Origin of the sequence: Lentzea sp. JNUCC 0626 (assembly GCF_043632865.1) — a bacterium.
Classification (GTDB): domain Bacteria; phylum Actinomycetota; class Actinomycetes; order Mycobacteriales; family Pseudonocardiaceae; genus Lentzea.
Genome location: NZ_CP171635.1, coordinates 4,723,115 through 4,780,785 on the forward strand (window position 1 = coordinate 4,723,115; position 57,671 = coordinate 4,780,785).

Here is a 57,671-nt window from a genome sequence, read left to right on the forward strand (position 1 = left end):
CGACATCTTCTACACAAGAGCGGAGCGCGACCAATCGTCGCTTTCCGTCACCGGCTCCTATTAGCGAATTCGCACGTCAGGCCCGGCGACTGAGGGTGATCGACATACGCCGTTACCCGGCCGAGATCAACCTGACGAGCCCGGTTCGAGCCGCTAAGAACACGGTAATTCCGCTGGTCACCGCCACGACGGCGACAGTTCCCGCGCCGACTACGGTGAGGAGTGCCCGGAACGCGCGCAAACTGTCACCCCGATGGCCGAACGCGCGATGCTCCCAATGCCCGACACCGCAGTGGTCTCGGCCACAGTCGCGCGTTTCCCGCTGATTCCCGTGCACCGGCCGCCGGTGTCCACTGCCCACTGTCCACATGAGCGCCATATGAGCGCGAAGCGGTTGGCACACCGACGTATCCGTTGCCGAATCAAGAAGTTCTCGCCGACTTCGAACGTTTCCGAAAGTTCTTCGACCACGACTGTCCGGCGCGACTGTCCTTCTGCACGTGCGGCGCGCGGCGAAGCGGGCACGATCCGGGCCGTGGACGGGGCGACACCACCCCCAGTGACGTCGCCCCATCCGGCCGCAGGCCGACTGATGTGAACCGCGAGTCGATCAGATACACACCAGTCGGAGCGGGGTAAGTTAAGCGTGGTTCGCCCCAGGCAGTCAACAGGTGTGAATCATCTAACCTTGGGATTCACGCCAGTCAAAACACGAGGTGGGGTGGGATGGCAGAGCAGGAGCAGCCACAACAGCGGGTGCTGGCCGACCGGCTCGGGTACCTGTTCCGGTCCATCCGGGAGTCCGGCGAGCGCGAGTACAGCAACGAGGACGTCGCCGAGGCGATCACGCGCGACCAGGGCGTGACGATCTCCGCGTCCTACATCTGGTACCTGCGCACCGGCCAGCGCGACAACCCGACGCTCAAGCACCTGACGGCGCTGGCGACGTTCTTCGGCGTGCCCCCGGCCTACTTCTTCGACGACGCCGTGCGCGAGCAGGTCGAGGGCGAGATCGCGCTCGTCACCGCGTTGAAGGACAACGGGGTGCGGGAGGTCGCGATGCGGGCGTCCGGGCTCTCGGACAAGAGCCTGGACACCATCACCGAAGTCATCAACCGCGTGCGGGAGCTGGAAGGCCTGCCGCCGAAAGAGTCCTGAAGGCGCGCGCCACCTCGGTCAGTTCCACGACGTCGAGCGGGCGCAACGCGGCGGGTCCCGCCTGGACGGGTTCGTCGCGCGACTTGGCCGCGAGCGCGGCCGCCATCGCCGCCGCTTCCCCGTCCCGTTCGGCGATCCCGGTGTCCCAGTAGGCGCGCAACGCGAGCCGGCCGTCGAGGATCTCGATGACGCACCGGTAGACGCGCAGGTCGATCGGCACGCGTTCGCCCGGCGGCACGAGCGCGATCTCCGGCATGACGTCGTAGCAGGCACGCCACAACGGCAACAGCTCGCGATAGCGCCGACGTTGTTGCCGCAGTTGGGTTGCGCGGACGATCCGCGGCCCCCAGACGTACGAGGTCAGCCCCACCACGAAGAACACCAGGACGGTCCCGCCCAGCGACGTCGACACCGCGCCCTCCCACCACGGCAGCTGCACGCCGAGACGGGACATCAGCGCGTACGCGGCCTTGTGCGCGGCGTAGGCGAACCCGATCAGGCTGGAGAGCGACCAGAGCCGCAGCGCGAACCTCATCGGCCCGTCCGGCGCGCTGCCCGCGAACTGCCGGGTCAGCCGGTAGACGTCGACCAGCACGAACGCCATGTAGCCGAGGTAGACGAGCAGGTACTCGGTCACGAACGGCATGTCGGCGTACGCGCCGACGAAGTCCTCCGCGTCGTCACCGGGGTTCGCCAGCCAGAACAACACGATCATCGAGCCGAGCGCCACAGCCGCCGTCACCGCCCGCGCCACGATCCCGGCCTTCGACCGCGACCCCGAGTGCGCCACGAAGACGTTCAGCCAGAACAGGCTGATCACGATGAGCCCGTGCTGCACGATCCGGACGAGGCTCGCGCCCTCCGCGAACAACGGGATGCGCAGGTAGAGCGGCGGCAGCCCGATGGTGAACCCGAGCGCGAGGAACAGCAGCGCGAGACAGACGGCCGCGTTGCCGAAGCTGCGCGACGGCCGCCGCACCAGCAGCATCACCCGGTACGCCGTGCACGCCCACAGCAGCACCACGACGAGGATGTGGAACGCCCTAAGCACTCAGCACCTCGCGCAGCCTCGCCAGCTCGGGATCGGGCACCTCGGGCGTGACGGAGCCGACGACCTCGAACCCCGCCCGCATGAGCACGAGCGTGGCGAACAGCTCGGCCTCCTGCTCGTGCTCGTTGTCGTAGCTGTCCCGGCACAACAACTGCCGCACGACCTTCGGGTCGAGGTTCGGGGCGAGCAGACGCGCGGTGAGGTCGTCGAGTTCGGCGACGCCGGCGTGCGCGAACACCATGTGCCCCACCTCGTGCAGCACGATGTGCGCGCGGTGGGCCTCGCCGACGGACTCGTCGTAGAAGATGTAGTCGGCCTTCTTCGCCGCCACCCACAGCCCGGACGGGTTGGAGGTGCGCGAGGTCAGCGCGAGCAGGTGAAGGGGCCTGCCGCGCTGCTCCGCCAGTCGTTCGCACAGCGCCGCGACGTCGAGCGGCGAGCCGATGGCCAGCCGCTCGATCTGTTCCTCGCAGCGCTTGCGCACCCGCCCCAAATCCACGGCGGCGATACTAGGGCGTCAGGATGGCCCGCCCGCGCACCCGTCCGTTGTCGAGGTCGTCGATCGCGTCCTGGAACCGGTCGAGCGGGTACTTCTGCGTGTGCAGAGTCACCTTTCCCTGGGCCGCCAGCACCATCAGCTCGCACAGGTCCGTGTAGGACCCGACGAGGTTGCCGATCAGGTTGATCTCGGTGGAGATGATGTCGATCGTGGGCACGTCGATGTTCTCGCCGTAGCCGACGACGTGGTAGTCGCCCGCCCGCCGCAGCATCGCGATGCCGTCGCGCGTCGCACCGCCCTCACCCACGAAGTCGATCACGGTCTCGGCCCCGTCGCCGCCGGTGAGGTCGAGGACGGCGGCCACGTGCGAGCCGTCCGCCACGACGCCGTGGTCCGCGCCGATGGCCGAGGCGAGCTTCACCGCGTCCGGGTTCCGGTCCACCACGACGATCTCCGCCGCCGTCAACGCCTTCAGCACCTGCACGCCGATGTGCCCGAGCCCGCCCGCGCCGATCACCACGCACCGGTCCCCCGGCCGCAGCCTGCGCGCCGCCTTCGCCGCCGCGTGGTACGCCGTGAGCCCCGCGTCGGCCAGGGCGGCCACGTCGGACGGTTCCAGCGCGTCGTCGATCTTCACGACGCTGCGGGCCGACGTCTTCAGGTACTCGGCGTACCCGCCGGCGGTGTCGATGCCGGGAAACGCGGAGGCGGAGCAGTGCACGTCGTCGCCGCTGCGGCAGGCCCGGCACAGGCCGCAGGTGATCAGCGGGTGCACGATCACCTTGTCGCCCTCCGCGACGTTCGTGACCGCCGAGCCGACCGCGTGCACCCAGCCCGCGTTCTCGTGGCCGATCGTGTACGGCAGCGCCACGCCGGACTTCTCCGCCCACTGCCCTTCGAGGATGTGCAGGTCGGTGCGGCACACGCCGGCACCGCCGATCTTCACGACCACGTCGAACGGCCCGGTCACCGCGGGCTCGGCGACCTCCGTCATCTGCAGCGGCTGGTGGTAACCGACGACCTGGACGGCCCTCATGCCGTTTCCTCCATTGCGTACCGGGTGCGGAGCAGGCCACGGCAGAAGTGCGCGTTGCCCTCGATGGAAATGCCGACGGACCGCGCGAACCGCAGGCGCAGCGGCAACTGGCCGGGTGGCAGCGGGACGCCGTTGTCGTCGACGAGCACCGGCGCGTCCGGTCCGCTGTCGAACCCGAGCGCGGAACGCCTGCGCCGCAACGCTTCCGTCGCCTTCGACGCGGGGAGGTCGCTCAACGTCAGCGACCTCAGCCGATCGAGCGGCACGTCGCGCACGGCCCGTTCCATCGCGGCCGCGTGGGCCTTGCGCTGGAACGTGAGCCGCAGCTCTTCGAGATCGCGGGACGCCTCCTCGCCGTACGTGCCGACGAATCCGGCGTCGGCGGCGATGCCCCTGTTGATCACGTCCGAGTCGTGGTGGTCGTCGAGCACCACGACGACGTGTTCTGCCAGATCCCGCAGCGCGTCCTTCGCGTCGGATGCCATGAGGTACGCGAAGTTCGGCGAGCAGAACGCCGTTGGCAGTCGCAAGTGGACGGTCAGCACGTCCCCGGTCAGGTCGACCGAGCGGACGAACCCGAGCGTGGTGATCGGCTCGTCCAGTTCGGGGTCCATCACCTCGTCCAACGCCTTGAACACAGCCGTTTCGATCATGCGACCGACACCGCCTCCTGCGGCACCGGGGCGACGTCGAGGCCCTCGGGCACCGGGATGTCGTACATCTTCGCGGCGTTGAGGCCGAGGATTTTCTTCTTCTGCGCCACGGTGAGCGGCGCGTACTCGGTCATGTCGGCCGGGATCTGGAAGTCCACGAACCGTTCGACCAGCCAGCGCGGCGTCCACAGCGCGTAGTCGCTGGAGAACTGGATCCGGTCCTCGTTCAGCCAGTACAGCAGTTCGCCGATGATCTGCGCGAAGTAGCGCGGCCGGGTGTGGATGAACGGCATCGCGACCGCGAGGCCCGCGTGCACGTTCGGTTCCTGGGTGGCGATCCAGCAGAAGTCCTCCAGGCGCGGCAGCCCGCAGTGCTCGATCACGAAGTTGAGCTCGGGGAAGTCGGTGGCGGCGTGGTCGACGTCCGCCACGTCGAACGCGTCGCGGTCGAGCGGCCGGATCGTCGGGCCCTTGTGGATGTGGATGTTCTTGATCCCCAGCTCCTGCGCGGTCTCCAGGTAGCGGTAGTTCCACGGGTCGTCGAGGCGCCAGCCGCGCGAGTCGCCGTACCACTCGGCGGTGTAGAGCTTCACGCCCTTGAGCCCGAACCGTTCGGCGTCCCGTTTGAGGTCGTCGAGGCCCTGCTGCTCGCGGCGCGGGTCCCAGCAGTGGTTGTAGGTGAGCTTGTCCGGGTGCTTCGAGGTGAGCTCCCACGCCTCTTCCGTCTGGCCGAAACCGTTGCGGTAGAAGGCACCCAGGTGGGCGGGCTGGAAGATGGCGTGGTCCACGTACCCGTTGTCGAAGAGGTCGCGCATCAGGCGTTCGCCGCCCTGGTACAGGTACTCCTCGTACGACCAGACCTCCTCCTCCGGCGAGAGGTTGCGGTGGTAGTCGTAGAAGCAGTCGATGAACTGCTTGCCGTGGATGTTGCGCTGGTTCTCCGGGCGGGCGTCCCAGAGCGCGACGTGGGCGTCGACGATGAAGTAGTTCTCGCCGTCCTTCGAGTACATGGCCGCCTCCTGTGGTGGTTGCGGACGACCGTAGGAAGATCCGCGCAGCTCAGGGACCCGCCGCGTGTCTCACTTTGAGACATCCGGTACCGCCGGGTGCGGCCGTTCGGGTCGTACTCTGGGGTCCGGACGTGCGACGAGGAGGTCGACGTGGACGACCGGCAGCTGGCCGCCATCCCCCAGCGCCTGCGGGCCTCGTGGCTGCGCAGCGAGCGGTACGGCGTGCCGGAGGACGAGGTCAGGCCGGTCTTCACCGGCACGGTCGACACCACGTCGTTGTTCTACGAGTGCGGCCACGAGGTGTTGCGCGGCCTGCACGACACGCTCTCCAACGAGCCGATCAGCCTGATGATCACCGACAGCGAGGGCCTGGTGCTCACCAGGCTCTGCACCGATCCGGCCATCGTCCGTTCGCTCGACCGCGTCTACCTCGCCCCGGGCTTCTACTTCGCCGAGGCCAACGCCGGCACGAACGGCCTGGGCCTCGCGCTGGCCGACCGCACGGCGTCCCTGGTGCGCGCGAACGAGCACTACTGCACGGGCCTGCGCGGCTACACGTGCGCGGCCGTGCCGGTGCTCGACCCGGTGTCCGGCGCTCTGGCCGGCAGCGTGAACCTCACGACCTGGTCGGACCAGTCGTCCGACCTGCTTCTCGCCCTCGCGCAGGCAGCGGCGGGCAACACGGCGGCGTTGATGCTGGCCCGCGCCTCGGGCCGCAAGATCCGCCCTTTGCCGCGAGGCGAGGTGTTCCGCGTCTACTCCGACCGGGTCCAACCGCCCCGGCTGTCCGCGGCCTGGACGTCCGCCGTGGGCGCGGCCGCCGAAGCGATGCAGGAAGGCCGCGTGGTCGCCGTCGTGGGCGAGCCAGGAGCGGGCAAGACCGCCCTGGCCACGCACGCGCGCCGCTCCGTCCGTCCCCGCGAACGCCTGCTCAACGCCCGCCCGCCGGCACCCGACGACGTGGGTTCGTGGTTGCGGCTCTGGACCCCCGAGCTGGGCAAGGCCGACACGTGCGTGGTCGTGTCCGGGGTCGACGCACTGCCCGCGTGGGCTGCTTCGTCGTTGGCGCCTTTGTTGACCGGCTTCGTGCTGACGGCGACTTCGGGCGTGCCCGAGGCGTTGGCGCCGTTGGTCGACGTGGTGGTGGAGGCCCCGGCACTGCGCTTCCGTCCCGACGACGTCCTGCCGCTGGCCCACTACTTCGCGCACCGCGACCGAGGCCGTGAAGTCACGTTCACCTCGGCCGCCGTGCGCGCGTTGCTGTCGTACGAGTGGCCGGAGAACACCAGCCAGCTGCGCCAGGTCGTGCGCTCGGCCGCCGCCCGCTCGGACGTGATCGACGTACAGCACCTGCCCGCCGAGGTGTTCACGAGCGCCGGGCACCGCCTGAGCCGCCTGCAGGCCCTGGAACGCGACGAGATCGTGCGCTGCCTGACCGCGCCGGGCGCGACGATCGCGCAGGCGTCCGCCGAACTCGGCATCGGCCGGGCGACGATCTACCGCAAGATGGCGCAGTACGGCATCAAGGCCGACCGGCTGCGGTGACGGCGTTGGCGATCCGCAGCGTCATCTGCTGCTGGTTCGCGTCACGGACCGTGGGCGTGAACGAGTAGGCGATGCGGCGCTGGCCGTCCCGTGTCGAGAACACGCCCGCGTTGTAGCCGTACCACTCCCCCGTCTTGCCCCAGACCTCGATGCCGTTGATCGTGAACGTCTGGAGGCCGGTCGCGTACGCCGCCGGTCGTCCGTCCACCATGGACACGTCAGGAAGCGTGAACATCTTCTCCAGCAACGGTTGCTTGACCAGCTTGCCGTCGAAGAGCGCTTGGGCGAACCGCGTGAGGTCACCGGTCGTGGAGATCATGTCGCCCTCGCCGTGCGCGCGAGAGGTGTTGAAGTCGCTGACGTCGACCCGTTGCCCGTCGACGTCGAGGTAGCCGTGCACGTGGGCGCCACGAATAGCGGTTTCGTTGCGTTGCGGCACATAGGTCTTGTCGAGGCCGAGCGGGCGGGTGACGCGGTTCCGCACCTCGACGCTCAGGTCGTGGCCGGTGATCTTCTCGATGATCATCGTGGCGAGCAGGTAGTTGATGCCCCGGTACTCCTGCCTGGTGCCCGGCGTGAACTTCGGCTGGGTCTCCGGGATGAGGTCGCGGAGTTGTTGGGCGGTCCAGCTGTCGTAGCGGTGTTCGAGCACCTTCGACGGTGTGCTCAGGTCCGGGTAGCCGACCTCGTTCGGGATGCCGCTGGTGTGGTTGAGGAGCTGGCCGACCGTGACGGCGTCGAGCGTCTCCGGGACGTCCGGGAAGTAGTGCCGCACCTTGGTGTCGAGGCTGAGCTCGCCTTCCTCGACCAGTTGCAGGGCGACGGTCGCGACGAAGACCTTGGAGACGCTGCCGATCCGGAATCGGTCGTCGGGCCTGATCTCGCGGTGGCCGTTCGCCGTGCCCGCGGTGCCGTACCAGCGGCCCGCTTCGCCCGCGACTCTGAGCTGGGCGGACGTCGCGACGGGGTTGGCGAGGTCGTTGATGGCCGCGTGCAGTAGTTCCGGTTGCAGCGGGGGTAAGGGAGTGGTGGCGACGAGGGCCGCGATCAGGAGTGACTTCATGATCACCAACCTGCCGTGGTGATCGTGGCGGGGACATGGTGCCGGCCCCCGCTCTCGCGGTGGGGCCGGCACCAGCACCTCGGTCTAGTGGCGCGTCTCGGAACGTTGGCGAGGTAATCCACGCTCAGCAGGGCGCCTCGCGGCCGTCTGACCGCGAATTCCCCGGCAACCTTCCGAGCCACACCACTAACGAACGGCGCGCACGCCGTTCTCGAAGAACGCCAGCCGGGTCTCGCGGTCCATTGCCCGCTCCGGGTGGTCCATCAGGCCGAACGACAGACCGTCGGCACTGGTGATGCCGGCGATGTCGTTGAACGAGCCGTCCGGGTTGGTGTCCTTCTCGTAGCGCAGCGCGACGCGGAAGCCCTCGGTCTCGCTGCCCGGGTCGAAGCGGCCCTCGCCGTGCGCGCACGGGAAGGTCAGCGTCTGACCGGCCAGACCCGCGAGCCACGGGCTGTCGTTGCCGGTCTCGACCACGTGCCGCTGGTTCTCCTCGTTGCGGAACGTGCCGGCGGTGTTGACCTTGAGGCCCACCTTGCCGAAGCAGCCGCCGCGCACCGCGATCTGGAACCCGTTGCAGATGCCGAGCAGCGGGCGGGAGCGGGCCGCCTCGAACTGGTCGGCGAGGTGGCTGCGCAGCAACGCCGCCGCCACCGCGCCACCGCCGAGGTGGTCGCCGAAGGAGAACCCGCCGGGAATGCAGAGGATGTCGGCGTCGTCGAGGCGGTCGGTGCCCGCGAGCAGGTCGGCCGCGAACCTCATCCTCGGCTCGGCGCCCACCTCGGCGAACGCGCGGACGGTCTCCTCCTGGCAGTTGGTGCCGGGCAGGTACAGGACGTTGACGGTCGGCTTCATGCGATCCTCGCCGTGAACGAGTTGAGCCAGCCGTCGCGCGCGGCCGGGGTGAACAGGTCGGTGCCGTCGAGCACGATGCTCGTGCCGTCGAGCGTGCCGAGGACGACGGGGTTGAGCTCGGCGGGCAGCTTCGCAACGTCGGCGGGGCTGACCTCGACGACGGCGCCGATGCGGTGCTCGGCGAAGAGCGACTCGGTGGTCGCGCTCTCGAGCTGCACGCCGATGCCGCTCGCCAGGACTCCCTGGGCGAGGGTGGCCGCGACGCCGCCGGCGCCGATGCGGGCACCGCTGTGCAGAAGGGCGCGGCTGCCGGCCAACGCGGTCAGGTAGCTGTCCACTTCGGACAGTTCCAGGTCGTCCAGGCCGCCTTCCGGCAGACCGAGCTTGCGCGCGGCGACCGTGCCGACCGGGGACGAGGTCCGCAGGCCGACCTGGACGAGCACGTTGCCCTGGGCGGTCCACTGCTCGCGCAGCAGGCCGTCGCGGTGCGGGACCTTGCCGAGCGCGCTCAGGAACACCGCGGGCGGCACGCTGACCAGGCCCTCGTCGGTGTGCACGGAGCCCGCCGACGAGTCCTTGCCCGAGATCAGCGGCACGCCGAAGTGGCGGACCAGGCCCGCGAGCTCGTCGACCATGCCGACGAGCCACTCGCGCCAGTTCTCGGACAGGTGCGGGGTGTAGAAGTTGTCGCACATGCAGACGTCCTCGACGGCGACGCCCGCGAGCACCTGGCCCGCGATGGCCGCGCAGAACATCTGGCGGGTGGCGGCGACCGGGTCGGCGTCGAACATCCACGGGTTGAACGCGGTGTTCAGCACGGCCGCGGCGGGCGAGCCGTCGACCGGCGTGCCCGCCCAGTAGGCGGTGCGGACCGGCTGTTCGGTGCCGAAGTGCGGGCCGTACCAGGTGTTGCCCTGGACCGTGGAGTCGTACTGCGAGTCGGCGAAGTGCTGCGAGGCGACCTCGGCGTCCGAGACGACCTGTGCGAGCAGGTCAGCGAGCTGCTTCGCGTCGAGTTCCGGCCACTCGGGGGTGCCCTGCGGACGCGGCGGCGCGCCGACCTCGACCCGTTCGACCTCGAGGTCGAGCAGGTCGTAGGCGACGTCGAAGCCGAGTTCGCCCTGGTGGGCGGGGACGGTGAACGGGTCCGCGCCGATCAGCTTCGCCTCGGTCAGGTCCGGGGCGTGGAACACGTGGTAGCGACCCGTGTCCGCGAACCGGCCGATGACCGTCGACCGCACCATGTGCCGGTCGAGGATCTGCTTCGCGCGCTCCTGGTGCTCCGGCGGCACGGCGAGCAGCATGCGTTCCTGCGACTCGGACAGCAGGATCCGCCACATCGGCAGCGCGGCCGTCTTGAGCGGCACCAGCGCCGTGTTGATCCACACGCCGCACGCCTCGCCGATCTCGCCGACGGCGCTGTTCAGGCCCGCGCCACCGACGTCGGTGAGCGCGCTCATGCAGCCCGCCTCGCGCAGTTCGATCAACGCCTTGCGGAACTTGACCTGCTCCAGCGGCGCACCGATCTGCACGGCCGTCGTGTCCATCACCGCACCCGCGGAGCTGGCCGACGCGCCGTGGATGCCCTCGTTGCCGGTGAGGCCGCCGATGAGCACGACGAAGTCACCGGGACGCGGCGTGCCCCGCTGGGCCGCCTCCACCGGCAGCAGGCCGATGCTGCCGCCGAGCGCGAACGGCTTGGCGCGGTAGGCCGGGTGGAACGTCATGCGCGACGACATCATCGGCACGCCGAACGTGTTGCCGTACTCCTTGATCGCGCGGATCGTCTCGCCGGCGAGCCTGCGCGCGTCCGGACGGCCCTTGATCGGCGCGGGCGCCTCGGGCTCGCCGACGGCCGTGTACTCGAAGCTGCCGATCGGGTCCGCGGACAGCCCCGTGCCGAGGATGTCGCGCAGCACGCCACCGAGCTTGGTCAACTGTCCGAAGTAGCCGGAGATCGCGGACGGCCCGTTGTGCGTCTCGGCCTTGATGGCGATCGCGTGGCCGTCGTAGAAGTCCCAGACGCCGGCGTTGTCGTGGAACATGCTGAGCACGTTCGGGTTGTCGACGTCCTTGGCCGCCTGGATCAGCCTGCCGAGCAGACTGCCCAGCGACTTCCACGTGGTGTGCGCGCAGTGGTCGCTCCACCGGGCGTCGAGCGCCTCCAGCAGCACGTCCGTGACGAACTCGTCGTTCAGCGTGTTCTGCACGTGCTGGACGTGCTTCATCTGCACGAGCGACAGGTTCCGCCCGCCCGCCGTGCCGAGCTGGGTCAGCTCGTCGTCACTGAGGCCGCGCAGGTCGTACTGCTCCGCCGGGTCGTAGTGCCCCTGCGGCACGAGCGTGTCGTAGTGCGGCTCCTCGACGTGCAGCTCTTCGATCGTCGAGTTGAACCTGCTGGTGACGATGAGGTCCTTGAGCTGCGGCGCCGTCGACTTGTAGCTCGTCGCGACCTTGCCGGCCTTCGCCTTCACCCCGAGCAACCCGCACACCGTGACGATGGAGTCGCTCTCGTTGTCGACCACCCCGCGCTTGTACGCCACCTGCACGGCCCCGGCGTCCAGCGGCGCGTCGAGCGTCACCTCGACGTCGAGCTGGTCACCCAGCACCGCCGCCACCTGCCCGAGCGCAGCGGCGTCGGGCGCGCTCTCGAACTCGACGTAGTAGTCGCGCCAGACCTCGAGGTCCTCGAGCCCCCACGATCGGCCGAGCTCACGGATGTCGGGCTCCGCTACCCCCGCGGAGCGAACCGAGAACTTGTGGATCAACAATCCTCCTGGAGCAGAACGGTCCGGGCAATTGTCCCCGGCAGCGACCGCGCTCGTGGAAGCACCCAGGCAACCGGGCGAGGCCGCACTGCGACACACGCAGCACCCTATGTGCTCAGCCCCCACCGGCCCGAATCGACGGAGGGCGACGCGCGTCACTCGGCCGTGGGAATCCCGCTCTTGCGCGGCACCATGGCCAGCAGCTTGGGCAGCTCAACGTCCACATCGGGCACCTCGACGCCGAGCGCAGCCAGTCCCTCCGCCACCTCGACCAGCGGTCGCCTCACCCGCAGACTCGTCAAGATCAGGTTCCGCATCGTCACGGGACGCGTCGGCCTGATGAATGACTCCCTTCGATCCAGCAGGAGTGCCACCTCGCGCTTGGCAAACCGGGCGGGGACCTCGGCGCGATCCGGCACGGCGAACCCCAGAGCGGACAGCCTCGCTGCTGTCTCACGGGGTTCCACGCCCGTCTTCTCACTGACCAGGAGGATGTGTCCCAGGGAAACCTCCTGGCCGAGGGCGAGCCAGGGTGCGACGCCGTTGCCGTCGAGACTCATCGCCTTGAAGTCAACGATCGTGATCGCGGCGGGCCAAGCGCTGAGGTCCGGCACCACGAAGCCCATGCGTCCCAGCCTGGCCGCTGCCTCCTGCGGTGAGCACAGGCGGCGACTGGAGATCGTCAGCAGGGTCTCCAACGAAACGGAATCGGACAGTTCGATCTGTTCGAACTCCAAGTCCTCATCATCGGCGAACAGCAGGCCGCGATCGAGCTTGTCGTAGTCATCCCCGGCGAAGTAGTGCGCTGGAAGGTGGAAACCCAGGTCTCGCATCTCCGCCGCAAGCGACCAGGGGTTCTCCTCGAAGAGTTCGGCGATCTCGATCAGCTGCTTCATCGACACCGGAGCGCCTGACTGGAAGCACTCCGCCGGCAGCAGCCCGGAGTAGAGAGCGAGCTCTGGCGTCTCCAAGGCGATCACCCCGATGTCCGCGTACCGTGCAATGGCATCCACCACACCGCAGCCCCAGTCCGACATCGCCTGGTCCAGGACCTCAGACCGGAGCACGTCTCCCCGACTGAGCCAGGAGTCCTGCGAGGAACCTCCGCGCAGCAGGCTCAGATCGGCGCTCCACGCCCAGGGCGGGATCTCCGGAACTTCGAATCCGAGCGCTGCCAGCCTGTGCTCCACTTCGCCGGCCTCCCTGCCCAGCGTCCTGGCGGTGGCGACGACATGACCGATCGCCACCGGCTGGTCAGGCTTGAGCCACGGACTCGTCCCGTCGTTGCGGATGCTCACCGCCACCAGGTCGTCGTCCTCGACCTGCGCCACCAACGCGGTGGCACGAGTGATGTCGAATCCGTACGACCGGAGGAGGTCGAGCACCTCCTCCACCGCCTTGTCCAGACGACGTGCGGCTGCGAGGACGTGCCACGCCGTGACTGGTACGCGCACGTCCAGGTTTGACCCGTGATCTTTGAGATTCGCGTTGAGAACGCGCAATTCGTCCGCGTTCGGCTGCCGCGGCGGGTAATTGTCTGGATCCACGCCGCGAGCGCCCAGCGCGACGAGTCGGGAGGCCAACGCCCGCTGATCCATGCCGACCTCCTCTGCGACCGGGAGCAAGTCACCAGGCCTGAAGACGTCAAGCTCGTCGAAGTTGGACAGGCACTCCTCAAGGAGGGTCTCGTCTGACGGCAGGGCAGGTAGCAGTTCAGCCTCCAGAGTCGGAGGAATCTCGTCGTACAGCGAGGCAGTCCTGCCATGCGCCATCAGGCGCCACAACAGCATGCTGGGGTGGCCCAGAACTCTCGGCACTTGAATCCGCTTCGCGTACAGGGTCTCGTCCGCGGCCAAGCACCCGACTGCGCCATCCTCGCCACGCCAAGAGATCCGCAAACCTTTCTCGTTCGAGAGGGCGACGATCAGATCGGCAACACGGGGACTACGACTAGCGACGTCACAGATCCACCCGGCCGAGAGCAACAGCTCAGCAGCTTCGAGCGACTGGGGCAACGCCTCCACCAGCAAGGTCTCCAGCACGGCCCAGTCCAGGCCCAGCAGGTGAGACCGGTTCACGGTCAACGCCGGCAGAGCGGATCCCGTCAGGTTGACGATGGCACCGGTCAGGTCGTCTTCGCCATCGTCTCTGGAGAACCCGGCGGCTCGCTCGCCGGCTTGGACGAACAGACCGTCCGCGAGCAGACCTCCTCCACGTTCGCACCAGACAACCTGCCCGTTGACTGTGGGAGCGCCATGCACGAGAACGCCGCCGGCGTCGAGGCTGTCTTCGATCTCCCCGAAACTGGTTGATTGCCGTGACTCGTAGACGAACGGTTTCCACTCACGAGCGGCGTCGTGGTGGCGGGCGTGGGTGGCGAACTCGGCGATGCCGAGCAGCCTCCACAGAGTCTCCACACAGGACGGTGCGGCGGCCCCGTCCCTCAGGTACAGCTTCACTTCCGTGCCCGGGGTGGGACGGTCACGGTCGATCTCGTTGATGCGGAACAGGTGGCCGGGACCGACGATGTTGATGCGCAGCACCGGACCGGCAGGCCCGCCCCGGCGGTCCATGCGGCAGGTCGTCACCTCGATCTCGTCGGCCAGCATGAAGTAGCTCATGACGCCGATGCCGAAGCGGCTGTTGGGGTGGAACGGGATGCCGTGTTCACGCCATTGTGCTTGTTCTTCGAGGAACTCCGGGCGGTCGGCGAAGCGGACGCCCGCCTGGGAGAAGACGTCGCGCAGTTCGGCCACTCCCATGCCCACGCCGTTGTCGGTGCAGCGCAGGTAGTGGCGGCCGGACACGGGGTCGACGCCCTGGTCGAACTCGATCCGGCCCTGCCAGTCGGCGACCATGCCCTGAGTGGTGTGGATGTAGTCGTTGCGCGCCTTGCGGTAGCGGCACGCGTCCAGGGCGTTCTGATACAGCTCGCGGATTGCCAGCGAGCGGTCGCGGTAGAGCTGTTCGCCCATCAGGAGTTCGCGGATCCTGCCCTCGTCGAGGCGGAAGCGGACCACGGGCACGACGAAAGCCGGTTTGCCGTCGGCGCCGACCGACGGCCCTACTTCGTCGGCGGATGCTCGGGCAGGTAACGCACGCAGGGGTTCGAGGGTGTTGTCGTTCATGGCCACGGAGTGGACGGCGCCCAGCACCTCGTCGGTGCGCGCGACATGTTCGCGGAGTGCTTCGAGGACGGCCTCGTGGCAACAGCGGGCTCGCAGGCCCACGCCCACCGGGATCGGGGACCACTCGGCGGCGTCGAGGCTTTCGCGCAGCTCGTCGAGACGCACCGGTTCGGGGATGCCGAGGTGTTCGACGATGGTCGGCGGGAGGGTGCTCAGTTCGATCGCCAGCGAGTGGGCGACCACGAAGATCAGGCCCACCAGGCGCTCGCGGACCTCCTGGGCGTGCGCGGTCAGACCGTGGTGGGGGTGGACCGGGCGGAGTTCCAGGCGCTGGGGGTCTCGCAGGTCTGTCGGGGAGAGCTTCAGCAGGCGAACGAGTCGGTCGAGGGTGTCGTGCTGGCGCGGGGAAGGCAGACCGAGCAGAACGCTTTCGGTGCTGGCGGCACGACTGGCCAGCCAGCGGTGGTAGAGCCACCAGGCGATCTCGGTCGAGGCCTCCTCGCGGTCGGTGAGACCGTGCTGGGCGGCGCGGGCGACCAGGCGGCGTTCCTGCTGGCCGCGGAGGAAGCGTTCGTACTCGGCGCGATCCGACTCGCCGGTCTGGGACAGATCTGTGGGGCGCAGGTGGGTCAGTGCGGCGGCCGAGCGGCTCCACTGCGCCTCGTGGACCAGCGGGGCCAGGGTCAGGAAGGCGGCTTCCAGCGGGGGGAGAGTCAGGTCGGCCAGCACGCACAGGCCCGCCACGCGTTCGCCGACGCGCGCGGCGAGGGTGCGGTCGAGCCACGGGTCGCCCTTCAGTCGGCGGCGGGCCGTGTGAGCGCGTTCGGCCAGCTGGGAAGCGAGTTCCACGGCGTCCTCGCGGGCCGAGGAGGTGTCGCCGTTGACCAAGGTCCAGATCGGGTGCTTCTCGACGGCCTCCGACCAGCCGGTCACCCGCGGTTCGGCGGGGCGGGCGAACTCGGTCGACGCGTGGGCGTTGCGCCAGAAGTTCAGGTCGGTGCTGGTGCCCGGGTGGCGACCGGTGGCGGTGGCGTGGTCGTGGCAGGCCGAGACGAAGGCCTTGACGAAGTCCCAGTCCAGCGAGGTGGTCTGGCCGTTGAGGATCTCGCTGATGCGCGACTTGCTCAGGTGCAGGCGACCCGCCAGCACCGTGAGGGACGGGTTGCCGGACTCCTCCTTGAGTCGCTTCAGGTCGGCACAGAGCTTGGTGACGTCCATCCGGTGCGCTTTCCCCTTCCGGGACCGTCCGGTCCGGACGGGCGTTGACCAGGCACGACGTGCTCCGAGGTCCGGTGTTGTCCGTGATCACCGCGAGCTGGGAGCGGTGGCGGGGACGGTTGGCCGCAACACCAACCTGAACCGTCAGGAGTCGTTGTGCAGTTGTTCGTTGAGTTGGTTGCGGCCGGGTTGCAGGTGGCCGCCGCCGGATTGGCCGTGGGAGTCGAGATCATGCGGGTTCGCCGGCGCAAGCGCGACGAAGACGACGAGTAGGCAACTGAGGTTCACCGGAATGGCGCAACGGAGAGTACCCGAGACCACATTCCTGATGAACCGGAATTCAGATTGTCAACTTTTTGTCCACGCGTTGGCATTGATCACCGGAATCGGTCCACGAATCGGTCACCAGACGCATCTGTTCCACGAAAATCTCACCCAGATCGGTGAGGGTGCCGGAGGCTCGCAAAGAAGTGAGCGCGTCTTGGGTGGCGGTGCTCCAGCGGTCGAATTCCGCGCGTGCTTCGTGATCGTGGTAGCGGGCCCAGAAAGTCGAGACGGCCAGGTGTGCGTATACGCCCTGGAGAACGGCTACGGGTGGGCGCGGGTCGTTTCGCCAGGCCACGCGCATGTGATGGGAGGAAAGGTGGTCCACCAAAGGGAACAGGTCCAGCAGGGCGGAGAGCTTGCCGTGTTGCACCTCGTGCGCCAGGGCCACCGCCATCACGCGCGGGTCGTCCGGAAGGGACATGGCCACGCAGCCGAAGGCGTTCGCGAACGTCAGCGCGGCGTGGCCGGAACCCGAGGTCGACAGCGGGGTGAGGACGGACAGGGTCGCGGCGATCTCCTCGGCGACTGGGCGGTGCCCTGTCACGAGCAGGCGCCACGCCTCGTCCACGCGCTCCCGCCAGGCCCCCGCTGGGAGGCTGTCGTGGGCGCTGACCTGTGGCGGGAGGTTCTGCTCGCCGGTGCCGTCGACGGTCAGGAGGAGGCTCAGGCCGTCATGGGAGGTGTGCAGTCGCCCGACCGGCTGCCAGCAGAACGACGCGGTCCGCAGGTCGGTGAACGCCTCGCCGTCCGAGGCGAAGCTGGTGCCGCCGGACGTCACGACGCGAACAGAACGCGAGGTCAGCGGCCTGAACGTGCCGAGGGACGGCAACACCACCGGGGCACCTCCGGGCACCTCGACCACGCCGTCGGCACCGGCCAGCACGCGCGCCGCCGCCAGCACGGCCATCAACTGGCCGGGCGAGCACGGCGCCCCGGTCTGCAACCGCGCGGTCGTGCGCACCGCCCACGCCCCCACCCGCGGGTAGTCCAGCACGGCCTGCAAAGCGGCCCGCGGAACCACCCTGAGCTGCTCATATGCCGAGCGGGCCAGCGCAGCAGAAGGGTGCCGGGAACGCTCAGCGAGCTCCACCAGAGCGTGGATGAGCAGCAACGTGCGGCTGCGCCGGACCGACGCCAGCAGCCGCACGGCACCAGGTCCGCCCCCACCCCGGGCCAGCGCGGCGAACATCGCCGGATCCATCGAGTGCGTGGTCATCGCACGGCCAACTGAGCCACATCACGCGACACCCGCTCACGGACGTGCGAGATCAACGCGTAGAGATCGGCGCAGTACACCGACGGATTCAGGAAGGACCCCGCCCGGTACCGATGCGCGTAAACCCCTCCACCACACACTTTCCGCAGGTCACACGCGTCACACGAAGCACAGAGCGCGTCACTCTGATGAGCCACGACCCCAGGCACGAGCAGGGCGTCGTCGAACGACGAGGTCCGCACGTTCAGGCCGGTCGCCGCCGCCCCCTCGAACGCCGAGCTCAGCATGTCCGACACCTCGAGAGAGCCGTCCGTCTCGATCACCACCGAAGCCGGCGCCGACGTGCCGAACCCCTCCACCGAGGACTGCCCGCCCAGCAGCACGTTGATGATCTCCGCGAACATCCTGACCTGCGTCTCCCCGCCCAAGTACCAGCGGTCGAACGCAGCGCACAACCAGTCCGCGTAGGACCCGGGAGGAGGCGGCGAGGACCAGTTCGCGTTCGGCAAAAGGAAGTCGACGGCGGGCGGCGAGAACGGCAGCAACGCCTCGTAACAGCGCACCGGGTCGTTCCGCAGATCAACGGTGCAGAGCAGACCAGCGAAAACCGGCCGCCCGACCAACAGCCGCACCCCCGCCACCACGGCGTCGTAACTGCCGGAGCCATCGGCCCGGCGCCGGTGCCGGTCGTGCGCCGAACGATCCCCGTCCAGGCTCACCCCGACCCGAACGCCCAGGTCAGCGAGCACGTCCACGACAGCAGAAGTCAACAGCACGCCGTTCGTCTGCAACGCGAACCGCACCGGCCCGGCCGCGGACAACACCCGCACCGCCTCGACAAGATGATCGACACCGGCCAGCAGCGGCTCACCGCCGTGGAACACCACCTCGACCGACGACAGGGAGTGCGCGCGTACGTGCTCCTCAAGACGTAAAGCCACCGCCCGCAGCACAGAAGACGACATCACCCGCGGGCGCTGACTCCAGCGCTGGTCGCGCATCGTGTAGACGTAGCAGTGATCGCACGCCAGATCGCACCGCGCGTGCGTCTTGAGGATCAACTGCCGGAATGGTCGCCCCATGTCGCACCGCTTCCGCCACGATTGATGGAATCTCCGCCCGGCTGGCCGATCGACACACCTGACGGCTCCCCCGATAATGCCGGACACCAACTCATCGGAGTGATGGAATCACCCAATTAGATTGCGTCATCCGCTAACGCGTCAAGGCCACTGGCAGACCCTACTATTGTGTTGCACCGCAAAGGGGCGGAGATGGGACGGTGCCAGACGCATGGTGGAGCAGCCCGACACCAGGTTGAAGTCCGATCTGGTTGATCTGAGCGACGTGGATTTCGATGAGCTGGACGCACTGCCCTCATCGGTACTGACCAGATCGCTGCAGCGGGTGCTCCGGGAAAACGCGTCGAACGTCGACCACTACGCGGCCTTCCAGAACACGATCTGACGAGAGCTCACCGTGGAGCGACGATGACCGACGACCGACCACCGCCCGGCAAACCCAGGATCGTCGCCTTCACCTCCCCGGCGAACGACGACCGGCGCACCGAGGTGGTCGCGAACGCCGCGTGGACGCTCGCCGCGGCGGGCAAGCGCGTCGCGGTCGCCGACTGGGGCGCCGGCGCACCGCACGTGCACGAGTTCCTCCAGCCGTTCCAGGTCCACACGATGACCGTCAAGCAACTGCTCGACGAGGTGCTGGACGACACGAGGTTCAGCACCCCCGCCCGGGACCTGCTCTTCGACGAGACCGTCTACCCGCGGCTCGAGGCACGCCGCTACGCCCTGCCGGGAGGCCTGGGCGAGATCGACGTCGTCACCTCACCGGAACCGGGCGTGCCGGTGCGCGGGTTCGCCCAGGACGAGCGGGACCTCGGCGAGGTCGAGACGTTGCGCGCGGGCATCCAGCGGTCGGTCTACGACTACGTGCTGATCGACTCCCCCGCCTCGTTGTCCCCGAGCCTCGCCGCCAAGCTCGCCCGCCTGTGCGACGTGGTCGTGTTGTGCTTCGAACCGGCCAAGAGCGGCGTCCGGCAGGCCGCGTGGTTCGCGGGCGAGGTCTGGGACGCCGCCCCGGTCACCATCCGCGTGCTCGCCGTCCCGGTCGAGACGGACAAGGACACCGCCCACCGCGACCGCGACCTCGTCACCTCGGCGTTCCACTCGTTGCTCACCCACGGGGACGACGAGTTCGGCCGCACCATGTCCGCCGCGGTCGTCGCCGTCTCCCCGCACGACGTCAGCCCGCTGGCCACGCTCGCCGTGCTGGCCAGCGACGACAGCGCGCACGCCGAGGCCTATCAGCGGCTCGCCACGGCCATCGGCGGCACCAAGGCGGGCACCGCGCGTCAGCTCGGCCTCGACCAGCTGGAGGACTACCGGCGCAGCGTCGGCCTGCTGCCCACCCTCGTCGCGCTGCGGTGGGCACCGCCCGACCGGCCGTGGGCGGACTGGGTGCGCGCCCAGCTCGTCCAGGCCGGAGCGAAGATCACCGACACCCCTGACGCACCGGGCACCACCCTCGTGCGCATCTGCTCCCACCACCCGCTCCCGGCGAGCACCGGCCGGGTCGTCGCGATCACCGTCGACGACAGCGACCCGCCGGACGGCGCGACCGGCGTCGGGCTCGCCGGGGTGGACGAGTCCACCGCGCGCACCCGCGTGCTGGAGGCGCTGCAGTTCGTGCCCGGCCCCGCGCCGGCCACGGCCGTCCGCTTCCCCGCCGCCGTCACCAGGAACCCGCGCCACCTGCCGCCGAGGCTCGCCCTGTTCGCGGGCCGCGGCGCCGAACTGGAGGCGATGCGGGACGCGTTGAAGGGCGCGCGCACCTGGTGGCTCACCGGCGCACCGGGCGTCGGCAAGAGCGAACTGGTCAAGGAGTACGCCCACCGGTTCGCGTTCGACTACGAGATCGTGTGGTGGATCCCCGCCGCGAACCGCAGGTCGATCACAGCGAGCCTCGCCGATCTCGCGCGGGCCCTCAGGGTGCCCGCCGAGAACCAGGTGACGCACAAGGTCCTCGACCTGCTCGGCCGCGCCACCGACGCCCAGCGCTGGCTGCTGATCTACGACGGTGTCGACGACCCTGCCTCGCTGGAGGGTCTGGTGCCCGCCAAGGGATGCGGCCACGTCGTCATCACCTCGCGCACGGACCACGGCGACGCCGTCACGCTCACCGAGTTCACCCCGGCCGACAGCGTCGAGTACCTGCGCCGCTCGCTGGAGGACGTGAGCGAGAACGGACTCCTCGAGGTCGCGAACCGCGTCGCCCAGCAACCGCTCGCGCTGCGGCTCGCGAGGGCGTGGATCGTGCAGACCGCGCGCAAGCTGCGCCGCCAGGCCGACCGCCGCGACAACGCCGAGATCCGTGCCGCGCAGGAGTTCTGCGCGATCGCGGACGGCCTCGGCGACTCCTCGCCGATCGCCCGCGCGGTCCGGCTCACCGTGAACACCCTGGCGCAGGACCAACTCGGCCGGGACGCTCTGCGGGTCGCGCGGATGTGCTCGTTCCTGTCCACCGGCGGGGTCGGGCTTTCCTTGCTGCACCGGGTTTCCCTGCTGTCCGTGGTGTCGGACGCGCTGGACGACGTCGAGCTGGACGGCATGCTGTGGCACGGCGTCTGCTACGGCATGTTCCACGTCTCGTGGCGCAGGCCGGGCACCGTGGTCGCGCACCCCGTGCTGCTCGCCCACATCGCCGAGCTCACCGATCCGGAGGAACTGGAGGAGATCCGCACGGCCGTGCTGGAGGGCCTGGCCGCGATCGCGCCGTCGGAGAGCGAACTCGACCAGGCGAACGCGGCGGAACTGCGCGAGCTCAGCCGGCACGTCGAACCCAGCGGCGCGCCGGACTCCCCCTCACCGGCGGTGCGGCGCTGGCTCGTCAGCCAGATGGGCCACTTCCTGCGCGAGGGCGACCACGAGTCCTGGCGGTACGCCGCGAGGTTGTGCGAACGGCTGCTGCGCGCGTGGCCGGCGGAGGAGGCAGCGGGACTGCGGATGCGGTTGCGGTTCCACCTCGGCAACCTCTACCGGTCCCTCAACCGGCCGATGGACGCGCTGACCGTCGACGAGAACCTGCTCGCGGACCAGCGCGGCGCCCTGGGCCGCGAACACCCGAGAACCCTGCGCACCGCACGGGGTGTGGCGCACGGCCAGCGCGTGCTCGGCCTGTTCACCGAGGCCCTCGTCGAGGAGCAGGCGACGGTGCGGGGCCTGCGCAGGGTGCTCGGCGAGAACCACCCGGACACGTTGCGCGCCACCAACAACCTCGCGCTGTCGCTGTTCCTCGCGGGTGAGTCCGGCAAGGCGCTCGAGGTGCAGCGCGCCAACCGCGACCGCCGGCGCGACGTGCTCGGCCCCGACCACCTCGACGTCTGGTGGTCGACCTGCAGCATCGGCACGTACCTGCGCGAACTCGGCCGCTACGACGAGGCGTGGAACGAACTCCAGTCCGCCAAGCAACGCGTGGCCCAGCTCGACGGCGCGCCGCGGCACCTGCTGCGGATCAAGTGGAACCAGGCGGTCGTGTTGCGCCGCAGGGGAGACAGCGGTGCCGCGAAGGGCGCGACGGCGGAGGTGCTGACCGAGTACCGCCAGCTCTTCGGTGAGGACCACCCGGACACCAGGGCGTGCCGGCTGAGCTTCGCCGCCGACCACTTCGCGGTGGGCGAGTTCGACGTCGCGGCCGAGACCGCGCTGAGCTGTCTGCGCAGCTACTGGCAGCACGTCGGGCCGTTCCACGCGTTCGCGCTGATGTGCCAGCTCGACCACGCGATCTTCGAGCACTGGCTCGGGCGCACGCCGGAACGGGCGTTGCTCTCGGTCAAGGAGGCGCGGTCCGGGCTCGTCACGAGACTCGGCGACGTGCACCCGTGGGCGCTGGCCGGACGGCTCGCGCACGCCGTGATCCTTGGCCGCACCTCGGACGCCGACCAGGGCCTGCGGCTGCTCGACGAGGTGCACGAGGACTGCGTCGACTACCTCGGCGCGGACCACCCGACGACGAAGATGGCGGCGGCGAACCGGAAAGCGCCGGCGAACGAATGGCAATGCGCACTGCTCGACGTGCCGGAAATGTGAACGGAGGCGGTTGAAATGACAGCACCACGAGTGCACAAAGGGCCGCACGTCGACACCACATGGGACGACGTCGTGGAGACCATGCACGAGGCGATGACCGGCGCGCATCTGTTGTGCCACATGGGTCATTACACCGACGGGCAGATGGACGTGACGGTCGACCTGCTCGGTGGCCGCGGCCGCGACCACGTCGAGTGCGACCACCCCGAGTACGTGCGGACCGCGCGGCGGCTCAGCACGTTCGTGAGCGAACTCGAACGTGAGCTGCTGCCGGTGCGCACCGGCAGCCTGATCAGGGTGGTGCTGCAGGCCGCGACGGGCGCGGTGTACTGCGACTCGGTCGTGCCGGACCAGCACGTCATCGCGTTCACCCGCACCCCCGAACCCGCGGAACCCGTGACGTGGAGCGAGATCCCGGCCGTGCGCGCCGCGGACCGGCTCACCTCGGGCGTGGCGACCGAACTGCGGCTGCGGCTGAGCAGGCAGGCGCAGAACCTCGGCGGCTGGCTCACCGAACGACTCCCGGACGCCGACGTGGATCCCGCGCTCGTCCCGGTCGCGCCGCCCGGCGCGGTGCACGTCTCGGGCAGCACCGCGGGCCCGATCCCCGAGCAGTGCGCCAAGGTCGTCGATCCGCGCGACCTGCACCTGGTGTCGTGGTGGGCCGACGACGAACCGCTGTTCACCGTCGACGTGTTCGAGGACCCGAAGGTGCGCAGGTTCTTCAACGAGAGCATCACCGTGGCGCAACGGCGGCGGTTCTACGACGCGCTGGGCGGGCGGCTGCCGTCGATCGTCACGCAGTTCGGCCGGATGTGCCGCAAGTCGCTCGGCGGCAGGCTGGAACGAGCGGTGCTCGACGTCGAGCAGGGCGCGATCTACTACCTGCGCGTGGAGGCCGGGAAGTACCTCGTCGGCGTGACGCTGAACCAGAACGAGGTCTCGCCGTCGGACGACAAGATCGCCCGGCTCGGTCTGGCCGTCCGGTCGTTGTGATGACGACGGGGGCGTTCAGCGCGACGATGCGGCGGCTGCTGCTGTTGCTGGTGGCCGTCGGCGTCGGCTGGGCGCTCGCCCGTGCCGTCGGCCCGCACGACCTCACGGCGTCGGGCTGGTACTTCACGGCCGCGACGGCGTTGCTCGCGATCGGCCTGTACACCAGCACGTTCGGCATCGAGATCGACGACGTCCGCCGGCATCTCCGGATCGTCGTCACGGCGGTGACCCTGGGGGTGCTGGCGAAAGCGGCGCTGATCGCGGTGGTGATGTGGCTCGCGTTCGGCAACCCCGCGTACCTCGTGCTGGCGATCGCGGTCGCGCAGATCGACCCGCTGTCGACCGCCGCCGCGATGACGTCGTCGCGGTTGTCCCAGCGGGCCAAGAGCGTGCTGTCGGCGTGGGCCGCGTTCGACGACCCGATCACCATGCTGCTCACGATCTACCTGTCCGCGCTGGCGTTGCGGGTGCAGGGCGTGACCACGGCCGGGCCCCTGGCGCAGGGCGGGCTGTTCTCCTTCGGCACCAACGTGATCGCGAACCTCGCCCTCGCCGCCGCCGGGCTCGCGCTGTGGTGGCTGTCGAAGAAGATCACGCACGGGCGGGTGCGCGAGATCGCCCAGGTGGTGCTGGTGGTGGCCGTGCTCGTGGTCGGTGTGTGGCAGTTCCTGTTGCTGGGCGTGGCGATCGTCGGCCTGGTCGCACGGCCACCGATCGGGGTGGTGCTCGACCGCGTGACGCGGGTGGCGTTCCTCTCCGCCTCGGTGCTGCTGGGGTTCCTGCTCGTGGGCGGAGTCCTGATCCCGCAGGGGATCGTGCTGGGGCTGGCCACGTTCGGCGCGCAGGTGCTGGTGGGCCTGCTGATCACCGGCGGGCTGCAGCGCCAGGACCGCACCTACATCGCGTTCGCGCAGCAGAACGGGATCACCGCGATCGTGCTGGTGTTGTTGCTGGAACCGGAGTTCCCCGGCACCGCGGCCGTCGTCGCGCCGGCGATCCTGGTGATCAACACCCTGCACGGCGTGTTCACCGGGTTCTGCGAGAACTACAGCGACGCCATCGTGCGCAGGCTCACCGCGTCCCGCCGACCGAGTCCAGCACCGCGGCCTGGACTTGGCCGCTCAGAAGGTTGAAGACCTCCTGCGCCTCCCCCACCTGGGGAGGCAGCAGCACGTTCCCGTCGACCAGGCGAGGGGTGAACCCGTCGAGATCTTCGAGCCGGTAGAACGGAACGTACTCGTAGACCGTGTCGTAGGCGCGGCACAACGCGGTGAGCCGGTCCCGGTCGACCGGGTACGGGCCGCCGGACGCGCTCGGCACGTACGACCGGTACCACTCGTTGATGCTGTCCCGGAACGTGATCAGCAGCGTGCGCAGCATCGCGCCGACACCGACGGCGGAGAACAGGTGCTGCGACCGCAACTGGCCGCGCACCGCCACCCGCGCGTCGATGGCGTTCGCGGAGTCCCCCGCCGTGGCCGTGAACATCGACCGCAGCGTCGCGTCGACCTGGTCCAGACCGTCCAAGAAGGACTGAGCCGTGGTGAACAGCGTCATCACCTTGGGCGGCAGGCGCAACGGCGGTGACTCGACGGTCGCCTGCGGCACGCGCGCGGCGCTCAGTTCGGTGAGCTCGCGCTGGATCTGGCCGAGCGAGCGTTCCGACGACGACCTCATGACCGTCAGCGTCTTCAACGCCTGCTCCAGCATCCGCTGGGTGTTCGCCTGCTGCCGGCCGAGGCGCCGGAACCGCTCCTCGCCCACCGCGAGCGCGTCGTCGCGGTCGAGCAGCCGCAACTGCCGTTCCAGCACCGAGGACAGCGTCTCGGTGAACGTCCAGTGGTCGTAGGAGATCGGCTCCTCGCTGTACGCCTCCCCGAGTTCGGTCACGTGGTCGGCGTTGAGCAGGCCGACGACGATCAGCAGCACCTGCCGTTGCTCGACGGCGGTCTGCAGGAACGTCGCCCGGCTGACGAGCGCGTCGCAGTCGGACTGCGTCAGCACGGCGTCGGTGAGCACCAGCGCGCACCCGGCGCCTTCCTCGTCGCCGTACGGCACCCAGTAGTCCGCGCGCGAGTCGGTCTGCGGGTCCATCCAGTGGTCGCGTTCGTAGGTGAGGCCGAGCGCGGCCAGCACCTGGCGGATCTCGTTGCGCACGTGGTCGGCGGTGCGGGCACCCGCCTGCTCGCGCGCGACCTTGCGCACCATCGCCTCGGTGACGACGGCCTTCGCCGGGTCGCGCGGACTCAGGTCCATCGCGTGCCGGTAGAGGTGGTTGCACAGCCGGATGATGCGGCGGGCGTTGCCGTCGGTGAGCTTCACCAGGTACCGCACGGTGTCCTCGGTGAACGGGTGCAGCACCCGGCCGCGGCCCAGCGCGTCCTGGCTCTGCCGGATGTACTCGATCGCGTGCTCGGGCGTCAGCGGCGAGATGAGGATCTTGCGGCCGATCCGCTGCTGGACCGTGCCGCCCAGTTCGTCGAGGTAGTCGGGCAGGCCCGCGAGGACCAGCAACGCCTGCGCGCCCGCGAACACCGAGATCAGCTTCTCGAACGCGTCCACGGCGTTCTCGGTGGGTTTGCGGGTCGCCGACACGACCTTGTTCATCTCGTCGATCGCGAGGACGAACTTCTTGCCGCGCGTGCTGTAGAGCAGGGCGACGACGCCCATCGCCTCCAGCGCGAGTTCCTCGGTGTTGATCGGGGTGTCGACACCGCGGTCGACCAGCACCGGGTCGGGGTGGTGGCCGGAGAGCCACTCCCAGGCCGCGTCCGCGAAGTCGTGCCGCAGCAACAACGGCAGGACGATGCCGAACGCGCGGTTGCGCGTCACCACCTCGAGTCGCTGGCGCAGGCTCGCGAGGTACTTGCTGCCCATCAGGCCGAGCCGGTCCGCGACCTCGACCGGGTCCACGTCCCCGCCGCGCAACCGGACGGCGATCTCGGCCGTGAGCGCGGACTCCCCCAACGCGTCGGCGAGCACGTCCGCGTACAACTCCCGCACCCGCGCGCAGACGTCGTCACGCCGCAGTTCGGTGCCGATGAGCTGCTTGTAGAGATCGACGAACGTGGCCTGGCGCGCCTCCAGGAACGCCACCCGCGGCCGCAGGTCCTCCGGCACGTCCATCGCGTGGTGCAGCAACGCGCCGACGAGGTGGCTCTTGCCGGTGCCGTACTCGCCGACGATCGCGATCACGGCACCCGACGGCAGGGCGGACGGCCGCAGGAAGCTGTCGACGATGCTGACGGCCTCGGTGATGGACGGCGTGGGGATCGAGACCGTGCCGCCGGTGAACTCGCGCGGCTTGGCGACAGCGGCCATCAGGAACGGATTGTCGCTGGGAGCTGGACCCGGTTGCTCGCTCATCACGTCGTTCCCTGCCTGAAGTAGAAATCAGTGATGTGGTGGTAGGTCACCTCGCCCGTCTGGCCGGAGCCTAACGGACCTGAATTCACGCCTTCGATTCTGATCCACTCGAATAGCCGGAAGAGGAGATTGTGTAGCTCACCGATCGAGAACTCCTTCGCCTCGATCACCTTGCGTATCGCGTCCCTCGACACGAACGGGTAAGTGTCCTCGTCCGTTCGGTGCAGGTCCAGGGCCTGCACGAACGCCCACCCGTCGTCGGGGTCGATCTTGCCGACCTCCAGCTGGATCGGCGCCGGTCCCTGGTTCGCGCCGCGGATCTTGCGCCAATGCGTCTTCACCGCGTCGACCTGGCGACTCTCCGCCAGGAACACCAGGTTGCCGTGCGTCCAGTGCGCGTAGTTCTCGACTTCCTTCTCGATTTCCGTGCGCGGCAGCAGAATGACCACGACCGTGTCGCCGAGCACGAATTTGCTCAGGTACTGGTAACGCAGTTTGAGCGTGCGTTCCTTGAGGTTCTCGCGGTCCTGCGGGCTGATCATGCCGCGGTTGTCGAGCTCGTCGAACAGGCACTGGTAGACGGCCTGCTGCCGGTCCTCGACGGGATCGCTGTCGAGGCACGCGTCGACGAACGGGAACACCAGGCACCGGCCGTCGCTTTCCTGCTGCACGAACGCCTTGAGCCAGGTCGCGCACCGGTTGAGCAGCGAACTCTTGCCGCAGCCGTCCCAGCCGAGCGCGACCACGAGCCGGCCGGACTCCCTGACCCGCGCGACGCTGCCGATCTCGGCCTTGAACTGCTCGAACGCGACCCCGGTGTGATCGACCTCGACGTAGTACAGCTCGTGCGTCGGGTCCTTGTGCGGGCACAGCGGGCCGGGGCCGTCGCCGCCCTTCGGCACGAGGTAGGGGTTCATGGGCGGGCCGCCTCGGCGAACTCGGCGGCGAACAGCTTCTCGGCGTCGGCGGGACGTTCCAGCGCCCGCGCGAGCACCTCGACGCGCCGGTCGAGCACGGCGGCCTTGTCGTTCAACGCCTGCGCCCGCGGCTTGAGCTCGGTCCGGTCGCGGTCGAAGCCCCAGCCGCTCTCGACGCCGTCCCCGAACGCCATCGCCTCCGCGCGCAGCACGCCGGGCGCCGTCCAGGCGGGCCACAGCAACGTCGTCACCGCGAACTGGTTGGCCAGCACGTCCCGCTTGCGCAGCAACGCGGCGGCCGACGGCTGGGTGCCGTCCGGGCTGCGCCGCTGCCACGCCTCGCCGTACTCGCGGACGGCGGCGACGAACTCGGTGCTCGCCGTGCGCAGCGCGACGGCCTGGTGCTTGCCGCGCGTGCGGTCCTCCCGCCGGTTCGCGCTGAACCACGCCACCCACGCGCCCGCGAGCGTCGAGAAGAGTCCGGTCAGCACGGTGAGAAGTGTGCTGAGCCACGCCGGTGTCCCACTCGACGCGGGTTTCACCACCGGATCCGCGAACGCGGTGCAGGCTTTGACGAAATCGGCGCGGCGCTGCTCGCGCCATTCGTCGAAGGAGAGCGTTTTACCGCCCACGACCACTTGATTTCCGCCGGGCGTGGAATCAACGAGCCGCAACGACTTCGCCGCGGCCAGCGTTTCGGACTGCCGCGCCGGGGTCGTGCAGTAGACGACGGCCGCGTCCGAGACCGTGGGGGTGGAACCACATCCGACCAGCGCGAACAGCGGGACGAGGAGCATCACCCGGCCGGCCATGCGACCTCCCCACGTTCCTGCCCGTCAGCGCACACGCCCTGCATGTCGTTCCTGCTTCCACCCGCGTAACGCCGTAACACCGATCGTGTACGTATCTACGCGCTAACTCGACAGTTTTGCCTCAAACACGCCACCAATTGACCCCGAACGGACTACAAAAGTCACTGGGGGCAACGAAAGAACTCCCTGTCCGGGGGATACGCGCGAACGCGCCTTCCCGGCTCGGCTGGAATCACTTCCGCTGAACGGTGGTGCACTGTCGGAGGGGAGCGGGCCGCGCCGCGATACGCGTGAGCGGCACGGGTCACAGAGGACGCTCAGCGGCGCCGCCACACCTCGTCCCCGAGGGAGATCAGCTCGGCGTACCCGCGCGGCATCGCGTCCCCCGGCCGGTAGGACTCCATCGACCGGTTCGGCACCTGCCACTCGTCCATCGCGAGGTCCAGGGCGCGGGTCGCCAGGAGGATGTCGTGGTCGGTCGCGGACCGCGCGAACTCCACCAGGTGCACGCGCACCGGCGACCGCCCGGCCCGCCACGCGACCCGCAGGCTCACCGCGTCCCGCACCCGTTCGCAGGCCTCCGCGGCCGCGCGGTCCACCAGCACGTACTTCGACGTCGTGGGCATCCGGGACGGCGGCAGCACCGGCACCGCGACCGTCTGGTCGGCGAGCGGGGTCAGCCGCGCGAGGCGGGCGGTGACGACCGCGTCCCCGGTGAGCCCGCGCAGGTCCTTGATCTCCTGCGCGGTGAGGCCGATCTGGCCCTCGGCCGCGCGGCCGGTGATCAGCTCGACGCACGTCTCGACGCGGTGGTCGCACAGCAGGTCGCGCGCCTCCGCGGCCAGCCGGGCCGCTCCCGCCGACGCGAGCCTCATCGTCACCACGCGCAACCGCGACGACAGCGCGCCCTCGGCGCCGATCGTCCGCTCGTCCAGCACATCGACCTCCAGTACCGCACCCGCACCGAATTCGATCACGACTGAAGCGGCGATCAGCACCGTCGGCGGCGACCGTGCCCGCTCGGCACGGCGAATCCCGCCCGAAGGTGCAGACAGGTGTTTCCCGGGGTCTGCGACGAGGACCGGTACGTAACGTCCCCGCCATGCCCGGTCTGCCCGCTGCCCTCCTCGACGCGCTGGTCCCGTTGGCGCGCACGCCACACCTGCTGGTGGCGTGCGACTACGACGGCACCCTGGCGCCCCTCGCGGCGCGGCCGGACGAGGCCGTGCCGGACCCCTCGGCCGTGGCGGTGCTGCGCCGGATCGCGCTGCTGCCCGACACGACGACCGCGGTGATCTCCGGGCGGGCGTTGCGGGACCTCGCGCTGCTGTCGCGGCTGCCGACCGAGGTGCGGCTGGTCGGGTCGCACGGCTCGGAGTTCGACGCCGGGTTCGTGCACGAGCTCGGACCTGCCGAGCGAAGGCTGCTCGCGGACCTGCGGCGGGTGCTCACCGACGGCGTGGCGCGGTACTCGTCGCCCGCCGTGATCGAGGTCAGACCCGCGAGCGTCGCCGTGCACCACAGCCGGTGCAGGCCCGACGAGGCGCGGTGGCTGCTGGCCCAGCTGCGCACCGGGCCGGGCAGCTGGGAGGGCGTGCGGGTCACCGAGGGCCGGTCGGTGATCGAGTTCTCGGTCGTACCGGCCGACAAGGGCCAGGCGCTCGACGTGCTGCGGCACCAGGCGGGCGCCACCGCGGCGGCGTTCCTCGGCGACGACGCCGCGGATGAGAAGGCGTTCGCGCAACTCTCCGGAAAGGACGTCGGCATCCGCGTCGGCGACGGCGACACCGTTGCGGCGCACCGGATCGAGGACATCGCGATGGTGGTGGCCACGTTCACGGCGTTGCTGGAGCACCGAACCGCCTGGTTGTCCTCGGGTTTTGCCCGAACGGCCCCTGCGGAGTGACAATCGGGGCAGACACCCCATGGTGAGCTCCGTCCGCCCGACTAGCCTCCGTCCGCGAGCAGCGGCGGGACGCGGTGTGACCGGCTGTGTTGATCCAGAAGCGCGGGCGTGCAGACCCAGAGGAGCGGGAGTGCCGGAAGCTGGTGCGGGACAACGGTTGCGCATCGGGCTGCTGGGCCCGTTGCGCGTCCTTCACGACGGCACCGAGGTCCCGCTCGGCCCGAGCCTGCAACGCGCCCTGTTCGCCGTCCTCGCCTCACGCGCCGGGCAGGCCGTCAGCCGGGAGGAGCTGATCGCCGGGGTCTGGGGCGGCAGCGCCCCGGCCAGTGCCTCGGGCAGCGTCTACACCTACGTCTCCGCGTTGCGCAGGGCCCTGACCCGCGCGGGCGTCGAGAACAGCCGCGAGGTCCTGTTCTCCACCCGCCACGGGTACTCGCTGCGGGTCGCGCCGTCCCAGGTGGACCTGGTGGAGTTCAGCGACCTGGTGGCGCACGCCGACCGGCTCAGCGCCGCCGGGGAGCACCACGAGGCCGTCGAACGGCGGTCCCAGGCGCTCAAGCTCTTCCGCGGCGACCCGTACATCGGGATTCCCGGTCCGCACGCCGAGTACGAACGCGGCCGCTGGACCGACCGGGGGTTGTCCGCTGTGGAGGCACGGGCGCGCGACCGGCTGGTGCTCGGCGAGACGGACGACCTGCCCGCCGAACTGGCCTCGCTGGCGCGGGACTTCCCGTTGCGCGAGTCGCTGCACGCGTTGCTGATGCTGGCGCTCAGCCGCACCGGGCGGCAGGCCGAGGCGCTCGAGGTCTACGCGGAAACGCGCGAGGTGCTGCGCGCCGAACTGGGCGCCGAACCCGGCCCGGCGTTGCTGGAGGCGCACGCCGCCGTACTGGCCGGTGCGGCCGCCCCCGCCGTCGCGCCCGACCAGGTCGAGGTGCACGAGAACCCGGTCCCCGTGCGCGGCGCCACCGACGTGTTCGTCGGGCGGGAGGCCGAGACCGCACGCCTGCGCGAACGCCTCGTCGAGCTGTCGACCGGCGCGGGCGGGACCGTCTACGTCGAGGGCGAGCCCGGCATCGGCAAGTCCGAACTGCTCGCGCTCGGGCTCGGGGACGCCACCCGGTTCGGGTTCCAGGTCGGCTGGGCGGTCGCGGACCAGCTCGCCGCCCACTTCCCGCTCCAGGTGCTGATGGAGTTCGCGGGCATCGACCCGGTCGGGGCCTGCTCGCAACGCGGCGAGCTCAGCCGGCGGCAGCACACGAGCGAACCGCTGGGCGACGACGACACGATCCAGATCGTCGCCGACCACACCGCCGCGCTGGTGGACGAGATGACCGCGCGCGCCCCGACGGTGCTGGTGATCGACGACCTGCAGTGGGCCGACGAGGCGTCCGTGCACGTGTGGCGCCGGCTCGTCACGGCGACCCGCCAACTGCCGTTGCTGCTGGTCACGGCGGTGCGGTCGCGGCACGGCCAGGCCGACCTCGACGGACTGCGCGCGCACGTCGCCGCCACCGGTGGGGACGTGGTCCCGCTCGGGCCGTTGTCCGACGGCGAGACCGACACGCTGACCACCGAACTCGTCGGCGCCCGGCCGGGGAACCGCCTGCGCCGGCTCGTCGCGCACGCCGACGGCAACCCCATGTACCTGCGGGAGATGCTCGGCGAGCTGCAACGCGTGCGAGCCCTCGACGTCTCCGGCGGCACCGCCGAGGTCGCCCAGACGCACCTGGACGACGCGCCGCGCACGTTGTTCGCCGCCGTGCGCCGCACCTGGGACGCGTTGCCCGACCGCACCCGCGAGGTGCTGCGCTGGGCCGCCGCGCTCGGCGCCGAGGCCACCACCGAGCAGATCGCGGCGCTGTCGGCGCGGCCCGTCACCGAGGTCGCGCAGGCGGTCGAGGGCGCGATCACCGCGAACGTCCTCGCTGAGGGCACGCCCCGGCTGGTGTTCCGGCACCCGGTGATGCGCGAGGCCGTGTACGACGCCCTGCCCGCGTCCATGCGCGAACTGCTGCACCTGCAGGCCGCCCAGGCGCTCGCCGCCGAGCAGGCACCCCCGCGCCGGGTGGCCGAGCAGCTGGTGGCCGCCGCGTCCGAACTGCCGCCGTGGGTGTGCGACTGGCTCGTCGAGCACGTCGCCGAACTCGCCTCGCGGGCTCCGTTGATCGCGGTGGACCTGCTGGAGCAGGCGCTCGAGGGCGGCGGACCGCGCGACCCGCGCCGCGAGGTGCTGCTCACCGCCCTGGTGCGGGTGCTGTTCAAGCTGGTTCGCGACCCGGAGGCGCAGGTCAAGCAGGCGCTCGCGATCTCGACGGACCCGACCCGCTCGACCGAGCTGCGGCAGATGCTCGCCGCGATCCTGCTGCGGCAGGGCAGGCGCGACCTGGCCGTGCGGGCGCTGACCGAGGTCGAGATGGACCCGTCGGTGCCGGAGATCTGGCAGCTGCGGCACAAGTCGCTGCTGGCGCACATCGGGCGGGACATCTCCAACGTCGACAACGCCGAGCTGACCGCGAAGACGGCGCACGCGGAGGCCGTCGCGAACAACGACGCGTACCTGATCGCGCACGCGTTGCAGACCCGCTGGCTGGTCGACACGGTCCGGCGCGACCACCGGGCGGCGCTGCGGCACGTGGACGAGGCGATCACCGCCGTCACCGGCCGCACCGACATGGCGGCGATGCACGCGATCCTGCTGGACAACCGCATGTTCACGCTGCAGAACCTCGACCGGCTGAGCGAGGTCGACGCGGCGTTGCGCAAGGTCGACGAGCTGACCGTCGCGCACCGGCTGCCGACCGGCCCGCAGGTGCCCGCCGCGATCCACCACTACTGGACGGGACGCTGGGACCAGGCTCTGGTGGAGCTCGACGCGGCCACCGAGGACGGCCCGGCGATCAACTACGGCGGCCTGGTCGACCCCGGCCCGTCGTGGCTGCTGCTGCACGGCGTCGCGGCGCTGATCGCGTTGCGGCGGGGCGACAACGCCGCCGCGCGAGCACATCTGGACGCGGCCGAGGAACACCTCGTGACCACGGTGGCCGAACGGGAGAGCTACGACTTCCTGCTGGCCGCGCGGTCACTCGCGGCCGTGCAGAGCGGGGACCGGAAACGGGCGCTGGAGATCATGGCGCCCGTTCTCGACCCGGCCTACGCCGAGCTGATGCTGCGGCACCAGTGGCTGCCGGAGGTCCTCAAGCTGGCGCGCGACGCCGGCGCCGACGACGTGGTCTTCGAGGCCCTGTCCGTCGCCAAGCTGGAGGCGGACCGCGAGATCGTGCCCGCGCGCGCCCACACGGCGTTGCTGCGGTGCGAGGCGCTCGCGACCGGAGACCCGGAACCGGCGCTCGCCGCGGTGGCGCACTACCGCGAGGTCGGCAGGACGGTCGAACTGGCCGCGGCGCTGGAGGAGGCCGCGGCACTGCTCGTCGCGGCCGGGCGGCAGCGCGAGGCCCGCAAGGTGTTCGCGGAGGCGGTGGACGTCCTCACGGCGCTCGACGCGCGGTGGGACGTCCAGAGGATCCTGGACCGGTTCGGTGCCTTCGGCCTCCGGCACGACCGGGCGGTCGGTCGTGCGGACACCGGGTGGGAAACGCTGACACCGGTGGAGCGGCGCATTGCCGGCCTCGTCGCGAACGGACTGTCCAATCCGGACATCGCGGTGCGGCTGTCGCTGCCGCGCCGGGTGGTGCAGGCGCACGTGGCGCGCATCCTGACCAAGCTGGGCGTGCGTTCGCGCGCGCTCGTCGCGGAGCACGCGGACCTGCCCGGCAACGCGGTCAGATGACGCCGGCGCGCATCGCGTAGGCCACGGCGTGCGCTCTGTTGCGGAGGTTGAGGCGGTTCGTCACGTGGTGGATCACGTTCTTGACGGTCCGCTCGGAGTACCGCAGTTCCTTCGCGATCTCGTCGGTGGCCCAGCCCTCGGCGATCAGCCGCAGGACGTCGACCTCCCGCGGCGCGAGCCCCGCCGCGTTGAGACCGTTGGGCGCGAGCACGTCGCGCTGGAGCATCTCGACGCGCTTGAGCAGCTTGCCCAGCACGTCCCGGGGCATCACCCCGCTGCCGTTGGCCGCGGCCTGGATGCTGTCGAGCAGCTGCTCCCCCGTCACGGCGGTGCGCGGCAGGATCGCCACCACACCGCACTCGACGACGGCGAGCAGCGGGGCGTCGGTCAGGGCGGTCGCCATCAGCACGATGGGCACCCTGCGGTCCGCCGAGGTCTGGCGGAGCCAGCCCATGGCCTCCGACGTGAGCCTCTCGGTCGAGAAGACGATGACGTCGGGCGGGTTCAGGCCGTCCTTCTCGACGACCTGGACCTCGGGCCGCGCCTTGAGGAAGTACGAGAGCCCGACGTAGCCCATGGGGTCCGTGCTGTGCACGGCGACGCGTACTTGCGCCATCACAGAACCTCCACACGTTCGATCACTGAAATCGAGTGTGAAGAGGCAACCTCTATGAAGTCTTGACGACAGAGGCCGCCGAAGCCGTTCTGTCTTGACGAATTGTTCGCGTGATGTGTGGATCTTGCTCACCCCTCACGAACCCCCGCGACGGGTGTTAGCGCCGGGGCACCGGTTGACCTGCGTGTTCACCCGGATGGCCCATCTTGACGATTACCCGGCCCCCGTCTCGCCTCGTCAAGACCACGGTGAGTTGGGACACGATCTCATTTGGTGGCCGACGCTGAACCGTCTGGCGTTCATCCGCCGTGTCTAAACTCGACAGCCGCGCCCGTCGGCGCGACCGAAAGCTCGGAGTGGAGCAGATGTCAACGGAGCCGACCGACTCTTCCGCTCCGCTGCGGGTGCAGCTGCTGGGCGAGGTGTGCGCCTGGCGCGGCTTCGACGAACTGCCGCTCGGATCCGCCCGGCAACGTGCCCTTTTCTCCGTGCTGGCGTTGCGCGCGAACACCGTCGTGTCCCGGGACGAACTGGTGGACGCGATCTGGGGCGACGCTCCCCCCGGCGCCGTCGACAGCTCTCTCTACACCTACGTTTCCCGCCTGCGGCGCGCGCTGGAACCGGTCAGGTCCAAGTGGTCCACCGGCAACGTACTCGTCTCGGCGGGCTCCGGGTACTCGCTGCGGCTCGACCCGACCGCGCTCGACGTGCACGAGTTCGACCGGTTGCGGGACGAGGCGCGGCACCTCTGGGCGGCCGGCGAGGCCGGGTCCGCGCTGGCGGCGCTGGAGCAGGCGCTCGAGCTGTGGCACGGCGAGGCGTTGATGGGCATCGCCGGGCCGTTCGCCGCCCGGCACCGGGGCAGGCTCGCCGAACTGCACCTCGACGCGCTGGAACGCCGGGCCGAGGTCATGGCCTTCTCGGGCGAGACCGACAGCGCCATCGACGACCTGGTCGCGCTGACGTCCGCGCACCCGTTGCGGGAGACGCCCCGCGCGTTGCTGATGACCGCGCTGCACCAGGCGGGCCGCGACGACGAGGCGCTCGCGGTGTACCGGGCGGCCAGGGAACTGCTGGTCGACCAGCTCGGCATCGAACCGGGCCCGCAGCTGCGGCAGGCCTACGAGGACGTCGTCTCCGGCCGGGGCCGCGGCTTCGCGGTGTCCGCGGCGCCCGTCGTGCCGTCCCCGGTGCCCGCGGCACCCCAGGCGTTCGCGGGCCGGGTGGACGAACTGAACGCGGTGCGGCACGCGCTGGAGTCCGCCCTGCACGGCACCGGGACCTCGCTCTGGGTCGAGGGCGAACCGGGTGCGGGCAAGTCGGCGCTGCTCGCCGCCGCGCTCGCGGACGCCCAGGAGCGCGGGTGCGCGGTGCGGTGGCACGCGGGCGACGAGACCGACGACAGGTGCCCGCTGGGTGCCGTGACCGAGGCGTTGAACGTGCAGCTGCCCGACTCCCCGCCGCTGGTGGAGTCCGAGGGCCTGATCGTGCTGGTGGACCACCTCGTCCGCACCGTGCACGAGCTGTGCGAGTCCGGACCGGTCGTGCTGGTGCTGGAGGACCTGCAGTGGGCCGACGACGCGAGCCTGCTGGTGTGGCAGCGCCTCGCGAAGATGGCGCCGCAGCTGCCGTTGCTGCTCGTGGGGTCGTCCCGGCCGTTCCCCACGCGCCCCGAGCTGGACCCGTTGCGCACGGCCGTGTCCGCGCACGGCGGTCTGCGGCTGCGGCTCGGGCCGTTGGACGAGGTCGCGGCTACGGAACTGGTGCGCCAGGCCGTGGGCGCGGACCCGAGTCCGGCGCTGCTCGCCGTCGTCGACTGCGCGGGCGGCAACCCCCTGGTCGTGCTGGCGATGGTCGACGCGCTGATCCGCGACGACGCGGTGGCGCTGCGCGGCGGCGTCGCCCACCTCGACCGGCGGCCCGGCGCACCGCAGCCCGCGATGGACGCCGTGGTCTCCGGCCTGATGGACCACCTCAGCGGCAACACCCGGCGGCTGCTGCGGTGGGCCGCGTTGCTCGGCATGGAGTTCAGCCTCAACGACCTCGCGACGGTCGCGCACGAACAGGCGTCCGGGCTGCTGCCCGCCGTGGAGGAGGCGACGGCGGGGCGGGTGATCAGGGAGTCCGGCCGGCGGCTCGCGTTCGAGCACCCGATGCTGCGCCGCGTGCTCTACGAGGCCGTGCCCGCGACGGCGCGGATCGCGTTGCACCGGCAGGCCGCCGAAACCCTCGACACCGCGGGCGCGCACGTGGAACGGATCTCCGAGCAGCTGCTCGCGGGGCCCGTGCCGGTGGACGCGTGGGTGACGCAGTGGCTGCTCACCCACTCCAACACGCTGGCGAGCCGCAACCCGTCGCTCGCCGCCGAACTGCTCGAGTACGCCGTCGCGAGTCCGTCGATCCGCGACCGCGCCCGCGAGGTGTTCACGGTGCGGCTCGTCCGGCTGCTGTTCTGGCTCGGCAGGCACCCGGTCACCGAGGCCCGCGCCGTGCTGAAGATGACCGAGGACCCCACCCGCGCGGCCGAGATGCGGCTGATGCTCGCGTACATGGACCACGCGACCGGCGAGAACGACCGCGCGCTCGAGGTGCTGCGCCAGGTGGCGGCCGACCCGGCGGTCCCGGCGCACTGGCGGGCACGGCACCACTCGTTGCAGGCCAGGGTGGAACGCCGGACGCTCGACGACCCGAACACCGCGCACCAGACCGCGGTCATGGCGCTGGACCGGGCGAGGGAGTCCGCCGACACGTTCGCGATCGCCCACGCGTCGGAGAATCTCTGGGAGATCGCGTCCGTGCAGGGCAGGCACGTCGAGGCGCTCGCCCACGTCGACCAGGCGCTGGCCGCGATCGGCGGCGACCCGGCCGGTGCCGACCTGGAACTCTGCCTGCTGGACGACAAGGTCTTCACCCTCCAGCAGCTCGACCAGCTGAGCGCCGCCACGAGGACGTTGGACGCGGCCCAGCACCTGGTGATCCACCGCGGTCTCACCAGCGGCCCGCACCTCCCGGCGGCGGTGCACCACTACTGGCTGGGCGACTGGCACGACGCACTGTCCGAACTGGACGCCGTCGTGCAGGACCGGCCCGAGATCACCTTCTACGGCCTGCGCCAGCGCACGTCGATCGACCTGCTGCACGGCGTGAAGGCGTTGATCGTCGCGCACCGCGACGACTCGGCGGCGCTGGAGACGTTCCTCAAGTCCGCCACCGACTACCCGCGATCCTCGGTGGAGGCCCGCGACGACTTCCTGCGGATGGCCCACTCGGTGGCGGCGGAGCAGCGCGGCCGCCCGGACGAGGCGATGGTGGCGCTGCTGCCGTTGCTGCGCGCCGACTACCCGCGGCTGGTGCCGCGCCACCAGTGGCTGCCCCGGCTGACCAGGCTGGCGCTGGACCGGGGCGAACGCGAGGTGGCGACGGCCGCCCTCGCCGCCTGCGACTCCCGCACGGCGCGGGGAGCGATCGCCGAACGGTGGTGCCGCGCCCTGATCGAAGAAGATCCGGCGGCGCTCGCGGCCGTGACTCGGTACCTCGTCGAGGTGGGCCGCAAGGTCGAGGGTGCGACGGCGTTGGAGGACCTGGCGGTGCTGCACGCCTCGCTGGGCAACGCGACCGAGGCGCAATCGGCCCTGTACGACGCGATGACCGTCTACACCGAACTGGGCGCGGCCTGGGACGTGCGCCGGGCGGAGTCGCGCCTCAAGCCGTACGACGTGCGGTGGCGGGTCGGTGTGCACGGCGACCTGAACGGCAGGCCGCTCGACCACCTGGAGAGCCGGGTGGCCGACCTGGTCGCCGCGGGCTGGCCCAACTCGGACATCGCCACCCGGCTCAGCATGTCCCGCAACACGGTCCAGGCGCACGTGTCGCGGTTGCTGCAGAAGCTCGGCGTGGACTCGCGGCTGAGCGTGACGCGGCAGGTGCTGGACCGTTACGCCTACCGCGCCGGAGAAGCCAACACGGCCTGAGGGCCCGCCGCGTCCGGTGTGATCTTCCAGGCGCGGAAGGAGCCCGCAGCCCCCAGGCCCGCGGGCTCCTTCCGTTGGCTCATCAGGCGAACAGCGCGGCGTCGCGGATCATCGGGTAACGGCGGGGCAGGAAGGCGTCCTGCTCCTGGTCGTACGGGTAGTGCACGGTCCTGCGGACGGTGCCGATGTCGCGCACCTGTTCCATCCCGAGGTAGGAGCGCCGGAAGCGGTCGGCCCAGCTCTCGAAGACGATGGCGTGCCGGGTGGGGCTCTCGTCGCAGGCGCAGATCAGCAGGTCGCCGGCGAGCAGGTCGTCGCGGGAGATCAGCGAGCAGAACGCGGTGAGTTCCTCGATGCTCGTCTGCGGCAGAGCCAGAGCCATGCAGACGAAGCCGGAGCTGTCGGTGCGGTAGCGGCCGTGCTCGTTGGCGAACCGGCGGCCGGGGTGGAAGGAGACCGACGGCCGGAGCCAGCTCTTCGCCCGGACGATCACCTCGTCGCGGGTGATCGGGGGACCCAGGAGGATCGTTCCGGCGGTCGGGTGGGCCATCGTCTTCTCTCTTCGCGTCCGTTGTTTTCCTGACACGAGAAGACTGACGGGCCGGTCTGCACGCGGCCTCCACGCCGCCTACAGGTCCCGGCCCGTTGGAGGGCACCACCTATAAGAATTCTCCAGAAGACCTGTCAGAGATGCTGCCGGACGTGCGCCCGCCACTGCGCCGCACTGAGTTCCCGCAGCTCAACGGCCTCCCGGCCACCTACAGACGCGGCCAGTTCCGCCGCGCGAGCCCAGAGTTCGTCCGAGGACTCGACGGCGGCCAGGTCCCGCAGCGTGCGGGCCTGCCACTGGGGCAGCCCGAGTTGTTCCCAGCGCACCAGGGCGTCCTCCAGCAGTTCGCGCGCCCGGACGTCGTCCCCGAGCGCGAGCGCCGCCTCCCCCATCGTGCGGACGGCGAGCGCCACGCCGAACCGGTCGCGGTGCTGGGCGAACACCTCGTGGCACGTGTCCAGCAGCGCGCTCGCCTCCGCGGCTTTCCCCTGGCGCACCAAGGCTTTCGCGAGTGACTGCCGGGCGTAGGCGGCACCGAGCGCGTCACCGGCACCGGTCAGGATCGCCACGGCCTGCGTGCTCAGGTCGACGGCCGCGCTCTGCTCACCCCTCGCCCGGTGGCAGAGGCTCAGGCCGCGCAACGCGAGTGCCTCACCGCGCTGGTCTGCCCGCTGCCGGTAGAGGACGACGCACCGGCCGAGCGACTCCACCGAGGCGTCGAGGTCGCCGTTCTCGCGGCTGATGGCCCCGAGCCCGTACAGCGCGGCCGCCGCCACGTCCGCGTCCCCCGCCGTGCCGGCGAGTTCGGCGGCCGCGACCAGGTGTGCCGCAGCGGGTTCGGTCTCGCCCAGTTCGCGCAGCACGGTGCCGAGCCCGGCCCTGGCGACGGCCAGCGTGTGCACGTCACCGACGGCCTCCGCGTGCTCGCGCGCCAGGCCGAAGTGCTCCAGCGCGGCCGCGAAGTCGTCCTGCTCGTACTTCAGCTGCCCGAGCCCGGCGTGCACGGTGGCGAGCGCTCCCCTGTCGCCGGACGTGCGCGCGCTCGTGAGTGCGACGTCCAGAACCCGTTGCCAGCCGTCGAATTCGTTGCGCACCGCGAACGGTGATGCCAGCAACGAGACGATGAGCGTCGTCGTCGATCCCATGACACCGAGCTCGTGCGCGCGTTCGATGCTGCGCACCACCGCCGCGGTCTCGGCCTTGAGCCAGCCCGTCGGGTTCTCCTCGACGTCGGCGCTCAGCCGCCAGTCGACCTCGCCGGTGTGCAGACCCGGCGGCCGCAGCCCGAGCGTGACCCGCGGCAGCTTCCGCGCGCCGATCTCCACCAGGTGCATCCAGACCGTCATCATCCGCAGCACGGCCTCTTCGGCGCGTTCGTCGCCCGCCTGTTCCGCGCCGAAGAGCCGGATGAGGTCGTGGAAGCGGTAGCGCACCCGGCCGAGCGGGTCGACCCCGACGACGTCGAGCAGCCGCAGGTCCACCAGGTGCTCGACCACGTCCTCGGCGTCGTCGGCGGAGATCTCCAGCAGCGGAGCCGCGAGCCACGCGCCGAAGTCCGGCAGGTCGAGCAGGGTCAGCAGGTGGAACGCCCTGCGGTGCACCGGTCCCAGCTCGGTGTAGTTGAGCTGGAGGCTGGACCGGATCGCGAGATCGCCGGCCTGGAGTTCGTCGAGGCGCCGCCGTTCGTCGGACAGGCGCCCCGCCAGCACCTTCAACGGCCAGTGCGGCCGCGCCAGCAACTTCGCCGCCGCCACCCTGATCGCGAGCGGAATCCCGCCGCACAACCGCGCGATCGTGCGCGCAGCCTCTGGTTCGGCCGCGATCCGCCGTTGGCCGACGATCCGGCTGAGCATCTGCACGGACGCCTCGACGTCGAAGAAGTCGAGCTCGACGAACTCGGCCCCTTCGAGACCGGTGAGCCGCGACCGGCTGGTGATGATCACCAGGCAGTGCGGCGAGCCCGGCAGCAGGCGCCGCACCTGGTGTTCGTGACTGACGTTGTCCAGCACCACGACCAGACTCCGCCCGGCCACCTTGCGCCGGTACAGCTCGACCCGGTCGGTGAGGTCGTCGGGCAGGTCGGTGTTCGCGACCCCCAACGCGTTGAGCAACCGCCTCAACGCGTCCCGCACGCCCAGGTCCGGATCGGCCTCCCGCAGATCCGCGAACAACTGCCCGTCCGGGTACCGCTCCCGCAGCATGTGCGCGGCGTGCACCGCCAGCGCCGACTTCCCTGCGCCACCGAACCCGGACACCACCACGGTCGCGGTCGCCGTCCGGCTCGCCACCGCGGTCTTCTCCGAGATGCGCCGCATGAGGTCGAGCTGGTCGGCCCGCCCGGTGAAGTCCCCGATGTCGGGCGGCAGGTGCCGGGGCACCGTGTACTGGTCGAGCGCGACGGCCACCGGTGCCTCGGCCACCGCCTCGGCGGGCACCACGACGGCGGGTGCCGCGACCCGTTCCAACGACCCGTTCAGCACGTCGATGTGCAGCTGCTGCAACTTCTCGCCCGGCTCGACACCGAGTTCATCGTCGAGATAGCGCCGCACGTTCTGATAGACGGCCAACGCGTCGGCCTGCCGTTCGCTCTCGTAGAACGCCCGCATCAGCAGCCCGTGTGCCTCTTCCCGGGCCGGGTTCCGCGCGACCAGCCCCGACATCCGCGAGATCACCTCGCTGAAGTGCCGTTGCGCCAACTGACACCGCGCGAGCCCTTCCTCGGCACCGGTCCGTTCCTCGTCCAGCGACAGGGCTTTGGCCCGTGCGAACGGCGCGTCGATCCCGCTCAGCGCGGGCCCGCGCCACAACTCCAGCGCCTGCCGGTAGAGCGACACGGCCTCGGCGTGCTGCTCGGACCGTTCGAGCCGCCGCGCCCGTTCGACGAGCGCCTCGAACGCCTCCAGGTCGCTCTCGCCCTCCTGCACGGCGAGCGAGTACCCGGGAGCCCGCGTCACCAGCACCTGGTCCCGGCCGGTGCTCGCGAAGGCCCGCCGCAACGCCGACACGTAGGTGTGCACGAGCGCGGTGGCGGACCGAGGCGGATCCTCGTCCCACAGATGACTGATGAGCTGCTCGATCGGCACCACCTGCCGCGGCTGCAACATCAGCGCGGCGAGCATGGTCTTCGGTTTCGTTCCCCCCAGCCCGATGGATCTCTCCCCGTCACGGAGATCAACAGGCCCCAGCAGCAGAACACGCACGCCAAACTCCCCAGTTTGTCCGCCGCGCCGCTGACCACACCCCCCTTGCGGGCAACGACGCCATCGCCATGATGCCAGCCGTTCCGCGTTTTGTGACCGGTACGAAGGTTCCTTGACACTCAAGTTACAGGAGCGCCCACACGTCCAGGAGTGGCAACAGATGCAGCTTCTTGTGCACGGATGTCCCCCGCCCGGAACCGCCCCCGGAACGCCGTCGGCGTGACCTCCGCCCGTTGCGCGAAGAACTTCACGAAGTTCGACACGTCGGCGAACCCCAGCCGGGCCGCGATCCCCGCCACCGGATCGTCCCCGTGCGCCAGCAACCGCTTCGCCTCCAGCACGATCCGCCGGTCGATGAACTGCTTGGCCCCGACCCCGGCCGCCTCCTGGGTCGCGCGCGTCAGCGTCCGCGGCGCGTACCCGAGCACCCGCGCGTAGTGCCCGACGTCCCGGATCCGCGCGAAGTCCCGTTCCACGGCCGCCCGAAACCGCTGAAAGGTGTCCGTGTGCTCGGCGGTGACCGTCCCCGCAGGCGTCGCGAGCCGTAACAACAACACGGCCAACAACCGTTGCAGCACAGCGACTCGCACGTGTGCGGGCAAACTCGCGCTCGCGTACTCGTGCGCCAGGTGCCCGAGCGCGAGGGGCAGCGCGGCATCGTCCGCCACCTGCCACGAAGTCCGCCCGAACGGATCGTCCAGGTGCAGCTCGGCGGACGTCGCGGCATCGACCACATCGGACTGGAACAACACCACAGTGCCGGACGCCGCACCAAGATCCCCGAACCGCTGCACCTGTCCCGGCCGCACCCACAACCAGGTGCCGGGGCCCAACGCGTAGTCGGTGAAGTCGACCATGTGCCACAACACCCCTTCCTCCACCGTCAGCAGCAGGTGGAACCCGGGCCGTTGCGGACGCCCCGCCCCCGCGGCGTCGAGCGCCCCTTCCGCACCCCCGAACCTCAGCATGCGGTCCCGCAACTCGCCGATCCCCACCACCTCGACCCCTGCCAGGGCAGCAGGCGGCGGCACAAAGGACACCTCCTGGATGTGTCCGTTTTTCACCATCACCAGACTCCCTAGCACCTGGGCACTGCGCGGTTGAGCTCCTAGATTTCAAGTCGAGCATCAACCAGATGACTGACTTCTACCACGGAAGTGCGCATGACCGCCCGCCTGACCTACGCGTTCGACGCGTACTGCGGCTGGTGCTACGGCTTCGGCCCAGCGCTACGCCAGTTCGCCGCCGACAACACCGGCCGCATCGACCTGCACGTCCTCTCCGGAGGCCTCTTCTCCGGCCCCGGCGCCCGCCCGACCGCGGCCTACCCGCACATCCCGGAGGCCAACAACCGCATCACCGCCCTGACCGGCGTCACCTTCGGCCAGGGCTACCTCGACACCCTCGCCGAGGGCACCACCGTCATGGACTCCACCGCCGCGGCGAAAGCCCTGATCGCCCTGCGCGCCCAGGCCCCCACCCGAGCCCTGGAGCTGGCCCGCGCCCTGCAGGAGGCGTGGTACGTCGACGGCCGGAGTCTGTCCACTCCGGACACCCATCGGATCGTCGCCGAGGCCCACGACCTCGACCCGGCCGCCGTCGTGGCCGCCTTCCAGAACCCGAAGACCGCGGCCGCGGCCAGAACCGAGTTCCGCACACTGCGCCGCCTGGGCGTGGACGGCTACCCGACCCTCCTGCTGCACACCGACACCGGCGTGCACCGCCTCGGCGGCCCGGTCTCCACGGCGGCAGCCCTCACCGAAGCCCTGAACCGCCACCTCTCCCCCGCCCTCTGAGCACGAAGGACACCAGGATGACCACCCTCACCTACACCCTGCTGGACCTGGACTTCCCCGCAGGCCACCAGAACAAGACAGCCGTCCTCGTCGAGGGCGAACACGAGGTGATGCTCGTCGACGCCGGCTTCACCCGAGCGGACGGCCACCGCCTGGTCGCCGCGGTCCTCGACACCGGCAAGCCCCTGACCAAGATCCTGGTCAGCTACGGCGACCCCGACTACTACTTCGGCCTGGACGCACTGGCCGACGCCTTCCCCACCGCCGAAATCCTCGCCACCCCGTTGGTGATCAAGCACATCGACGCCACCTACGAGGGCAAACTGGTCGCGTGGGCCCAGTCCGGCGCCAACCTCCCCACCCGCCAGGTCCCCCTCACCCCGCTGTCCGGCGACTTCGAGTTCGAGGGCCACACCTTCGAACTCAAGGGCGGCCACGAGGGCATCCCCGACCGCAACTGGTGGTGGCAGCCCGAATCCCGCACCGCACTCGGGGGCGTGCTCCTCTTCCAGGACCAACACGTCTGGGTGGCCGACACCCCCACGACCGACGAGCGCAAGGCGTGGATCGCGGCCCTGGACGACATGGCGGCCCACGACCCGGCCGTCACCTACCCGGGCCACCGCATCCCGGGCGGCACCCTCGACACCGCCGCCATCTCCTGGACCCGCGACTACCTCACCACCTTCGACGACGTCCTCGCCACCTCCCCGGACGGCCAGACCGCCACGGACCGCCTCACCGCCACCTACCCGGACGCAGGCCTCCAGGTGGCCGTCCAACTGGGCCCGAAGGTCGCCAAGGGAGAGATGGAATGGCACTGAACGGCGTCCCCTGGGCCGCCCTCCCCCTGGCCCTGCACCTCCCCGGCACCGAGATCAGGCGCCAGGACCACGGCGGCATGGCCGTGTGCCACATCGAACTGGCCGCAGGCACCCACACCGCCCCGGTCTTCGCCGACCTTCCCGGCGACCACTGCGCCCTGCCGCACTGGGGCCACGTGATCGCGGGCCGAATCCGCGTTCACGGCTCCGAACACACCCAGGACTTCGGCCCGGGCGAGTCCTGCTACTGGGCGCCGGGCCACAACCTGGAGGCGCTCACCGACGTCGAGTACGTGGAAATCACCCCGGCCGAGGCCTACGACGAACTGATGGAACACGCGGCCGGTTCACGACAGGACCCCGCTCAAGCCGGCGGCGCCACGCACGACTGATCGCAAGTGGCGCGCAGCACCGGCGGGTCGCCCTGCTCGACGTGCAGGACCGAGATCCGCTTCTCGTGCGGCACCTGCCCGCCCCGGAAGTTGATCTTCCCGCTCTTGCCCTCCAGCACCGGCGGACTGCTCGAATCGGGTGCGGCGTCACCGGCGGCGGGCGTCACCGGGGGACGGCCGATGTCGCTGATCGTCTTCCACAGGTCCCCGGACGACGGCCTGGTGACCGGCAGCAGCTCCTTCATGGCGTGCACGTAGAGGTCGAGCGCGTCGTAGGCCAGCGTCGCCTGACCGTCCACAAAGGACTTCGGGTTGGCGTCGCACTCGGCCTTGAAGATCTGCTGCATCTTCCGGTAGATGTCCTCCTTCGCGGTGCAGTACTCGGAACCGACCGCGAAGGACAGCACGTCGTACGGGACGCTCGGGTGCTTCGTCCGCAGGTCCGGGTCGGCGGCGTAGCGCATGACGTCGTCGCCGGCGAGCACGGTCAGCTGCCCGGAGCAGGTGTCGGCGACGCCGTCCAGCAGGTCGGAGAACTCGCCGGGACGCCCCGCGTAGACGACCAGCGTGTCCGGCGTGCTCTGGCAGAGCCGCTGCCCGACCTCACGGGCGTCGGTGTGGTCCTTTTCGTTGGTGGGCCGGTAGACCAGGTCGGTCAGCACCTCCCTGGGCGTCCCCAGCCGCGCGTCGCCGAACCGGTCGCGGAAGCTCAGGGCGAGGTCCGCGGAGTAGAGGTCGGCGTCGTCCGCCGAACGCACGATCTGGACCTTGTTCTTGCCCGCGTACGCCTTGTTCGCGTACTCGACGGCGACGCGCGCCTCCCGGTCGTTGGTCGGCGAGATCTGGAAGTACCGCGACGACACCCCGGGGAATTCGTTGGCCGACAACGTGGCGGCCACCGTGGGCAGCCCCTGCCTGCCCAGCTTGTCGATCGTGTCCCGGGTCGTCTGACGGCTCTGCGCGAGGCCGAGCACGCCCACGACGGTCTGGTCGCGGCGCATCCAGGTCTTCAGGTGCTCGACCAGCTGGTCGCCGTACTGCATGGTCCGGCCGGCGTTGCCCAGCAACACCTTGATCAACGGGTGGCCGTTGCCGTGCTCGTCCAGCAACCGGCCCTGCATCGCCGCGACGCCCATGAGCCGGGAGGTGTTCGTGGCCAGCAACTCCGGCTGGCCGCTCATGGCCGACACGTACACGACCGTCGCAAAAGGACGGGTCGGCTTGTCCTTGATGGCCTGCTCCACCCGTTCGTTCTGCAGGGCGATCTGGTCCTGCACCCGCATGAAGCGGGTTCTGAGATCGCTGGTTCCGCTGTCGAGCAACGGAATCGCCTTGCTGCTCACACCGACGCAGTCGACGGAGCCGAGCCGGGTCAACGTCTCGAAGTTCGCATCGCTCGGCGACAACCCGCAGTGCCGGTCGCGTTCCGCCGCGGCCGTGGTGATCCGCCAGTACCCGCCCGCCGCGACGGCGGCGAGCAGGATCACGACCACCACCGCGAGGACGGACGTCCGGGACCAGACCGGAGCCGGCCGCACGGTCAGCGGCGACACCTCGTCGGACTTGACCTCGACCGGCGGCACCCGCAGCGGCAGGAACCACGCGGTGGGCCGGCGCCCCCGGCTGTTCGTGGCGAGCTTGCGCGTCCAGGTCTCGTAGGCGCGCCTGCCGTTCTCCACCCCCGCCGGGGCCCGCTCGTCCGCCGCCGCCGCGTCGGGCGGCACCTTCTCGCTGCCGCTGATGATGATCAGCGGGTCGAACGAGCCGGTGTCGTTGCGCACGTCGTTGATCAGCTTCAGCAGCGCGTAGCCGCCGTTGTCGCGGCGGATGCCGTCGAGCAGCACCACCGGGTAGACGGTGCGGCGGGCCGACCGGATCCGCCACGGCGTCCGCCGGTAGTTCCGCCGGACGTCTTCCAGGAACGCGTTGACGAGGAGCTTGGCGAGCTGCGTGCCGTCCTCGTGCGGCTCCGCGGCCCGGCCGGGCGCGAGCGTGCCGGTGAGTCGTTCGGCGAAACCGAGGAACGTGCCGGGGTCGTGCGGCGCGAGGTAGGGCTGGCGCAGCAGCCACCGGTACTCCCGGCCGGGCACCAGACCGCGCAACTTCGCCCGGAACAGGAACGAGGGCAACAACTTCAGCGCCACGCGCGCCCACCACGGCACGGCTTCGGCGGCGGCGTCCAACGCCTCCCGGCGAACCAGTTCGTCCTCGGCGCCGCCACGCAGGTCACGTTCTCGCAACCGGGTCAGCAGGCTCGTGGCCGACTCGGACTCACCGCTTTCGACGGGCTGGTTCATCAACCAGTAGACGAGCCGGAAACGCGGGAACACGTGCCGTCCATAACGCCCGTTGTACGCTTTGGACAGTTCTTGGGCCACGTCGGCCAGTACCGCGCCCACTTCCGCGACCTGGTGCGGCGACGGGTTCTCCCCCTCGACGGCGGAGAACTCGTGGTAAGCGTGCGGAATCCGGCCCGGATAGGCACCGAGCAGGTGAGCACGCAGGGCTTTGAGGAGCCCGGCCGACCCGTTCTCGCGAACCAGGCAGACCAGCGGAATGCCCCTGTCGTTCCTGGGGCGGGCACCCGGCCGCCCTCCCGGCAGCTCGCCGAACCTGGGGCGTTCGGTCAGGTCCTGCACCAGCTTCAGGAGTTCGTCCATGACCTCGACAGACGAGGAAGAGGACGACTCGGCGGCGTTGATCTCGATCACCGTTCTCCTTGTGGCGTGAGGCCGCTCCCGAATTGAGAGAATCCGACTGTAGCCCGCGCTCTGCGCCTGTGTTCACAAAAAAGAAACGTGACCACATATTCCACAGAACCGGGGAATACAGTGCGGGAAACTCGACGGGGCAACCGTTTGCGTTGCATTGGGAGCATTTCGGGAGCACAATCCGCACCGGCAATGCGCAGGTGCTGGCGACTTACCGGTGGACGGCCGGGCCGAGCGCCCGATCGAGTTCCCGTTCCGCCAGCACCATCGCCTTGTGAGCGCCTTCACCGCACGACGGGAATCTCACCCGTTCCACCAGAAAAGCCCTGCGGAACGCGACGACCGAGCGGTCGGGGATCGCACGCGCCGTCGCAAGAAGGGTGCGCGCAGCGGCGTCGCGACTCACCCGATGCGCCGCGGCAGCACGAACGACGAGAGAAAGCCGCCGCACCGGCGGTGGCAACTCGTCCGGCACGTCGGCGAGCAACGCGGCCGCGGCGGTGTGCTGCCCCGTGCTCGACAGCCGGTTCGCGGTGTGGATCAGCTCGGTCGCCGCGTGGGCTCGGGCGTTGATCTCGGTGTAGTGGTCGGCACTCTGCCGCGCAGCCGCTACCGCTCCTTCGAAGTCGTCGAGGTACAACGCCACGACGGCCCGGCGAGCGGCGAGGTCGGCGCGGGCGGTCTGCTGGGTCAGATGTCCGAGGGTGCCGGCCGTCCGCATCTGGGTGGGGTAGGCGTCGCTCGCGAGGTCCAGCATCTGCCCGGCGAGCCGCAGCAGCCCCGGTGAGAGCCGGTGATCGAGCCGAGCCGCCCCGCCCCACGGCAGCGCGACGTGCACCGGCGCGGTCGAGTGCGCGGACTCCGCACCGAGTTCCGCCAGCACGACCGCCAGCCGGGGCAGGGTCGTGTACTGCCACGTCGGCATTCGCCACGTGCGGCGCCGGTAGAGGGTGTCGTTGAGCCATCCCGCCAGCAGCAGGTCCCGCACGTCCGGCGTGGCGCGCACGAGCGTCACCACGTCGGCGGCCTGCCGGTGGAAGCCGTCGCCGTTCCAGCCGGAGAACGCCACGTGGGCGAGCCCGAGCAGAGCGACGCCCACCGCCGGCCCCAGCAGGTCCCCGGCGGGGTGGAACACGCCCCCGACGAGGAACGGCAAGGCGGTGCAGATCATCGTGAGTTGTGGCAGTCCGACGAGAACACGGCTCAACCACACCCTCAGCCACGACACCCGCCATCGGGCGAACCGCGGCCTGCCCACCTTCTCCAGCAGAAGCACGCCGAGCACGACCAGGATCAACGGCACCTCGCTGCCGGACGCGTGCGCCTGCCACCACCGGGAGAGCGCCGCACCGGCCGGACCCGCCGCGATCGCCAGCAGCACCAGGAAGAGCGCGACATCGGTCGTCCGCGCGGCTTTGCGGTGGGAGAGCAGCAATGAACGCCGCGCCCGGTCGGCGAGCAGGAGCGTTCCCCACATCGTCACCGCACCCACGATCCGCGCCCGCGGATCGACACCCGGAGCCGGCACGAGGAACACGAACACCAGCGGCACGACGCACACCAACCGGGCCGCCGCTCCCCAGAACACGTCGCCACCTCTGGGCATCATGCGCAGTCGCTTGGCATCGCGCGAGAACTCGACCAGGAGCGGAACCGGCACCTCCGGCTTCAGCAGGACGTTGCGCAACGCCAGGCCCAGCAGCAACGGCGTGACGAACCACGTGGTGACCGGCGGGTCCCCTCCACCGACGGTCGCCATGATCAACGCGGCGAGCCCGGTGGTCGCCATGCCCGCCAGTCCGGCGATCAGACCCGCCACCACCACGACCGGCGCGGCGAGCCCGGCCACCAGGTCGCTGACCGACGCGAACACCAGGACCACCGCCACCGCGACGTCCAGGACGGAGAGCCGCCGGCCGCGCCGACCGGGGCCGAGCACGTCGCGCAGCCGGATCAGCGCCAGCACCGCGCTCGCCACGAACAGCAGCACGAGCGCCGTCCGCGACGGATCTCCGACGACGATCTCAGCGCCCACCCGAACCCCCACGTCCCGCGATCCCATTGTGGTGGTGATCACGACCAGAGATGATGCTTTCGTGAGAAACGATCGGACGCCCTCGCGGTGACGGCGCCCGGTCTGCCGTTGGCGCCGCTGGACCGGCTGGTGCGGGGCCTGGCCTGGGTGACCGCGCAGACGCCCTTGGCGCTCGCGATCGGGATCGTCGTCCGCGGCAGTCCGGTCAACTCCGTGCTGACGCTCGTGGTGGGCATCCTCGCCTCCCTGGTGTGCGGGCTGAGCCTGTTGCGCTCCCGCAAGGTGGTGCGCCGTGAACGCCGGCTGCACCTGTTGCTCGAGATGGCGGGGAACGTGGGCGCGCTCGGCGCGTTGGCGGCGGGCGGCATCGGGCGGATCCCGACCGGGACGACGGACCTCCTGCTCGTCGCGGGTGCGTTGATCAGCGTCCAGATCATGACGACCAAGCTGCTGCGCTGGCCGGTCCCGCTGGCGTGGTCGTTCGCCCATCCGGCCGGCGTCTTCGCCAACGGAACCGTGCTGGCCTATGCGTTCCTGTTCGTACCGTCGACGGCTTCGGCGTGGGCCTCGATCGCGGTCTCGGCGACGGCCCTGGTGACCCTGGCGGTGCACCTCGGCACGGACGACTGGTCGCTCTGGTGGGCCAGGGTGGAGTCGGCGCGCCGGTTCCGCGCCGACGATCCCCGTTCCGCTCCGGCGTGGCTGCACGACGAGGTGCGGGAGCCCACCGGCCTGGCGCTGCCGCACACGATGGCCGCGCTGGCCGTCCAGGACCTGCGCGGGGACTTCCGGCAGAACCGCTGGCCACCGGACGCGCAGGCCGTCACCTCCGCGCGGCACCTGCTCGCGACCGCCGATCACCTCGTCACCGTCGCCGAGCCCCACGTCGACTCGGTCGCCGCCGCGCGCGCCCACTGCGCGTTCGCCCGCGGACAGGTCCTGGAGGCCGCCGCGGACTGGACGTCGGCCGTCACCGCCTACGACGCCGCCACGTCTGCCTACCGCGCGGCCGGGTTGCCCGCGATCGCGGCGGTGGCGGGGTTGTTCCGCGCCCGTGTCCTCGCCGAGCGCCTCGGCCGTGCACAGGAAGCCGAGTCCGTTCGCGCGGCCGTCGTGCGTGACGGCGAACTCCCCTCACCTGTGCGCCGATGGGCAGGGGCGCCGTTCGACGACCCGGCCGGCCACCAGCTCTACCGGGACGCGGCGTTGCGAGCGGGACTGCCGCACCTCGCGGCGGGGCGCGAACCGCCGTGGCTGCCGCTCGTCGTCGCCGCTCCGCCCGGCGTACCGGCCGACGAGCGCGAGACGACCCCCGTCCGCTGGCCCGGCGCAGGCCCGGCGCGGCGGATGATCGACCAGGGCACCAGGCTGTTCCGTCGCGGAGAGCACGGCAGGGGAACCGAGTCGCTGCGGGCGGCCGCGACGGCGCTGGAGCAGAACTCCCAGCAGCTCACCGCGATGGGCGTGCTGGCCGAACTCGCCCGGTTGCAGACGCCGATCGACCCGAGCGCGGCGTTCGCGACGTTGGAAGACGCTCTGCGGTTGCAGGAGCGGTTCCGCGCCGAGGTCGTCGACGAAGAGCTGCGCCTCCAGATCAACGGCTGGTTCGAAACCCTGCACTCGCACCAGATCGGTCTGCTCACCGCGACGCCCGGCTGGCCGGACGCGGCGATCAGGACGTTCGACCTCGCCGAGCGGTCCCGCTCGCGGCTGCTGCTCGAACAGCTCGGCGGCACCACCCACCTCCGCGCCGAGCAGGTCCCGGAGACGTTGGTGCGCCGCGAACTCGACGGTCTCACGCAGGTGCACCGCGAACGCACCGCGATGAACGAGCCCGGCCGGCGGGTGGCGGGGCTCGAGGCGGTGCGCTCCGCCCGCGCCCGGCTCGCCGGCACGTGGCGGGAGATGGCCGCCACCGGTGCGGCCGGCGCGGAGTACGCCGGGTTGCGCCGCGGCGACCCGCTGACGTTCGATGACCTGGAACCGTTGCTGGGCAACGCTTTGCTGGCCGAGTACCACGTCACTGAGGACGCTGTCGTGCTGCTGCTCGTCGCGGCCGGCGCCGCCGAACCGACGATGGTGCGCGTGCCGATGCAGCGGTCCGCACTCGCTCTTGCCGCGTGGCAGGACCTGAGCCCTCTCGTCGCACCGCTGGTCGAGCACAGCACGGCGGGACAGGTGATCTGGATCGTCCCGCACGACCACCTGCACGGGGTGCCGTTGCACGCGATCGAGGTCGACGGCGTGCCGCTGGCCGAACGAAACCCGACCTGCTACACCCCGTCTGCCGCGGTGATGCGCTACTGCCAGGCGAAGCGGCGACCGGCGGACGACCGGTCCGTCGTGCTGGCCGACTCCCGCGCCGACCGGCCGTTGACGCACTCGCGCGCGCAGAGCCTCCTGGCCGCCTCGATCCTCTCCGGCGCTGAGCGACTCGTCGGCGACCAGGCGTCGATCGGCGGCATGAGGTCCGCGGTCGGCACCGGCGTCTCGGTGCTGCACATCGCGTGCCACGGCGAGTTCGACGCCGAGCAGCCCGCTCAGTCCCGGCTGCTGCTCGCGGACCAGGACGGCGACGGCGCGTTGACAGCGGAGAAGATCCTCGGCATGGCGCTGCCCGCCGACCTGATCACGTTGAGCGCCTGCCAGAGCGGAGTCGCCCACCGGCGGGCGGGTGACGAACTGTTCGGCCTGCCCAGAGCGTTGATCTACGCGGGCGCGTCGGCGGTGCTGGTCAGCCTCTGGCCAGTGGACGAGGTCGCGACCAGCCTGCTGACGTACTCGTTCTACCGCGCGCGGAAAGCCGGCGCCGGCAAAGCCGAGGCGTTGCGCACGGCGCAGCTCGCGGTCCGCGCGTCGACCTGCGCGGAGGTGATCGAGTACTGCACGATGGTCGGCGGTGACGAACGGACGCTCCAGCGGACCGTGGCCGACATCAGGTTCCGCGCGGGCGACTTCACCGCGGCCGCAGACGCCTACGCGGCCCTGCTGCGCTCCGGCGACGACCAGAAGCTGCTGATCGCGCACGCCAGAGCGACACTCGCGGCGCTCGGCGGCGCGGCCCGACCCGACTACAGCAGGAGGACGTATGCAGATCCGCTCCACTGGGCCGGATTCGTGCTGATCGGAGACTGGCGATGACCCCGCACACCCCCATCACCGACCACGCCCACACGGAGTTCACGATCCTGGCGGGCGAGCTGACGCCGTCCGAAGCCCGGGCGGTCCTGACGGGTGTCGGCGTGGTGGTGGACGACGACGGAACGATCCTGGGCACGGTGCTGGCAACGGATCTGGCCGACGCCGCCGCCGACACCCTGGCGTCGTGGCCGGACCTGCCTCCCGCCGTCGAGGTGCGGGCAGACCTGACCTTCGCCGAACTCGCGGACTCCCCCGTGCTGCCCCTGGTGCTGCTCGGCGTCACGACCCTGGTGCTGACGCGGGCAGGCGCACCGGTGGGCGTGCTGCCGGTAGCGCGGGTGTCGGAGTACCTCGCCTCCGGCGCGCATCCCCTGGCGGGCAACGACATGGGCCCGGCCGGAGCGTCCGCGGACGGCGCACTCCCCGGCCAGGTGCGACTGGGCGCGGCCCACGTGGCCTGCGCGCATTGCGGCCACCGCAACACGATCGCGCACTGGAACCCGCGCAGACCACCCCGGTGCGCCAACCCCGACCGCGAACCGCACGACCTCCGACTGGGCGGGGTGAGCTGAGTGCTGACCGACGTGGTCCGCGAAACCACCGGCCTCTTCGACCGCCGCTTCCTGCTCAACGCCCTGCTGCCGACCCTGATCACCCTCGGCCTGCTGGGCGCGGTGGTGGCGAGCACGGTCACGAATCCAGCCGGTGCCCTGAAGACGTGGACCGCGCTGGACGGCACCTTCAAGGTGCTGGCCGGCACCGGCGTGGTGGTGGCAGCCGTGCTGATCGCGGCCATCGTCTCGGGCCGCGCGCAGTCCCTGATCCGTTGCTACGAAGGCTTGTGGCCGCGCTACTGGCGCGTCCTGGTGGCCCCCGGCACCCACCGGCACCGCAGGCGCGCGCGGCGACTCGGCTTCGACCGCACCACCACGAACTACCCCACCGACCCGGCGGAGGTGATGCCGACCCGCCTGGGCAACGTCCTGAGGGCCGCCGAGAGCTACCCGCAGGACCGCTACGGCGCCGACGCCGTCCTGACCTGGCCGCGCCTCTTCCCCCTGCTGCCCGACCGACTGGCCGCCTCGCTGACAGCAGCCCGGGCGGAGATCGAGTTCCAGGTGACGATCTCCGCACTCGCCGCGTTCTTCGCGGTGAGCTCAGGGACCTGGCTGACCGTCACCGGCGGCAGCGACCGCCTGTTCCTGCTCTGCTACTGGGGCGGCGCCGCCGTGGCCTGGGCCACCTACTGCGGCGCGCTGGCCCCCGCCCGCCTGTACGGCGACCAGGTGCGCGTGGCGTTCGACCTCTACCGCACCGAACTGCTGGACCGGCTCGGCGTGGAGGGCGACGACCAGTGGCCGCGCCTCAACCAGTTCTGGCACCGCAACATCCCGCTGGACACACCCCTGCTGCCCGAGAACCCCGACCGCACCGACGTCCGGGCGTTCCCCTCGGTCTCACTGAGCGTCCTCGCCTGGCTGGTGGTGCTGGCGAGCGGACTTCTCGTGGTGTGGCTCAAACCGTAGCCCCTGAACGACTGACGCGCGTCCTCCCGGACATCCGCCCTCAGTCCTGATAGGAAAGATCACCGTGGGCACACGACCTCGGTTCGACCTCGCGGGCAAAACAGCCGGCCTGCTCGCGCAGCGACTGCTGAAGCTCCCTCCGGCCATCTCGCGCACCGTCACCGTGGAACGGGATCTGCGCATCCCCACCCACGACGGCCAGACCCTGATGGCGAACCACTGGGCACCAGACGAGAGCACGTCGCCCAACGCGCCGACGGCCGTGGTGCGCACGCCATACGGGCGTAGCGGACCGTTGGACTGGTTGTACGGGCGCGCGCTCGCGGAACGCGGTCTGCACGTGCTGACCGTCAGCTGCCGCGGCACGTTCGGCTCGGGAGGCGGCGACTTCCGCGCGATGCGGCACGAACGCGAGGACGGGTTGTCCGTGCTGCGGTGGCTCGCCGGCCAGCCGTGGGGCAACGACGTGCTGCTGACCGGCAGCAGCTACCTCGGCTACACCCAGTGGGCCATCGCGGCCGAGGCGCCGCCGCAGGTCAAGGCGATGGTGCCGCACGTGACGTCGGCCCGGCTGGCGCTGGCGTTCCTGCGGCCCGAGCGTGCCGAACTGGAAACGCTGCTCGGCTGGTCCGTGAGCACGGCGACCCAGGAACGTCCGGGTGGCATCTGGCGTGCGCTGCTGGGCGTCGGACGCAAGCGCGTCGAGAACGCCATGAACACGCTCCCACTGGTCGACGCGGACACCGCCGCGCTCGGCCACCAGTGGCCGTTCTACCAGGAATGCCTGCACTACAACCAGAACGACCCGTACTGGAAGAACGAGGACCACTCCCGCACGGTCGGCGACGTGACGGTCCCCGTCAGCTCGATCGCGGGCTGGTACGACATCTTCCTCGCCGACCAGCTCCGCGACTTCCAGGTGCTCAGGGCCGCCGGCCGCGACGCGCACCTGACGGTCGGACCGTGGTGGCACGCACACACCGGCGGGATGGCCGCGGTGCTCGGCGAGACGGTCGGCTGGGCCGCCGCCCACGCCAGAGGGGTCGAACCGCCGCGCAGGCCACCGGTGCGTCTTTTCGTGATGGGCGTGGACGAATGGCGTGACTTCGACCAGTGGCCGCCCGCCGGCTACACCCCGCAGCGCTGGCATCTCGCGCCCGGCGAACTCCGGCCGGCACCGGTCACCGACGCGGCGCCGACGTCGTTCACCTACGACCCGGCCGATCCGACGCCGTCGCTGGGCGGACCGAAGCTGGAGAGCCGGGGCGCCGGGCCGGTGGACAACCGGAAGCTGGAGGCGCGCGACGACGTGCTGGTCTTCACCTCGCAGGTGCTGGACGCCGACGTCGAGGTCATCGGCGAGGTCACCGCCGAGGTGTGGCTGCGCGCGGACCGACCGTCCTGCGACCTGTTCGTGCGTCTGTGCGATGTGGACGGACGCGGCAGGTCCCTCAACATCTGCGACGACCTGGTGAAGGTGCGGCCGGACGGGATCACGAAGGTGACGGTCGCCCTGTCGCCGACCGCGCACGTGTTCCGGCGCGGGCACCGGCTCCGGGTGCAGGTGTCGGCCGGGGCGCACCCGCGGTTCGCCCGCAACCTCGGCGACGGCGGCCCGCCGCAGACCGCGGTACAACCGCTCGCGACGAAGGTGGAGATCTTCCACGACGCCGAGCGGCCGTCCGCGATCCTGTTGCCGCGCAAGTAGGTTCAGAGCGCTAGACCCGCAACGAGTTGTCAGCGAGGTGGCTGCTGAGCTTCACCTCGGACAGCGCGACCGCGAGCGCCTGCGGTTCGAGCCCGCGCAACAGCCCGAGCAACGGCTCACCCCGCAGGCCGTAGCGGAACAGATCGCACGCGTTGAACCCGGCGGCCCAGTACGTGACGCCGGGGTCGACCATCCACCGCGCCTTCTCCTCCACCGTCAGGTCCTCCCACACGTCGACCTTGTCGTCGAACGACAGGGGCAGGAACTCCGCGATCCTCTTCGCGTCGGACGGGTCCGGGCGCAACGCGGCGCGAACCACGGCCCGGTGCTGCGGGTAGTCCCGCAGCAGCCGCACCTTGGTCAGGGGCGACGCGACGGCGGCGGCCTTCACCGGCTCCGCCGCCTTGATGGTCTCCCGCACCGCGCGGCAGTCGTCCCACTCGCGCAACTCCTCGTCGGAAGCGACGAGCCGGAGCCGTTCGTTGGCGGACAACGCCTTCCACGTCTCGTCCTGCTTCACCGCGCCCTGCCCGACGAACGCCTGCGCCCAGTCGACCAGCGCCTGGTGCACCGACCGGTCCCGCCTGTCGTGCTTCGCCATCAGGTCCAACGTCGGCGGCAGGTGCCTGGTCGTGTCGACGCGGCAGGAGAAGACCAGCAGGTACTTCCACTGCGCCTTCGCGGCCCGCCCGAACACACCGTCGCAGGTGTGCGGCCCGTCCTTCGGACAGCCCGCGACGTTCGAGCACAACCTCAGGGTGTCCGGCGTCTCCCGAGACCCGACG

Annotated in this window: 38 protein-coding genes (1 of these 38 cut by a window edge); 16 read left to right on the plus strand and 22 right to left on the minus strand. The window is 70.5% G+C overall.

Annotated elements, in window-relative coordinates:
* Positions 1–726: 726 nt before the first annotated feature.
* The gene (locus tag JNUCC0626_RS20800; RefSeq protein WP_394621444.1) at positions 727–1,158 is read left to right on the plus strand and encodes a helix-turn-helix domain-containing protein; all 432 of its coding nucleotides are present in this window, start codon (positions 727–729) and stop codon (positions 1,156–1,158) included.
* On the opposite strand, the gene JNUCC0626_RS20805 is transcribed toward JNUCC0626_RS20800, so the two are convergent.
* The 5 genes from JNUCC0626_RS20805 to JNUCC0626_RS20825 are packed head-to-tail and all read right to left on the minus strand — an operon-like array spanning position 1,112 to position 5,407.
* The gene (locus JNUCC0626_RS20805; RefSeq protein ID WP_394621445.1) at positions 1,112–2,209 is read right to left on the minus strand and encodes an MAB_1171c family putative transporter; all 1,098 of its coding nucleotides are present in this window, start codon (positions 2,207–2,209) and stop codon (positions 1,112–1,114) included. The two genes, JNUCC0626_RS20800 and JNUCC0626_RS20805, sit on opposite strands and share 47 nt — an antisense overlap.
* On the minus strand, positions 2,202–2,708 hold the full coding sequence (locus JNUCC0626_RS20810; RefSeq protein WP_394621446.1) for a hypothetical protein: 507 nt from the start codon (positions 2,706–2,708) through the stop codon (positions 2,202–2,204). Before JNUCC0626_RS20810 ends, JNUCC0626_RS20805 begins: the two co-directional genes overlap by 8 nt.
* Positions 2,709–2,718: 10 nt before the next feature.
* Positions 2,719–3,744: an NAD(P)-dependent alcohol dehydrogenase gene (locus JNUCC0626_RS20815; RefSeq protein ID WP_394621447.1), complete on the minus strand. Its 1,026-nt coding sequence runs from the start codon at positions 3,742–3,744 to the stop codon at positions 2,719–2,721.
* Positions 3,741–4,397 carry an iron-sulfur cluster assembly protein gene (locus JNUCC0626_RS20820; RefSeq protein ID WP_394621448.1) on the minus strand — a complete coding sequence of 219 codons (657 nt, stop codon included), beginning with the start codon at positions 4,395–4,397 and terminating at the stop codon, positions 3,741–3,743. Before JNUCC0626_RS20820 ends, JNUCC0626_RS20815 begins: the two co-directional genes overlap by 4 nt.
* Complete coding sequence (locus JNUCC0626_RS20825) at positions 4,394–5,407, minus strand: amidohydrolase family protein (protein ID WP_394621449.1); 1,014 nt, start codon at positions 5,405–5,407, stop codon at positions 4,394–4,396. The genes JNUCC0626_RS20820 and JNUCC0626_RS20825 overlap by 4 nt, the downstream gene beginning before the upstream one ends.
* 150 nt (positions 5,408–5,557) lie before the next feature.
* Here JNUCC0626_RS20825 and JNUCC0626_RS20830 point away from each other — a divergent pair, with 150 nt between their 5' ends.
* Complete coding sequence (locus JNUCC0626_RS20830) at positions 5,558–6,952, plus strand: helix-turn-helix domain-containing protein (RefSeq protein WP_394621450.1); 1,395 nt, start codon at positions 5,558–5,560, stop codon at positions 6,950–6,952.
* Here JNUCC0626_RS20830 and JNUCC0626_RS20835 read toward each other — a convergent pair.
* The 6 genes from JNUCC0626_RS20835 to JNUCC0626_RS20860 form a co-directional block, all read right to left on the minus strand.
* A complete protein-coding gene (locus JNUCC0626_RS20835; RefSeq protein WP_394621451.1) occupies positions 6,930–8,015 on the minus strand; it encodes a serine hydrolase domain-containing protein in 1,086 nt (361 codons plus the stop codon). The two genes, JNUCC0626_RS20830 and JNUCC0626_RS20835, sit on opposite strands and share 23 nt — an antisense overlap.
* A 186-nt stretch (positions 8,016–8,201) precedes the next feature.
* Positions 8,202–8,870: a phosphoribosylformylglycinamidine synthase subunit PurQ gene (locus JNUCC0626_RS20840; RefSeq protein WP_394621452.1), complete on the minus strand. Its 669-nt coding sequence runs from the start codon at positions 8,868–8,870 to the stop codon at positions 8,202–8,204.
* Positions 8,867–11,638, minus strand: a complete 2,772-nt coding sequence (locus JNUCC0626_RS20845) for an AIR synthase-related protein (RefSeq protein WP_394621453.1) — start codon at positions 11,636–11,638, stop codon at positions 8,867–8,869. Before JNUCC0626_RS20845 ends, JNUCC0626_RS20840 begins: the two co-directional genes overlap by 4 nt.
* Positions 11,639–11,793: 155 nt before the next feature.
* Positions 11,794–15,984: an HD domain-containing protein gene (locus JNUCC0626_RS20850; RefSeq protein ID WP_394621454.1), complete on the minus strand. Its 4,191-nt coding sequence runs from the start codon at positions 15,982–15,984 to the stop codon at positions 11,794–11,796.
* Between the two features lie 340 nt (positions 15,985–16,324).
* Entirely contained in the window at positions 16,325–17,527 is a 1,203-nt protein-coding gene (locus JNUCC0626_RS20855) for an aKG-HExxH-type peptide beta-hydroxylase (protein ID WP_394621455.1), read from the minus strand.
* On the minus strand, positions 17,524–18,609 hold the full coding sequence (locus JNUCC0626_RS20860; protein ID WP_394621456.1) for an FxsB family cyclophane-forming radical SAM/SPASM peptide maturase: 1,086 nt from the start codon (positions 18,607–18,609) through the stop codon (positions 17,524–17,526). The genes JNUCC0626_RS20855 and JNUCC0626_RS20860 overlap by 4 nt, the downstream gene beginning before the upstream one ends.
* Before the next feature lie 211 nt (positions 18,610–18,820).
* Between JNUCC0626_RS20860 and fxsA the strand changes: the two genes are divergently transcribed.
* From fxsA to JNUCC0626_RS20880, 4 genes are read left to right on the plus strand one after another with little or no spacing between them, the layout of a single operon-like run.
* On the plus strand, positions 18,821–18,994 hold the full coding sequence (gene fxsA, locus JNUCC0626_RS20865) for an FxSxx-COOH cyclophane-containing RiPP peptide (protein ID WP_394621457.1): 174 nt from the start codon (positions 18,821–18,823) through the stop codon (positions 18,992–18,994).
* 23 nt (positions 18,995–19,017) lie between these two features.
* Positions 19,018–22,629, plus strand: a complete 3,612-nt coding sequence (gene fxsT, locus JNUCC0626_RS20870; RefSeq protein WP_394621458.1) for an FxSxx-COOH system tetratricopeptide repeat protein — start codon at positions 19,018–19,020, stop codon at positions 22,627–22,629.
* Positions 22,630–22,644: 15 nt separating this feature from the next.
* Positions 22,645–23,625, plus strand: a complete 981-nt coding sequence (locus tag JNUCC0626_RS20875) for a hypothetical protein (RefSeq protein ID WP_394621459.1) — start codon at positions 22,645–22,647, stop codon at positions 23,623–23,625.
* The gene (locus JNUCC0626_RS20880; RefSeq protein ID WP_394621460.1) at positions 23,625–24,758 is read left to right on the plus strand and encodes a hypothetical protein; all 1,134 of its coding nucleotides are present in this window, start codon (positions 23,625–23,627) and stop codon (positions 24,756–24,758) included. The genes JNUCC0626_RS20875 and JNUCC0626_RS20880 overlap by 1 nt, the downstream gene beginning before the upstream one ends.
* On the opposite strand, the gene JNUCC0626_RS20885 is transcribed toward JNUCC0626_RS20880, so the two are convergent.
* The 4 genes from JNUCC0626_RS20885 to JNUCC0626_RS20900 all read right to left on the minus strand — a co-directional run bounded on the left by JNUCC0626_RS20885 (position 24,697) and on the right by JNUCC0626_RS20900 (position 29,697).
* On the minus strand, positions 24,697–26,991 hold the full coding sequence (locus JNUCC0626_RS20885) for a hypothetical protein (RefSeq protein WP_394621461.1): 2,295 nt from the start codon (positions 26,989–26,991) through the stop codon (positions 24,697–24,699). The two genes, JNUCC0626_RS20880 and JNUCC0626_RS20885, sit on opposite strands and share 62 nt — an antisense overlap.
* The gene (locus JNUCC0626_RS20890) at positions 26,991–27,908 is read right to left on the minus strand and encodes a hypothetical protein (RefSeq protein ID WP_394621462.1); all 918 of its coding nucleotides are present in this window, start codon (positions 27,906–27,908) and stop codon (positions 26,991–26,993) included. The genes JNUCC0626_RS20885 and JNUCC0626_RS20890 overlap by 1 nt, the downstream gene beginning before the upstream one ends.
* Positions 27,905–28,720 (minus strand): hypothetical protein, encoded by an 816-nt coding sequence (locus tag JNUCC0626_RS20895; protein WP_394621463.1) that lies wholly within the window; start codon positions 28,718–28,720, stop codon positions 27,905–27,907. The genes JNUCC0626_RS20890 and JNUCC0626_RS20895 overlap by 4 nt, the downstream gene beginning before the upstream one ends.
* A 317-nt stretch (positions 28,721–29,037) precedes the next feature.
* Positions 29,038–29,697: a hypothetical protein gene (locus tag JNUCC0626_RS20900; protein ID WP_394621464.1), complete on the minus strand. Its 660-nt coding sequence runs from the start codon at positions 29,695–29,697 to the stop codon at positions 29,038–29,040.
* A 125-nt stretch (positions 29,698–29,822) separates the two neighbouring features.
* Between JNUCC0626_RS20900 and otsB the strand changes: the two genes are divergently transcribed.
* Positions 29,823–30,626: a trehalose-phosphatase gene (gene otsB, locus JNUCC0626_RS20905; RefSeq protein ID WP_394621465.1), complete on the plus strand. Its 804-nt coding sequence runs from the start codon at positions 29,823–29,825 to the stop codon at positions 30,624–30,626.
* 130 nt (positions 30,627–30,756) lie between these two features.
* Positions 30,757–34,416: a BTAD domain-containing putative transcriptional regulator gene (locus JNUCC0626_RS20910; protein ID WP_394621466.1), complete on the plus strand. Its 3,660-nt coding sequence runs from the start codon at positions 30,757–30,759 to the stop codon at positions 34,414–34,416.
* Here the strand turns inward: JNUCC0626_RS20910 and JNUCC0626_RS20915 are convergent.
* Positions 34,409–35,032 carry a helix-turn-helix transcriptional regulator gene (locus tag JNUCC0626_RS20915; RefSeq protein WP_394621467.1) on the minus strand — a complete coding sequence of 208 codons (624 nt, stop codon included), beginning with the start codon at positions 35,030–35,032 and terminating at the stop codon, positions 34,409–34,411. The two genes, JNUCC0626_RS20910 and JNUCC0626_RS20915, sit on opposite strands and share 8 nt — an antisense overlap.
* 365 nt (positions 35,033–35,397) lie before the next feature.
* On the opposite strand from JNUCC0626_RS20915, the gene JNUCC0626_RS20920 reads away from it, so the two are divergent.
* Entirely contained in the window at positions 35,398–39,003 is a 3,606-nt protein-coding gene (locus JNUCC0626_RS20920; protein WP_394621468.1) for a BTAD domain-containing putative transcriptional regulator, read from the plus strand.
* Between the two features lie 82 nt (positions 39,004–39,085).
* Here JNUCC0626_RS20920 and JNUCC0626_RS20925 read toward each other — a convergent pair whose 3' ends face one another.
* From JNUCC0626_RS20925 to JNUCC0626_RS20935, 3 genes are all read right to left on the minus strand, one after another.
* Positions 39,086–39,553 (minus strand): hypothetical protein, encoded by a 468-nt coding sequence (locus JNUCC0626_RS20925; protein ID WP_394621469.1) that lies wholly within the window; start codon positions 39,551–39,553, stop codon positions 39,086–39,088.
* A gap of 134 nt (positions 39,554–39,687) precedes the next feature.
* Positions 39,688–42,753 (minus strand): AfsR/SARP family transcriptional regulator, encoded by a 3,066-nt coding sequence (locus JNUCC0626_RS20930; protein ID WP_394621470.1) that lies wholly within the window; start codon positions 42,751–42,753, stop codon positions 39,688–39,690.
* A 119-nt stretch (positions 42,754–42,872) separates the two neighbouring features.
* Complete coding sequence (locus JNUCC0626_RS20935; RefSeq protein WP_394621471.1) at positions 42,873–43,820, minus strand: helix-turn-helix domain-containing protein; 948 nt, start codon at positions 43,818–43,820, stop codon at positions 42,873–42,875.
* 96 nt (positions 43,821–43,916) lie between these two features.
* Between JNUCC0626_RS20935 and JNUCC0626_RS20940 the strand changes: the two genes are divergently transcribed.
* Genes JNUCC0626_RS20940 through JNUCC0626_RS20950 form a run of 3 tightly spaced genes read left to right on the plus strand, consistent with a single transcriptional unit; the run spans position 43,917 to position 45,765 of the window.
* The gene (locus JNUCC0626_RS20940; protein ID WP_394621472.1) at positions 43,917–44,549 is read left to right on the plus strand and encodes a DsbA family protein; all 633 of its coding nucleotides are present in this window, start codon (positions 43,917–43,919) and stop codon (positions 44,547–44,549) included.
* A gap of 17 nt (positions 44,550–44,566) precedes the next feature.
* Positions 44,567–45,373, plus strand: a complete 807-nt coding sequence (locus JNUCC0626_RS20945; RefSeq protein WP_394621473.1) for an MBL fold metallo-hydrolase — start codon at positions 44,567–44,569, stop codon at positions 45,371–45,373.
* Positions 45,364–45,765: a hypothetical protein gene (locus tag JNUCC0626_RS20950; protein WP_394621474.1), complete on the plus strand. Its 402-nt coding sequence runs from the start codon at positions 45,364–45,366 to the stop codon at positions 45,763–45,765. Before JNUCC0626_RS20945 ends, JNUCC0626_RS20950 begins: the two co-directional genes overlap by 10 nt.
* Here JNUCC0626_RS20950 and JNUCC0626_RS20955 read toward each other — a convergent pair.
* Entirely contained in the window at positions 45,738–48,476 is a 2,739-nt protein-coding gene (locus JNUCC0626_RS20955) for a hypothetical protein (RefSeq protein ID WP_394621475.1), read from the minus strand. The two genes, JNUCC0626_RS20950 and JNUCC0626_RS20955, sit on opposite strands and share 28 nt — an antisense overlap.
* A 211-nt stretch (positions 48,477–48,687) precedes the next feature.
* Entirely contained in the window at positions 48,688–50,553 is a 1,866-nt protein-coding gene (locus JNUCC0626_RS20960; protein ID WP_394621476.1) for a hypothetical protein, read from the minus strand.
* Positions 50,554–50,598: 45 nt separating this feature from the next.
* Between JNUCC0626_RS20960 and JNUCC0626_RS20965 the strand changes: the two genes are divergently transcribed.
* The 4 genes from JNUCC0626_RS20965 to JNUCC0626_RS20980 all read left to right on the plus strand — a co-directional run bounded on the left by JNUCC0626_RS20965 (position 50,599) and on the right by JNUCC0626_RS20980 (position 56,886).
* Positions 50,599–53,652 (plus strand): CHAT domain-containing protein, encoded by a 3,054-nt coding sequence (locus JNUCC0626_RS20965; RefSeq protein ID WP_394621477.1) that lies wholly within the window; start codon positions 50,599–50,601, stop codon positions 53,650–53,652.
* Positions 53,649–54,224 carry a hypothetical protein gene (locus JNUCC0626_RS20970; RefSeq protein WP_394621478.1) on the plus strand — a complete coding sequence of 192 codons (576 nt, stop codon included), beginning with the start codon at positions 53,649–53,651 and terminating at the stop codon, positions 54,222–54,224. Before JNUCC0626_RS20965 ends, JNUCC0626_RS20970 begins: the two co-directional genes overlap by 4 nt.
* Positions 54,225–55,178 (plus strand): hypothetical protein, encoded by a 954-nt coding sequence (locus JNUCC0626_RS20975; protein WP_394621479.1) that lies wholly within the window; start codon positions 54,225–54,227, stop codon positions 55,176–55,178.
* Between the two features lie 64 nt (positions 55,179–55,242).
* Entirely contained in the window at positions 55,243–56,886 is a 1,644-nt protein-coding gene (locus tag JNUCC0626_RS20980) for a CocE/NonD family hydrolase (RefSeq protein WP_394621480.1), read from the plus strand.
* A 10-nt stretch (positions 56,887–56,896) separates the two neighbouring features.
* On the opposite strand, the gene JNUCC0626_RS20985 is transcribed toward JNUCC0626_RS20980, so the two are convergent.
* Positions 56,897–57,671: the 3' portion of a putative adhesin gene (locus JNUCC0626_RS20985; RefSeq protein WP_394621481.1), read on the minus strand. 269 nt of this gene lie beyond the right edge of the window; 775 of the gene's 1,044 nt are visible here — the last part of the coding sequence; the start codon falls outside the window, past its right edge; the stop codon is at positions 56,897–56,899.

What these genes read in the sequence shown, in the direction of transcription:
- JNUCC0626_RS20800 (WP_394621444.1), top strand. Translation starts at nt 727, where the DNA reads ATGGCAGAGCAGGAGCAGCCACAACAGCGGGTGCTGGCCGACCGGCTC.
- JNUCC0626_RS20815 (WP_394621447.1), bottom strand. Translation starts at nt 3,744, where the DNA reads ATGAGGGCCGTCCAGGTCGTCGGTTACCACCAGCCGCTGCAGATGACG.
- JNUCC0626_RS20820 (WP_394621448.1), bottom strand. Translation starts at nt 4,397, where the DNA reads ATGATCGAAACGGCTGTGTTCAAGGCGTTGGACGAGGTGATGGACCCC.
- JNUCC0626_RS20825 (WP_394621449.1), bottom strand. Translation starts at nt 5,407, where the DNA reads ATGTACTCGAAGGACGGCGAGAACTACTTCATCGTCGACGCCCACGTC.
- JNUCC0626_RS20835 (WP_394621451.1), bottom strand. Translation starts at nt 8,015, where the DNA reads ATGAAGTCACTCCTGATCGCGGCCCTCGTCGCCACCACTCCCTTACCC.
- JNUCC0626_RS20840 (WP_394621452.1), bottom strand. Translation starts at nt 8,870, where the DNA reads ATGAAGCCGACCGTCAACGTCCTGTACCTGCCCGGCACCAACTGCCAG.
- JNUCC0626_RS20850 (WP_394621454.1), bottom strand. Translation starts at nt 15,984, where the DNA reads ATGGACGTCACCAAGCTCTGTGCCGACCTGAAGCGACTCAAGGAGGAG.
- JNUCC0626_RS20855 (WP_394621455.1), bottom strand. Translation starts at nt 17,527, where the DNA reads ATGACCACGCACTCGATGGATCCGGCGATGTTCGCCGCGCTGGCCCGG.
- JNUCC0626_RS20860 (WP_394621456.1), bottom strand. Translation starts at nt 18,609, where the DNA reads ATGGGGCGACCATTCCGGCAGTTGATCCTCAAGACGCACGCGCGGTGC.
- fxsA (WP_394621457.1), top strand. Translation starts at nt 18,821, where the DNA reads ATGGTGGAGCAGCCCGACACCAGGTTGAAGTCCGATCTGGTTGATCTG.
- fxsT (WP_394621458.1), top strand. Translation starts at nt 19,018, where the DNA reads ATGACCGACGACCGACCACCGCCCGGCAAACCCAGGATCGTCGCCTTC.
- JNUCC0626_RS20875 (WP_394621459.1), top strand. Translation starts at nt 22,645, where the DNA reads ATGACAGCACCACGAGTGCACAAAGGGCCGCACGTCGACACCACATGG.
- JNUCC0626_RS20880 (WP_394621460.1), top strand. Translation starts at nt 23,625, where the DNA reads ATGACGACGGGGGCGTTCAGCGCGACGATGCGGCGGCTGCTGCTGTTG.
- JNUCC0626_RS20885 (WP_394621461.1), bottom strand. Translation starts at nt 26,991, where the DNA reads ATGAGCGAGCAACCGGGTCCAGCTCCCAGCGACAATCCGTTCCTGATG.
- JNUCC0626_RS20890 (WP_394621462.1), bottom strand. Translation starts at nt 27,908, where the DNA reads ATGAACCCCTACCTCGTGCCGAAGGGCGGCGACGGCCCCGGCCCGCTG.
- JNUCC0626_RS20895 (WP_394621463.1), bottom strand. Translation starts at nt 28,720, where the DNA reads ATGGCCGGCCGGGTGATGCTCCTCGTCCCGCTGTTCGCGCTGGTCGGA.
- otsB (WP_394621465.1), top strand. Translation starts at nt 29,823, where the DNA reads ATGCCCGGTCTGCCCGCTGCCCTCCTCGACGCGCTGGTCCCGTTGGCG.
- JNUCC0626_RS20915 (WP_394621467.1), bottom strand. Translation starts at nt 35,032, where the DNA reads ATGGCGCAAGTACGCGTCGCCGTGCACAGCACGGACCCCATGGGCTAC.
- JNUCC0626_RS20920 (WP_394621468.1), top strand. Translation starts at nt 35,398, where the DNA reads ATGTCAACGGAGCCGACCGACTCTTCCGCTCCGCTGCGGGTGCAGCTG.
- JNUCC0626_RS20925 (WP_394621469.1), bottom strand. Translation starts at nt 39,553, where the DNA reads ATGGCCCACCCGACCGCCGGAACGATCCTCCTGGGTCCCCCGATCACC.
- JNUCC0626_RS20935 (WP_394621471.1), bottom strand. Translation starts at nt 43,820, where the DNA reads ATGGTGAAAAACGGACACATCCAGGAGGTGTCCTTTGTGCCGCCGCCT.
- JNUCC0626_RS20940 (WP_394621472.1), top strand. Translation starts at nt 43,917, where the DNA reads ATGACCGCCCGCCTGACCTACGCGTTCGACGCGTACTGCGGCTGGTGC.
- JNUCC0626_RS20945 (WP_394621473.1), top strand. Translation starts at nt 44,567, where the DNA reads ATGACCACCCTCACCTACACCCTGCTGGACCTGGACTTCCCCGCAGGC.
- JNUCC0626_RS20950 (WP_394621474.1), top strand. Translation starts at nt 45,364, where the DNA reads ATGGCACTGAACGGCGTCCCCTGGGCCGCCCTCCCCCTGGCCCTGCAC.
- JNUCC0626_RS20970 (WP_394621478.1), top strand. Translation starts at nt 53,649, where the DNA reads ATGACCCCGCACACCCCCATCACCGACCACGCCCACACGGAGTTCACG.